The sequence below is a fragment of the Streptococcus sp. SG2 genome (genome assembly GCF_030439925.1).
Taxonomy (GTDB): domain Bacteria; phylum Bacillota; class Bacilli; order Lactobacillales; family Streptococcaceae; genus Streptococcus; species Streptococcus gordonii.
Genome location: NZ_JAQFJD010000001.1, coordinates 461374 through 518554, shown reverse-complemented (window position 1 = coordinate 518554; position 57181 = coordinate 461374). Strand labels below are relative to the sequence as shown.

At 39.5% G+C, this 57181-nt stretch carries 60 protein-coding genes, 2 pseudogenes and 1 other annotated feature (2 of these 63 running past the window's edge); of the genes and pseudogenes, 56 read left to right on the top strand and 6 right to left on the bottom strand.

Annotation, left to right across the window (positions count from 1 at the left end):
• Positions 1 to 62, top strand: partial view of a nuclear transport factor 2 family protein gene (locus tag PCY09_RS02560; RefSeq protein ID WP_061595693.1) — the end only. The gene continues 304 nt to the left of window position 1, outside the view; only the last 62 of its 366 coding nucleotides appear in the window; its start codon lies off the left edge, out of view; it ends in the stop codon at positions 60 to 62.
• 228 nt (positions 63 to 290) lie between these two features.
• The gene (locus PCY09_RS02555) at positions 291 to 1538 is read left to right on the top strand and encodes an MFS transporter (protein ID WP_061595694.1); all 1248 of its coding nucleotides are present in this window, start codon (positions 291 to 293) and stop codon (positions 1536 to 1538) included.
• Positions 1539 to 1634: 96 nt separating this feature from the next.
• Here the strand turns inward: PCY09_RS02555 and PCY09_RS02550 are convergent, their stop codons facing one another.
• Positions 1635 to 1805 (bottom strand): DUF3042 family protein, encoded by a 171-nt coding sequence (locus PCY09_RS02550; protein WP_008808815.1) that lies wholly within the window; start codon positions 1803 to 1805, stop codon positions 1635 to 1637.
• Positions 1806 to 1886: 81 nt separating this feature from the next.
• Here PCY09_RS02550 and miaA point away from each other — a divergent pair, with 81 nt between their 5' ends.
• The 38 genes and pseudogenes from miaA (at position 1887) to PCY09_RS02360 (ending at position 41543) form a co-directional block, all read left to right on the top strand.
• A complete protein-coding gene (gene miaA / locus PCY09_RS02545; protein ID WP_061595695.1) occupies positions 1887 to 2771 on the top strand; it encodes a tRNA (adenosine(37)-N6)-dimethylallyltransferase MiaA in 885 nt (294 codons plus the stop codon).
• Between the two features lie 31 nt (positions 2772 to 2802).
• Positions 2803 to 4041 (top strand): GTPase HflX, encoded by a 1239-nt coding sequence (gene hflX, locus PCY09_RS02540; protein WP_125397006.1) that lies wholly within the window; start codon positions 2803 to 2805, stop codon positions 4039 to 4041.
• A complete protein-coding gene (locus PCY09_RS02535) occupies positions 4034 to 4657 on the top strand; it encodes a hypothetical protein (protein WP_061596417.1) in 624 nt (207 codons plus the stop codon). Before hflX ends, PCY09_RS02535 begins: the two co-directional genes overlap by 8 nt.
• A 10-nt stretch (positions 4658 to 4667) precedes the next feature.
• Complete coding sequence (gene rnz, locus PCY09_RS02530; RefSeq protein WP_060970543.1) at positions 4668 to 5597, top strand: ribonuclease Z; 930 nt, start codon at positions 4668 to 4670, stop codon at positions 5595 to 5597.
• A 104-nt stretch (positions 5598 to 5701) separates the two neighbouring features.
• On the top strand, positions 5702 to 6457 hold the full coding sequence (locus PCY09_RS02525; RefSeq protein ID WP_061585141.1) for an SDR family oxidoreductase: 756 nt from the start codon (positions 5702 to 5704) through the stop codon (positions 6455 to 6457).
• A 39-nt stretch (positions 6458 to 6496) separates the two neighbouring features.
• Positions 6497 to 7201 carry a class I SAM-dependent methyltransferase gene (locus PCY09_RS02520; RefSeq protein WP_060970541.1) on the top strand — a complete coding sequence of 235 codons (705 nt, stop codon included), beginning with the start codon at positions 6497 to 6499 and terminating at the stop codon, positions 7199 to 7201.
• A gap of 55 nt (positions 7202 to 7256) precedes the next feature.
• Complete coding sequence (locus PCY09_RS02515) at positions 7257 to 8309, top strand: acyltransferase (protein ID WP_061585140.1); 1053 nt, start codon at positions 7257 to 7259, stop codon at positions 8307 to 8309.
• A gap of 36 nt (positions 8310 to 8345) precedes the next feature.
• Positions 8346 to 8936 carry an HD domain-containing protein gene (locus PCY09_RS02510; RefSeq protein ID WP_125397007.1) on the top strand — a complete coding sequence of 197 codons (591 nt, stop codon included), beginning with the start codon at positions 8346 to 8348 and terminating at the stop codon, positions 8934 to 8936.
• A gap of 105 nt (positions 8937 to 9041) precedes the next feature.
• Complete coding sequence (gene recJ, locus PCY09_RS02505; protein WP_125397008.1) at positions 9042 to 11261, top strand: single-stranded-DNA-specific exonuclease RecJ; 2220 nt, start codon at positions 9042 to 9044, stop codon at positions 11259 to 11261.
• Between the two features lie 84 nt (positions 11262 to 11345).
• Positions 11346 to 11858: an adenine phosphoribosyltransferase gene (locus PCY09_RS02500; RefSeq protein WP_012000418.1), complete on the top strand. Its 513-nt coding sequence runs from the start codon at positions 11346 to 11348 to the stop codon at positions 11856 to 11858.
• Positions 11859 to 11957: 99 nt separating this feature from the next.
• Positions 11958 to 12899: a homoserine O-succinyltransferase gene (gene metA, locus PCY09_RS02495; RefSeq protein WP_008808804.1), complete on the top strand. Its 942-nt coding sequence runs from the start codon at positions 11958 to 11960 to the stop codon at positions 12897 to 12899.
• An 8-nt stretch (positions 12900 to 12907) separates the two neighbouring features.
• Positions 12908 to 13588 carry a DnaD domain-containing protein gene (locus PCY09_RS02490; protein ID WP_125397009.1) on the top strand — a complete coding sequence of 227 codons (681 nt, stop codon included), beginning with the start codon at positions 12908 to 12910 and terminating at the stop codon, positions 13586 to 13588.
• Between the two features lie 67 nt (positions 13589 to 13655).
• Positions 13656 to 14444: a glutathione-dependent disulfide-bond oxidoreductase gene (gene yghU, locus PCY09_RS02485; protein WP_125397010.1), complete on the top strand. Its 789-nt coding sequence runs from the start codon at positions 13656 to 13658 to the stop codon at positions 14442 to 14444.
• Positions 14445 to 14582: 138 nt separating this feature from the next.
• Positions 14583 to 15272 (top strand): tRNA (adenine(22)-N(1))-methyltransferase TrmK, encoded by a 690-nt coding sequence (locus PCY09_RS02480; protein ID WP_125397011.1) that lies wholly within the window; start codon positions 14583 to 14585, stop codon positions 15270 to 15272.
• Positions 15259 to 16056: a Nif3-like dinuclear metal center hexameric protein gene (locus PCY09_RS02475; protein WP_045773931.1), complete on the top strand. Its 798-nt coding sequence runs from the start codon at positions 15259 to 15261 to the stop codon at positions 16054 to 16056. Before PCY09_RS02480 ends, PCY09_RS02475 begins: the two co-directional genes overlap by 14 nt.
• Before the next feature lie 11 nt (positions 16057 to 16067).
• The gene (locus PCY09_RS02470) at positions 16068 to 17162 is read left to right on the top strand and encodes an FAD-binding oxidoreductase (RefSeq protein WP_125397012.1); all 1095 of its coding nucleotides are present in this window, start codon (positions 16068 to 16070) and stop codon (positions 17160 to 17162) included.
• A gap of 1 nt (position 17163) precedes the next feature.
• Entirely contained in the window at positions 17164 to 17634 is a 471-nt protein-coding gene (locus tag PCY09_RS02465; RefSeq protein ID WP_125397013.1) for an 8-oxo-dGTP diphosphatase, read from the top strand.
• Positions 17635 to 17656: 22 nt separating this feature from the next.
• Positions 17657 to 18480: pseudogene (tmpA, locus tag PCY09_RS02460) on the top strand (ZIP family manganese transporter TmpA).
• Between the two features lie 129 nt (positions 18481 to 18609).
• On the top strand, positions 18610 to 19479 hold the full coding sequence (gene rfbA, locus PCY09_RS02455; protein WP_045502668.1) for a glucose-1-phosphate thymidylyltransferase RfbA: 870 nt from the start codon (positions 18610 to 18612) through the stop codon (positions 19477 to 19479).
• Positions 19480 to 19483: 4 nt separating this feature from the next.
• Complete coding sequence (locus PCY09_RS02450) at positions 19484 to 20077, top strand: dTDP-4-dehydrorhamnose 3,5-epimerase family protein (protein ID WP_045502671.1); 594 nt, start codon at positions 19484 to 19486, stop codon at positions 20075 to 20077.
• A gap of 168 nt (positions 20078 to 20245) precedes the next feature.
• Positions 20246 to 21292 carry a dTDP-glucose 4,6-dehydratase gene (gene rfbB / locus PCY09_RS02445; protein WP_045502678.1) on the top strand — a complete coding sequence of 349 codons (1047 nt, stop codon included), beginning with the start codon at positions 20246 to 20248 and terminating at the stop codon, positions 21290 to 21292.
• Positions 21293 to 21332: 40 nt separating this feature from the next.
• Positions 21333 to 22352 carry a UDP-glucose 4-epimerase GalE gene (galE, locus tag PCY09_RS02440; protein WP_045502683.1) on the top strand — a complete coding sequence of 340 codons (1020 nt, stop codon included), beginning with the start codon at positions 21333 to 21335 and terminating at the stop codon, positions 22350 to 22352.
• Between the two features lie 282 nt (positions 22353 to 22634).
• Entirely contained in the window at positions 22635 to 23345 is a 711-nt protein-coding gene (locus PCY09_RS02435) for a glycosyltransferase family 2 protein (protein ID WP_012000430.1), read from the top strand.
• Between the two features lies 1 nt (position 23346).
• Positions 23347 to 23682: a DUF2304 domain-containing protein gene (locus PCY09_RS02430; RefSeq protein WP_045502687.1), complete on the top strand. Its 336-nt coding sequence runs from the start codon at positions 23347 to 23349 to the stop codon at positions 23680 to 23682.
• Entirely contained in the window at positions 23672 to 24940 is a 1269-nt protein-coding gene (locus PCY09_RS02425; RefSeq protein WP_045504786.1) for a lipopolysaccharide biosynthesis protein, read from the top strand. Before PCY09_RS02430 ends, PCY09_RS02425 begins: the two co-directional genes overlap by 11 nt.
• The gene (locus PCY09_RS02420) at positions 24940 to 25722 is read left to right on the top strand and encodes a glycosyltransferase (protein WP_045502689.1); all 783 of its coding nucleotides are present in this window, start codon (positions 24940 to 24942) and stop codon (positions 25720 to 25722) included. The genes PCY09_RS02425 and PCY09_RS02420 overlap by 1 nt, the downstream gene beginning before the upstream one ends.
• Positions 25723 to 25731: 9 nt before the next feature.
• The gene (locus PCY09_RS02415; RefSeq protein WP_045502694.1) at positions 25732 to 27207 is read left to right on the top strand and encodes a DUF2142 domain-containing protein; all 1476 of its coding nucleotides are present in this window, start codon (positions 25732 to 25734) and stop codon (positions 27205 to 27207) included.
• A 162-nt stretch (positions 27208 to 27369) separates the two neighbouring features.
• Complete coding sequence (locus PCY09_RS02410; protein ID WP_045502697.1) at positions 27370 to 29136, top strand: hypothetical protein; 1767 nt, start codon at positions 27370 to 27372, stop codon at positions 29134 to 29136.
• Between the two features lie 38 nt (positions 29137 to 29174).
• Positions 29175 to 30101, top strand: coding sequence for a glycosyltransferase family 2 protein (locus PCY09_RS02405; protein ID WP_045502701.1), 927 nt, complete (start codon positions 29175 to 29177; stop codon positions 30099 to 30101).
• A 68-nt stretch (positions 30102 to 30169) separates the two neighbouring features.
• The gene (gene rfbD / locus PCY09_RS02400) at positions 30170 to 31021 is read left to right on the top strand and encodes a dTDP-4-dehydrorhamnose reductase (protein ID WP_045502703.1); all 852 of its coding nucleotides are present in this window, start codon (positions 30170 to 30172) and stop codon (positions 31019 to 31021) included.
• 191 nt (positions 31022 to 31212) lie between these two features.
• Positions 31213 to 32361 carry a beta 1-4 rhamnosyltransferase Cps2T gene (gene cps2T, locus PCY09_RS02395; protein WP_125397014.1) on the top strand — a complete coding sequence of 383 codons (1149 nt, stop codon included), beginning with the start codon at positions 31213 to 31215 and terminating at the stop codon, positions 32359 to 32361.
• Positions 32358 to 33299, top strand: coding sequence for a glycosyltransferase family 2 protein (locus PCY09_RS02390; RefSeq protein WP_125397015.1), 942 nt, complete (start codon positions 32358 to 32360; stop codon positions 33297 to 33299). The genes cps2T and PCY09_RS02390 overlap by 4 nt, the downstream gene beginning before the upstream one ends.
• Entirely contained in the window at positions 33299 to 34105 is an 807-nt protein-coding gene (locus PCY09_RS02385) for an ABC transporter permease (protein ID WP_045502712.1), read from the top strand. Before PCY09_RS02390 ends, PCY09_RS02385 begins: the two co-directional genes overlap by 1 nt.
• Positions 34105 to 35328 carry an ABC transporter ATP-binding protein gene (locus PCY09_RS02380; RefSeq protein WP_045502715.1) on the top strand — a complete coding sequence of 408 codons (1224 nt, stop codon included), beginning with the start codon at positions 34105 to 34107 and terminating at the stop codon, positions 35326 to 35328. The genes PCY09_RS02385 and PCY09_RS02380 overlap by 1 nt, the downstream gene beginning before the upstream one ends.
• Positions 35329 to 35340: 12 nt before the next feature.
• Positions 35341 to 36690: a glycosyltransferase family 2 protein gene (locus PCY09_RS02375; protein ID WP_045502718.1), complete on the top strand. Its 1350-nt coding sequence runs from the start codon at positions 35341 to 35343 to the stop codon at positions 36688 to 36690.
• 1 nt (position 36691) lies between these two features.
• Positions 36692 to 38440 (top strand): rhamnan synthesis F family protein, encoded by a 1749-nt coding sequence (locus tag PCY09_RS02370; protein WP_045502720.1) that lies wholly within the window; start codon positions 36692 to 36694, stop codon positions 38438 to 38440.
• Positions 38437 to 40905, top strand: coding sequence for an LTA synthase family protein (locus tag PCY09_RS02365; RefSeq protein WP_125397016.1), 2469 nt, complete (start codon positions 38437 to 38439; stop codon positions 40903 to 40905). Before PCY09_RS02370 ends, PCY09_RS02365 begins: the two co-directional genes overlap by 4 nt.
• 149 nt (positions 40906 to 41054) lie before the next feature.
• The gene (locus tag PCY09_RS02360; protein ID WP_008808776.1) at positions 41055 to 41543 is read left to right on the top strand and encodes an EbsA family protein; all 489 of its coding nucleotides are present in this window, start codon (positions 41055 to 41057) and stop codon (positions 41541 to 41543) included.
• On the opposite strand, the gene PCY09_RS02355 is transcribed toward PCY09_RS02360, so the two are convergent.
• The gene (locus tag PCY09_RS02355; protein ID WP_012000445.1) at positions 41540 to 41737 is read right to left on the bottom strand and encodes a ferredoxin; all 198 of its coding nucleotides are present in this window, start codon (positions 41735 to 41737) and stop codon (positions 41540 to 41542) included. The two genes, PCY09_RS02360 and PCY09_RS02355, sit on opposite strands and share 4 nt — an antisense overlap.
• Before the next feature lie 45 nt (positions 41738 to 41782).
• Between PCY09_RS02355 and PCY09_RS02350 the strand changes: the two genes are divergently transcribed.
• The 6 genes from PCY09_RS02350 (at position 41783) to PCY09_RS02325 (ending at position 44881) form a co-directional block, all read left to right on the top strand.
• Positions 41783 to 42232: an SAG1386/EF1546 family surface-associated protein gene (locus PCY09_RS02350; protein ID WP_012000446.1), complete on the top strand. Its 450-nt coding sequence runs from the start codon at positions 41783 to 41785 to the stop codon at positions 42230 to 42232.
• A 9-nt stretch (positions 42233 to 42241) separates the two neighbouring features.
• Positions 42242 to 42919: a (d)CMP kinase gene (gene cmk, locus PCY09_RS02345; protein WP_045502730.1), complete on the top strand. Its 678-nt coding sequence runs from the start codon at positions 42242 to 42244 to the stop codon at positions 42917 to 42919.
• A 26-nt stretch (positions 42920 to 42945) separates the two neighbouring features.
• Positions 42946 to 43075, top strand: a sequence feature (ribosomal protein L20 leader region).
• Between the two features lie 116 nt (positions 43076 to 43191).
• Positions 43192 to 43722, top strand: coding sequence for a translation initiation factor IF-3 (gene infC, locus PCY09_RS02340; RefSeq protein WP_008808772.1), 531 nt, complete (start codon positions 43192 to 43194; stop codon positions 43720 to 43722).
• A 34-nt stretch (positions 43723 to 43756) separates the two neighbouring features.
• Positions 43757 to 43957, top strand: coding sequence for a 50S ribosomal protein L35 (rpmI, locus tag PCY09_RS02335; RefSeq protein WP_001125942.1), 201 nt, complete (start codon positions 43757 to 43759; stop codon positions 43955 to 43957).
• A gap of 50 nt (positions 43958 to 44007) precedes the next feature.
• Positions 44008 to 44367, top strand: coding sequence for a 50S ribosomal protein L20 (gene rplT / locus PCY09_RS02330; protein WP_012000448.1), 360 nt, complete (start codon positions 44008 to 44010; stop codon positions 44365 to 44367).
• Between the two features lie 133 nt (positions 44368 to 44500).
• Complete coding sequence (locus tag PCY09_RS02325; protein ID WP_000157141.1) at positions 44501 to 44881, top strand: VOC family protein; 381 nt, start codon at positions 44501 to 44503, stop codon at positions 44879 to 44881.
• A 69-nt stretch (positions 44882 to 44950) separates the two neighbouring features.
• On the opposite strand, the gene PCY09_RS02320 is transcribed toward PCY09_RS02325, so the two are convergent.
• Both PCY09_RS02320 and PCY09_RS02315 read right to left on the bottom strand, forming a co-directional pair.
• The gene (locus PCY09_RS02320; protein WP_045502740.1) at positions 44951 to 45691 is read right to left on the bottom strand and encodes an amino acid ABC transporter ATP-binding protein; all 741 of its coding nucleotides are present in this window, start codon (positions 45689 to 45691) and stop codon (positions 44951 to 44953) included.
• Entirely contained in the window at positions 45691 to 47859 is a 2169-nt protein-coding gene (locus tag PCY09_RS02315; protein ID WP_045502743.1) for an ABC transporter substrate-binding protein/permease, read from the bottom strand. The genes PCY09_RS02320 and PCY09_RS02315 overlap by 1 nt, the downstream gene beginning before the upstream one ends.
• 194 nt (positions 47860 to 48053) lie before the next feature.
• Between PCY09_RS02315 and PCY09_RS02310 the strand changes: the two are divergent.
• The 9 genes and pseudogenes from PCY09_RS02310 to PCY09_RS02270 all read left to right on the top strand — a co-directional run bounded on the left by PCY09_RS02310 (position 48054) and on the right by PCY09_RS02270 (position 55611).
• A pseudogene (locus PCY09_RS02310) lies at positions 48054 to 48986 on the top strand (CPBP family intramembrane glutamic endopeptidase).
• 79 nt (positions 48987 to 49065) lie between these two features.
• Positions 49066 to 50022 carry a CPBP family intramembrane glutamic endopeptidase gene (locus PCY09_RS02305; protein WP_045504789.1) on the top strand — a complete coding sequence of 319 codons (957 nt, stop codon included), beginning with the start codon at positions 49066 to 49068 and terminating at the stop codon, positions 50020 to 50022.
• 161 nt (positions 50023 to 50183) lie between these two features.
• Positions 50184 to 52172 carry an excinuclease ABC subunit UvrB gene (uvrB, locus tag PCY09_RS02300; protein ID WP_002904675.1) on the top strand — a complete coding sequence of 663 codons (1989 nt, stop codon included), beginning with the start codon at positions 50184 to 50186 and terminating at the stop codon, positions 52170 to 52172.
• 107 nt (positions 52173 to 52279) lie between these two features.
• The gene (locus PCY09_RS02295) at positions 52280 to 53056 is read left to right on the top strand and encodes a hypothetical protein (protein WP_125397017.1); all 777 of its coding nucleotides are present in this window, start codon (positions 52280 to 52282) and stop codon (positions 53054 to 53056) included.
• 31 nt (positions 53057 to 53087) lie between these two features.
• Positions 53088 to 53585, top strand: a complete 498-nt coding sequence (locus tag PCY09_RS02290; RefSeq protein WP_061600342.1) for a GNAT family N-acetyltransferase — start codon at positions 53088 to 53090, stop codon at positions 53583 to 53585.
• A gap of 36 nt (positions 53586 to 53621) precedes the next feature.
• On the top strand, positions 53622 to 54167 hold the full coding sequence (locus PCY09_RS02285; RefSeq protein WP_125397018.1) for a DUF1697 domain-containing protein: 546 nt from the start codon (positions 53622 to 53624) through the stop codon (positions 54165 to 54167).
• Positions 54157 to 54699, top strand: a complete 543-nt coding sequence (locus PCY09_RS02280; protein ID WP_125397019.1) for a hypothetical protein — start codon at positions 54157 to 54159, stop codon at positions 54697 to 54699. Before PCY09_RS02285 ends, PCY09_RS02280 begins: the two co-directional genes overlap by 11 nt.
• A complete protein-coding gene (locus PCY09_RS02275) occupies positions 54677 to 55120 on the top strand; it encodes a hypothetical protein (RefSeq protein ID WP_125397020.1) in 444 nt (147 codons plus the stop codon). Before PCY09_RS02280 ends, PCY09_RS02275 begins: the two co-directional genes overlap by 23 nt.
• A 23-nt stretch (positions 55121 to 55143) precedes the next feature.
• Entirely contained in the window at positions 55144 to 55611 is a 468-nt protein-coding gene (locus tag PCY09_RS02270; RefSeq protein WP_125397021.1) for an 8-oxo-dGTP diphosphatase, read from the top strand.
• 39 nt (positions 55612 to 55650) lie between these two features.
• Here the strand turns inward: PCY09_RS02270 and PCY09_RS02265 are convergent, their stop codons facing one another.
• Together PCY09_RS02265 and PCY09_RS02260 are read right to left on the bottom strand one after the other, a co-directional pair.
• The gene (locus PCY09_RS02265; protein ID WP_012000458.1) at positions 55651 to 56163 is read right to left on the bottom strand and encodes a transcription repressor NadR; all 513 of its coding nucleotides are present in this window, start codon (positions 56161 to 56163) and stop codon (positions 55651 to 55653) included.
• Positions 56164 to 56201: 38 nt separating this feature from the next.
• Positions 56202 to 56729, bottom strand: coding sequence for a hypothetical protein (locus PCY09_RS02260; RefSeq protein WP_012000459.1), 528 nt, complete (start codon positions 56727 to 56729; stop codon positions 56202 to 56204).
• A 160-nt stretch (positions 56730 to 56889) separates the two neighbouring features.
• On the opposite strand from PCY09_RS02260, the gene PCY09_RS02255 reads away from it, so the two are divergent.
• Positions 56890 to 57181: the 5' end (the start) of a DUF2130 domain-containing protein gene (locus PCY09_RS02255; protein ID WP_125397022.1), read on the top strand. The gene runs 983 nt beyond the window's last position; only the first 292 of its 1275 coding nucleotides appear in the window; its start codon is at positions 56890 to 56892; the stop codon falls past the right edge of the window.

Here is a 57181-nt window from a genome sequence, read left to right as displayed (position 1 = left end):
TAATAGCATCCAACATTTACTTTGATACTCATCGTTTCCAAGAGTTTATGCAGGGCAAATAAATCTCAAGTTTCATTTGACAAATGCTTTAACTTGTTTTATACTGTTAAAAATTAAATATGACTTTAAACATGTTCCGTGAGACATGAAAGTTCTAAAATGAGACTAGCAATTGCTATGCTCTAATTTTCTGTAAACTTTTAGAGGTTGGGAACAGTATTTCCAACCTCTTTTTAAGGTATATTCAATTTAATAAATGCAGTCTGTGAGCTGCGATTAAGGAGAATCATATGTCAAAATTGTCTTTAGACAAAAACAATCAACGGGCTTTAGCCGCTGCGATTGTCGCTTCTGGTACGGATGACTTAAATGTCATGTTTCTGGCCTTTTCAATGTCCTCTATTATCTCGGAACTTGGGATTAGTGGTACCCAGGGTGGTTGGATAGCTACTATAACTAATTTGGGAATGCTTGTTGGGGGCTTAATTTTCGGTCTGTTAGCTGACCGATATCACAAATTTAAGGTTTTTAAATGGACCATTCTGATTTTCTCTCTGGCAACCGGTTTGATTTTCTTTACGAAAGACGTCAATTACCTTTATATCATGCGCTTTATTGCAGGGATGGGTGTTGGAGGCGAATATGGCGTGGCTATTGCTATAATGGCGGGAATTGTTCCACCAGAAAAGATGGGTCGGATTTCATCCCTAAACGGTATTGCGGGTCAAATAGGATCGATTATATCGGCTTTACTTGCAGGCTGGCTAGCTCCTGCTTTGGGATGGCGCGGGCTATTCCTCTTTGGGCTTGCACCTATTGCCCTAGTACTATGGATGGTTTTAGCTATTGACGATCAGAATATTCGTGACGACGGTGGAGCTAAAGTAGAAGAAGAAACAACACAACCCGTTAAAATAAGTCAGCTTTTCAAAACTCCAGCTCTCACATCACAAACCATAGCTTTAATGGTTATGACAACCGTGCAAATCGCCGGTTACTTCGGCATGATGAACTGGTTACCAACGATTATTCAAACAAGTTTGAACATTTCTGTCAAAGACTCTTCTCTTTGGATGGTGGCAACCATTTTGGGAATGTGCCTAGGAATGTTGACTTTTGGACAAATTTTGGATAAATGGGGACCTAGAGTCGTATACTCAGGCTTTCTTCTTGCATCATCTGTCTGTGTCTATCTTTTCCAATTTGCAAATTCTATGGCCACTATGGTAATAGGTGGAACTGTTGTTGGTTTCTTTGTGAATGGGATGTTTGCTGGCTATGGTGCAATGATCACTCGTCTATACCCTCATCAAATTCGATCAACAGCTAATAATGTTATCTTAAATGTTGGACGAGCAATTGGCGGATTTTCATCTGTTATTATTGGAAAGATTTTGGATATCTCAGGTGTTTCAACAGTTATGATTTTTCTTGCCTCTTTGTATCTAATCAGTCTAGCTGCTCTTTGGACAATCGGTAATTTGAAATCTGATATTTATCAAGACCTAGGTCAAGGTCTTGAAGCAGAAAAAGCGTAGCCATTAAATAAAAAAAGACAAAGAGAATTATTCTTTGTCTTTTTTATGATCATGTAAAAAACTCTCTACTTTAAATAGAGAGTTTTAAGGTTACTCTTAGTGTGCTACACGTTTGCGAGCTGCTTTTTTACGGTTTTCTTCAATGAAAGCTGCTTTTTGCTCTTCAGGTTCGATAACTTTTTTCTTGACAGTATAAACTGCACCTGCTACAGCAGCAACAGTAGCTGCAACGCCTGTAAGTACGCCTTTTCCAAATCCTTTAGCCATATGATTTCTCCTTTTTTGAACTTTTATTATTTATGTTATAATTAATAGTAACGAAAAATCAAAATTTTTTCAAGGAAAAAAATGAAAACTAAGATAATTGTAATTGTAGGGCCTACGGCAGTTGGAAAAACAGCTCTGAGTATTGAGGTTGCAAAAGCCTTTAATGGTCAGATTATCAGTGGTGACAGCCAGCAGGTCTATCGTGGCTTAGATATTGGTACGGCTAAGATTCGTCCTGAAGAGCAGGAGAGCATTCCCCATCATCTTTTGGATGTGAGGGATGTTGAAGAAAGCTACTCGGCCTATGATTTTGTGACTGAAGCAACTCAGGCTATTCGTGAGATTGAGGCTCAAGGACAGCTTCCCATCATTTGCGGTGGTACAGGACTCTATATCCAGAGCTTACTTGAGGGCTATCATCTGGGTGGCTCCGTCCCTCATGAGGAGATTCTGACCTATCGGAAGCAGCTGGACAGTTGGTCAGATGAGGATTTGTTTGGGAAAATAGCAGAGCTGGGTATCGAGATCCCCCAGATAAATCGTCGCAGGGCTATGAGAGCGCTGGAGATTGCTCAGTTAGGTGGTCAATTAGAAAACAGCCAGCCAGATTATGAAGCCCTGCTGATTTGCCTAGATGATGAGCGTGAGCGACTTTATGAGCGAATCAATCAGCGAGTAGATCTGATGATAGAAGATGGTCTCTTAGAAGAAGCCCGTTGGCTTTATGAACAGGCTCCAACCAGTCAAGCCAGCAAGGGGATCGGCTACAAGGAACTTTTCCCCTACTTTGAAGGAGAGATGAGCCTAGAGGAGGCCGTGGACAAGCTCAAGCAGAATACCCGTCGTTTCGCCAAGCGCCAGCTGACTTGGTTTCGTAACCGGATGTCCGTAACCTTTTATCAGGTGGGAAATCCAGACTATAAAAATCAGGTTATGGAGGACATCAAGAATTTTCTGGACAAGTAGCTGGCTGACCAAGTCATAGTAAGGATATGAGATGATAGAAACAGAGAAAAAAACAGAGCGTGTCTTTTTGGTTGGTGTGGAACTAGCAGACACGGAGAATTTTGACTTATCCATGGAGGAGCTTCAAAATCTGGCTAAGACGGCAGGGGCGGAAGTAGTTGGCTCTTATAGTCAAAAGCGAGAAAAGTATGATAGCAAGACCTTTGTCGGCTCTGGCAAGTTAGAAGAAATCCGGCAGATGGTTGATGCCGAAGAAATTTCGACAGTTATTGTCAATAACCGTCTGACACCCCGCCAGAATGTCAATCTAGAGGAAAGCTTGGGGGTCAAGGTCATTGACCGTATGCAGCTGATTTTGGATATTTTTGCCATGAGGGCTAGGAGTCACGAGGGCAAGTTGCAGGTGCATCTGGCCCAGCTCAAATACCTCCTGCCTCGCTTGGTTGGTCAGGGCATTATGCTCAGCCGTCAGGCAGGTGGCATTGGCTCCCGCGGTCCAGGCGAAAGTCAGCTGGAGCTCAATCGACGCAGTGTCCGCAATCAGATTCATGATATTGAGCGCCAGCTCAAGGCAGTGGAGAAAAATCGAGCAACCGTTCGTGAAAAACGGTTGGAATCCAGTATTTTCAAAATCGGACTCATCGGCTACACCAATGCTGGCAAGTCTACGATCATGAACTGCTTGACCAGCAAGAGCCAGTATGAGGCAGACGAGCTTTTTGCGACGCTAGACGCCACGACCAAGAACATCAACCTCAGTGGTCAGCTCAATGTTACTCTGACGGACACAGTTGGTTTCATTCAGGATTTACCGACAGAGCTGGTGTCAAGCTTTAAATCCACACTGGAAGAGAGTAAAAATGTCGATTTGCTGGTCCATGTTATTGACGCCTGTGACCCACAACATGAGGAGCACGAAAAGACTGTCCTCGACATCATGAAAGAGCTGGACATGCTGGATATTCCTCGGCTGACTCTCTATAACAAATCGGATAAGGCTGAGAATTTCACTCCGACCCTGACTCCTTATTCTTTGATTTCGGCTAAGGCAGACAATAGCAGAGCTCTTTTGCAGCAAGTCCTTCTGGAGCGGATGAAAGAGTTATTTTTGCCTTTTACCATCAAGGTAGCTCCGGCTAAAGCTTACAAGATTCATGATTTAGAGAAAGTCGCGATTATGGGGAATCGAGAATACATAGACGATATCGAAACCATTTCAGGCTGGATTGCCGAGAAAAACAAATGGAAACTGGAAGAATTTTATGACTGATTATATTGACTTGGCCATCAAATACGGCGGTTTTACAATCTTAGACAGGGTCTACTTAGAACAAGCGTTGACTGGGCTGACAGAGGAGCAGAAGCGGATCTTCATTACGCCACCGCCCAGCGTTATCAATGCTTACTTTGCTGAGCTTTATCAAAAGAAAAGTCCGGAAGCCGCGACAGAGTACTTCTTAGAAATCAGTCAGGCTTTGGACTTATGGAATGCGGAGCCTAGCTTTGTAGAAAAGAAACCTTTTGTCAGACTTAACTTTTCTGGCAAGTCCTATGGATTTTGCTACGAGAAGAAGGAAGTCGGCATGGTCTTTCCTGAAAAGCCTGAGCCTGTAACAGCTGACTTGCTCTTTGAAATCGCACAAGTCTTTCCTCAGTACTTGGTCTACGAAGAAGCTGGGAGAATAAAAATGACACCTCTCAAAGCTGAATCTCAAGTCGTGGACAGTAAGGAGCTGACTGCTTTGACTGAATGGCAGCAGCTAGCAGATGGTAGCCAAAGACTTTTGGGATACAATCAAGATGAAGTTAGTGATCTGGCTCAGTCCTATGCTGGCAGAAAATACTATCACTCGCAGAATCGGTCTGCCATGATTTATATCATTTAGAAAGAAAAATATGCAATTACAATTTTTAGGAACCGGAGCTGGTCAGCCGTCAAAGGCCCGCAATGTATCCAGCCTCGTTCTCAAGCTTTTGGAAGAAATCAATGAAGTCTGGATGTTTGATTGTGGTGAAGGGACCCAGCACCAGATCTTGGAGACGACGATTAAACCTCGCAAAATTAGCAAGATTTTCATCACGCATCTTCATGGTGATCATATTTTTGGTTTGCCTGGCTTTCTATCCAGTCGTTCTTTTCAAGCTAATGAAGAGCAGACTGATATAGAGATTTATGGCCCTAAGGGTATTAAGAACTTTGTTATGTCCAGTCTTCGAGTTTCTGGTTCTCGTTTACCTTATCGAATTGATTTTCATGAGTTTGATGAAAATAGTTTGGGAAAGATTTTGGAGACGGACAAGTTCACTGTTTATGCAGATAAGCTGGATCATACGATTTTTTGCGTTGGCTATCGGATAATGCAGAAAGATTTGGAAGGCACGCTGGATGCAGATAAGCTACGAGCAGCGGGGGTTCCCTTCGGCCCTCTCTTTGGTAAAGTCAAGAATGGTCAAGACATCGTCCTAGAAGATGGTACAAAGATTACCGCAGCAGACTATATCTCAGCACCTCGTCCTGGGAAAACAATTACAATTTTGGGAGACACAAGAAAAACGGATTCTAGTGTACGCTTAGCCGTGGCGGCAGATGTGCTGGTTCATGAAGCAACCTATGGTAAGGGAGATGAAAAGCTGGCCCGTAAGCACGGTCATTCTACCAATATGCAGGCGGCAGAAGTAGCCAAAGAAGCTGGAGTTAAACAACTTCTTCTCAATCACGTCAGTGCTCGGTTCTTGTCGAAAGATATCAGCGTTATGCGACAAGATGCTAGTACAGTTTTTGAAAAGGTTCATGTGGTTAAGGACTTGGAAGAAGTTGAAATTTAAGTATATTAAAGGGACTTTTAATACAAGAAAAAATTACAATATTGACAAAGAGGCGGGAGATTTTCCTGTCTTCTTTATGTTATAATGTAAAAAAAGGAGAAAGAATGAGAACAATCATCATCACAGGGGCTAGTGGAGGGCTAGCACAGGAAATGGTTAAGCTCTTGCCGTTTGACAAACTGATTTTAGTCGGACGCAGCAAGGAAAAGCTTGAAAAACTATATGGAGAAAGCGAAAATATTGACCTTGTGGAACTGGATATTACAGATAGCTCAGCTTTGGAGAGATTTTCTGAGCGGATTGACAGTCAGTACGGCCACGTTGATGTTCTAGTCAATAACGCTGGCTATGGGATTTTTGAGGAATTTGACAAAATCAGCTCAAGCGACATCGAGGCTATGTTTGAGGTCAATACTTTTGCTCTGATGAACCTGTCTAGACTTTTTGGTAGTCGTATGAAAAAGGCTGGACAAGGACATATCATCAATATCGTCAGCATGGCTGGCCTTATCGCAAGCAGCAAGTCCAGTCTTTACTCAGCGACTAAGTTTGCTGCTATTGGTTTTTCCAACGCCCTGCGCTTGGAACTCCTACCTTTTGGTGTTTATGTTACGACGGTTAATCCTGGGCCTATCAAAACAGCCTTTTTCGATCTAGCCGATCCTGATGGATCCTATGTTAAAGCAGTTGATAAGTATATTCTTGAGCCTGACTTTGTAGCTGGCAAAATCGTCAACGTTTTTGGCAAAAAAAAGCGAGAAATAAATCTTCCTTGGATTCTTAATCTTGCTCATAAATTTTACACCCTGTTTCCAAGAATAGCTGACAAATTGGCGGCTAAGATGTTCAATTATAAATAAAAGTAAAATTTCAACTTTTTAGAAAAGGATAATGAGAAAATGGATTTACAAGCTTATAAAAATCATTTAGAAGAGCCTTGGGGTAAAATCTATTATGACATTCTGTTTGATCAGTTGAAGAATGTTGAAGGGCTAAAAGTTCTTGATTTTGGTAGTGGGTTTGGGATTGTGGCCAACCACCTTGCTGAAAAAAATCAGGTCACTGCGCTGGAACCGAATATGGAAATGATTATTCATCGGAAAAGAACGAATTCTTATGAGCAGTTGCAGGGAAGTCTAGAAGTGCTAGAAATTTTTAAAGATGAATCCTTTGACCTTATAATTTGCCATAATGTTTTAGAGTATGTAGAGGATATTGATCCATACCTCATGGCTTTCTCTCGCTTGCTCAAAAAGGGAGGGAAGTTATCGATTGTTAAACATAATCACGTGGGCCGCATTATGCATACAGTAATTTTTGAAAATGATATTAAGAAAGCTCGAGAACTCTTGCTTGGAAAAGATTATCTGACGCATAGTATGGGGCAGGCTACCTATTATGAGATAGTAGATGTCATCAAGCCTTATCCTTTCGAGATTTTAGATTTTCAAGGAATTCGAATTTTTTATGGCTTACAGCCCAATGATGTAAAAACTGATCCAGGATGGCGTGAAAATATGCTAGAAATGGAACTTGCTGTTAATAACCAGTCACCCTATCGCGATATTGCAGCTTTTCAGCATTACTGGCTCGTGAAAAAATAATAGCTTAAATTTTTTGTGTATGAATGAATTTTTGACCTTGTTTGGAGAAAACTAGATGGTGGAAAAAGAAGTTAAAGAGCAAGAGCAATCAGTTAATTATGCCATGCTCAGCCTTTTTCAATATGTAGCATCTATCTTAGTTATTTTAGTGCACTGTCAACGTCTCTTTCCTAATGAAATTTTGCATTTCACTCAAAAGAGTATGTTTGGGCGAATGGCTGTACCTTTTTTTCTCATATCATCTGCCTTTATGCTTAAATCAAGTCTTGCAAAAAAGAAGAGTATGAGAACTTACGTAAGTAGGATTTTAAAACAGTATATTTTTTGGAGTATTCTTTATCTTCCATACGCACTTATCTATTTTTGGTCGCTTCCAGTTGAGAAGTATTATGCCCCATTAGCCTTAATAGCGGGATTTTTATATATTGGACTTTGTTACCAGCTTTGGTATATTCCGGCTTTTTTGCTGGGGCTTTGGATCGTCCATTATTTATATAAAAAAATAGGACCTAAATGGGCGGTAGTTGTATCTTTGTTCCTTTATTTACTTGGCTCGATTGAGACATACTATACTTACTTTGCTAATACTTGGCCAACTCATTTATATGATGTTTATTCCCGTATTTTTTTCTCAACCCGTAATGGCCTTTTTTACGCACCAATCTTCATTCTTTTCGGTTATTTGCTTTATGATTATTGGAATAGTGATTTCTTTAAGAAAGATGTAGGAAAAAAATTTCTGCTGGCTTCAATTTTACTTGCTCTGGATGGTTGGTTAGTTTTTGTCAATCAGGGAATCGATAAGAATTTCTTTCTAGCCTTACTTCCTTTCTCACTTTTTCTGGTCAATGGTGTTTTAAGAACAGAGATTGGAAAGAAGAGGAATTTATACCATCTTAAAGAATTAAGTGTGCTCTATTTCTTTTTACATCCGATTTTTATAGAAAGTTCTTTCTATCTTCTAAGAGAGACAAATATTTCCAAATGGAATAAGGGTCAAATTGTATTTGTTCTTACTATAGTTTTGACTCATTTGACTTCAGAAATTATTTTAAAATTTCGTAAGTCAGTATTTGCAAGACAGAAAAACGGAAATAAGACTGTCTGAATGAGATAAGGAATAAAAATTGTTGGAGGTCTTATCATGTTTGAACGTTTACAGCAGCAGTTAGCTTTTACTAATGAGCTGGAAAAGCTGAAAGCTACTCATCGCAACAACAGGACCTTGGATGCCTATCGTTTTGAGAATTCTGCAGAGCATAGTTGGCAGGGTGCGCTCATGGCACTAGTTTTTCGAGAGTATATTCCTGAAGAAGTTAATCTGGAAAAGGTCATGTCTATGTTATTGATTCATGATTTGGGAGAAATATATGCTGGCGATACCTTTGTCTTTGACGATGTGGGCAAGAGTGATTCTTACGATGGAGAGCTTAAGTCCTTGAAAATCAGTTTAGACAAGCTACCATCAGATCAGCAGGATTTCTTTTTAGGGCTTTGGCAGGAATTTGAAACTGGCATTAGCATGGAGGCTAAGTATGCACGAGTGCTGGATGCTCTGGTCCCTCTGCTCAATCACTTGGAAGTTGCTCAGCCCCATGATAATCCTCATGGCCTGACCAAAACGCAGGTCATCGCTAAGAAATCCTTTATCCAAGAAACCTCTGAAACTCTTTGGGAATTGGCTTTAGAAGTTATTGACCAAAGTGTTGCTAAGGGGCTTTACCTAGATGAGTGAGGCTGAGGACCTTGCTCGTAGATAGAAAGTTTGAGACTGGTTGAACCAGTCTTTTCATGTTATAATATTCAGACAAGATTGAACGGAGAAAGTGTTTCACTCATCATGATTAGCTCAAAATACGACTGGCAGTTTGCCACTAATTTTACAGACGAGAATTTTTTAAAAAAGGCTAAGAAAGCTGGATTAGAACCTGCCGCTACTAGTCTCCTTTACCAAAGGGGTGTGCAGACTGAAGAAGCTCTGCAGGAATTTTTGGAGCCTAGTTTAGACCAGCTTCACGACCCTTATGATCTGCATGATATGGATCGGGCAGTGGAGCGCATTCGCACAGCGATTGAGAATTATGAGCAGATTTTGATCTATGGCGATTATGATGCTGATGGGATGACCTCGGCATCAATTGTCAAGGAGGCCTTGGAGCAGCTGGGGGCTGAATGTCAGGTCTATCTGCCCAATCGTTTTACGGATGGCTATGGTCCTAATAGCAGTGTTTACAAGTATTTTATTGAAAATCAAGGCATCTCGCTCATTATTACAGTAGATAATGGAGTGGCGGGACTTGAAGCTATCGAGCTGGCCCAGTCTCTAGGCGTGGATGTCATCGTGACGGATCACCACTCCATGCCTGAGGAGCTGCCAAACGCCTATGCGATTGTCCATCCGGAACATAGCGGAGCAGATTATCCTTTCAAGCATTTGGCTGGTTGTGGGGTGGCTTTTAAGCTAGCAACAGTCTTGTTGGAAGAAGTCCAAGTCGAACTTTTGGACTTAGTGGCCATTGGGACCATCGCTGATATGGTCAGTCTGACGGGGGAAAATCGGATTCTGGTTAAATATGGCCTTTCTGTTCTCAAAAATACTCAGAGAGTAGGACTTCAGGAACTCTTCAAAATTGCAGGCATTCAGCCAGATGAGCTAGACGAAGAAACGGTTGGTTTCCAGCTTGCTCCCCGACTCAATGCCTTGGGAAGGCTGGATGATCCCAATCCAGCGGTTGAGCTTTTAACAGGATTTGACGATGAAGAAGCTCGTGACATTGCGCTCATGATCAACCAGAAAAATGACGAGCGTAAGGAAATTGTCCAGCAGATTTATGAAGAGGCGCAAACCATGCTGGACACTGGGAGACCAGTGCAGGTGCTAGCCAAGGAAGGTTGGAACCCTGGTGTGCTAGGAATTGTCGCTGGGCGCTTGCTGGAAGAGCTGCACCAGCCAGTCATAGTGCTGAATATTGAGGATGGCATCGCTAAAGGCAGCGCCCGCAGTATTGAAGCGGTCAATATTTTTGAGGCCTTGGACAGTCATCGTGATCTCTTTGTAGCCTTTGGCGGCCATGCTGGAGCAGCTGGTATGACCCTTGAAGCAGACAAGCTGGTGGAGCTTGCTGACATTTTGACAGCTTACATCTTAGACAATGATTTGGATTTGACTGGCAAAACAGTCCTGTATTTAGATGAGGAGTTGCATCTGCCAGAACTGACCCTTGATACACTCAAAAGCTTTGAAAAATTGGCGCCTTTTGGCATGGATAATAAGAAGCCACTTTTTTACCTCAAAGATTTTAAAGTTGACAATGTTCGGACTATGGGGGCTGGCAATAGCCATCTCAAGCTGAAGATTTCTCAGGAAGATGCTACTTTTGAAGTAATTGCTTTTGGCCAAGGAAGCCTGGCGACAGAGTTTGCCCAAACCAAGAATCTGGAGCTAGCTGTCAGCCTCTCTGTCAATAAATGGAATGGACAGACCAGTCTCCAGCTCATGCTGGTAGATGCTCGTGTAGATGGTGTTCAGCTTTTCAATATCCGCGGAAAAAATGCGACGCTACCTGACAAGGTTCCAGTTTTGCGTTTCACAGAGGAATTGCCGGATTTGGCAAATAGCAGAGCAGTTGTGGTTTATGACCTGCCTGATGATTTACAGGCCTTGAAGAAGATTCTTCAATCACAGGATTTTGAAGCGATTTACTTTAGGAATGAGATTGCCAAGCCTTACTATCTGACTGGTTACGGTAGCCGTGAGCAATTTGCCAAACTCTACAAGACCATCTATCAGTTCCCTGAGTTTGACGTTCGTTATAAGCTCAAGGACTTGTCAGCTTACCTGAAAATCGACCCGATTCTCTTGGTCAAAATGATTCAGATTTTTGAAGAGTTGGGCTTTGTCAGCATCAAAGAAGGCGTCATGAAGGTCAATAAGGAAGCTGAAAAGAAAGAAATTGACAGCAGTCACATTTACCAAGATCTCAAGCGCCTAGTCAAAGAACAAGAACTCATGGCACTAGGCACTGTGCAGGAGATTTATGATTATTTGATGGAGAAATAAAAGTTAACAAATAATATTTCAAGCACATTTAAATAAAAAAATGGTATAATAGAGAGTAAAAATTTTTTATATAGAAAGAACATTATGAATTTAAAAGACTATATTGCAACAATTGAGAATTATCCAAAAGAAGGTGTTACCTTCCGTGATATCAGCCCATTGATGGCAGACGGGAATGCATACAGCTATGCTGTTCGTGAGATTGTCCAATATGCTACAGATAAGAAGATTGATATGGTAGTTGGACCTGAAGCTCGTGGCTTTATCGTGGGCTGTCCAGTTGCTTTTGAGTTAGGAATCGGCTTTGCTCCAGTCCGCAAGCCTGGCAAACTTCCTCGCGAAGTTATCTCAGCTGACTATGAAAAAGAGTATGGTGTAGATACTTTGACCATGCATGCAGATGCTATCAAGCCAGGTCAGCGTGTATTGATTGTTGATGATTTATTGGCAACAGGTGGAACTGTTAAGGCAACTATTGAAATGATTGAGCGCCTTGGTGGTATCGTTGCAGGATGTGCATTCCTTATTGAATTGGATGAATTAAAAGGCCGTGAAGTTATTGGCGAATATGACTATAAAGTGTTGATGCATTATTAATACATAGTTTCAGGCTATACCTAGGTAAAGATAAAATATAATTGAAAACTATATCTCCTTTCAGTATAATAAATATATTAGAGAATAGGAGATATTTTCATGCCAATTAAGATCGATAAAAAACTACCAGCTGTTGAAATTTTAAGTTCTGAGAATATCTTTGTCATGGATGATGATAGGGCGGACCATCAGGATATCCGCCCTCTGAATATTCTGGTACTCAATCTCATGCCTCAGAAAATGGTGACGGAGACTCAGATACTTCGTCATTTGGCTAATACTCCACTACAGTTGACTATTGACTTTCTCTATATGAGCTCGCACCAATCTAAAACCACACGTGCAGAGCACATGGAGACTTTCTATAAGACTTTTGATGAGATTAAAAATCGCTATTTTGATGGCTTGATTATCACTGGGGCACCAGTAGAGCATCTTCCTTTTGAAGCGGTGGATTACTGGGAAGAGTTTCAGCAGGTGATTGAATGGTCCAAGAGCCATGTTTTTTCGACTCTGCATATTTGCTGGGGAGCTCAGGCTGGACTTTACGCCCGCTATGGCGTTGACAAGTACCAGATGTCGCGCAAATTATCAGGTGTCTATAGCCAGTCTGCTGACAGCAACAATCTGCTTTTCCGGGGCTTTGACGATGAGTTTTATGCGCCTCATTCCCGCCATACTGAAGTTCTGAAGGAAGATATTGTCAATCTGACCAATCTGGAAATTCTCTCATATGGAGAAGATACGGGTCTCTCTGTGTTGGCTAGCCGAGACTTGCGAGAGGTGTATAGTTTTGGTCACATGGAATACGATCGTGATACTCTATCCAGAGAGTATTTCCGAGACTTGAAGGCAGGGAAGAATCCACACATTCCAGAGAATTATTTTAAAAACGATGATGTCCATGAGACACCAGCCTTGCGTTGGAGTTCAGCCGCGGCTTTATTTTTCAATAATTGGATTAACTATGCAGTGTATCAAGAAACGCCATTTGATTGGGAGAATCCAGAAAATGACGCTTCCTATTTTGCTTATTTATAAGAGGGACTATGACTTATTTATCAGCCTTTCAACAAGGCAATTTAGTATTACCAAGTGCCTTGTACTTTCATTTTCAAGAGATTTTCTCGTCTAGTGAAGATTTCCTTGTTTGGCAATTCTTTTATTTGCAGAATACAACAGCATTGGAAGAGATAGAGCCGAGCCAGATTGCTGAAAGCATTGGTAAAACGGTGTCTGAGGTCAATCGCATTATGTCTCATTTGACCGAACAAGGCTTATTGCAGTATAAAACTATTGAATTAAATGGAGAGATTGAAGCGATTTTTGATGCCTCTCCAGCCTTGGAAAAGTTAGATGAACTGCTGGGAGCTAATCTTAGTCAACAGCCAACTACAAAAGCATCTCAAAATGTTTTAAAAGATTTAGTTGAAACCTTTCAACAGGAATTAGGTCGCCTTTTGACACCATTTGAGATTGAGGATTTGACCAAAACTATTCAAGAAGATAAAACAAATCCTGACTTAGTAAAAGCTGCTCTTCGAGAAGCAGTTTTCAATGGGAAGGCTAACTGGAAGTATATCCAAGCAATTTTGCGCAATTGGAGACGGGAAGGTATTACGACTTTAGCACAAGTTGAAGCCAAAAGAGAGGAACGTGAAGCATTTAATCCACAGAATGTTACGGTTTCAGATGATTTCCTTAAAGCAATGGATTTGTGGAAGGACTGACTTTATTAGATATACACCGGCCTGTTAGATATGACAGGCCCTTGGTTTTATAAAAAAGGAGAAAAGTATGACGTATCAATTGCCAAAAGTCTGGTCTGCTGCGGACAGCGACCAAGGAAAATTTTCAGGTATTAATCAGCCTACTGCAGGTGCACGTTTTGAACAGAAGCTTCCTGTCGGTAAAGAGCCTTTTCAGCTTTATTCACTTGGGACTCCAAATGGGGTCAAGGTGACGATTATGCTAGAGGAACTGCTGGCAGCAGGTGTGACAGAGGCTACCTATGACCTCTATAAGATCAGCATCATGGAGGGCGACCAATTTGGCTCAGATTTTGTGAAAATCAATCCCAACTCCAAGATTCCGGCCTTGTTGGATCAGTCTGCTGATAAGCCGATTCCTGTCTTTGAGTCTTCGAATATCCTGCTCTATCTGGCAGAGAGGTTTGGAATGTTGATTCCGTCCGATTTGCCAGGTCGAACTGAGGTGCTCAACTGGCTCTTCTGGCAGACGGGTGCTGCGCCCTTCTTGGGAGGTGGATTTGGTCATTTCTTTAACTATGCTCCAGAAAAGATAGAATATCCTATCAATCGCTTTACCATGGAAGCCAAGCGACAGCTGGATCTGTTGGATAAAGAATTGGCCAAGAAAGCTTATATTGCAGGGGATGAATACAGTATTGCTGATATTGCTATCTGGTCTTGGTATGGGCAGTTGGTGCAGGATAAGCTTTATCCAGGCGCAGCTGAGTTCTTGGGTGCCACCTCCTACAAACACCTATCTGCTTGGGTGGAGAAAATTGCAGCTCGTCCGGCAGTCCAGCGCGGTTTAGCTGCCGAGTATCAGGAAATCAAATAAAAAAGTGATGGGTAGAACACCCCATCATCAAGTGGCGAGACAAAATCAGTTTATCAACTGGCTGATTTTTTTCGTTGCTTTTTTTATACCCTTAAAAATGATATACTAAATAAAAGAATGTTTAGAAAAGAGTGTGCAATGCAAAAAAAGATGATTTCCCAACGTTTGGAGCGAGTAGCTTCATTTGTGCCAGATAAGGCTAAGCTTCTGGATGTGGGGAGCGATCATGCCTACCTGCCGATCTACCTGGTTCAGCAGGGACGGATAGAAAAGGCTCTGGCCGGTGAAGTGGTGGAAGGGCCTTTTCAGTCTGCCCAGAAAAATGTGGCAGAGCATGGACTGACGAAGCAGATTGAGGTTCGCTTGGCAAATGGCCTAGCTGCTTTTGAAGCGGAAGATCAGATTGATACTATCGTTATTGCTGGTATGGGTGGTCGCTTGATTTCGGAGATTTTGGAAAATGGCAGAGCTAAGCTTGGGTCTATTTCCCGCTTGATTTTGCAGCCCAATAACCGAGAGGATGAGCTTCGTAGCTGGCTGGTATCTAACGGCTTTCACTTGCTGGCTGAGGATATCTTAGAAGAGGCTGGTAAGTTTTACGAAATCCTGGTAGCAGAAGCTGGCCAGCAAACTTTAACAGAGCAAGAAAAGCGTTTTGGTCCTTTTCTGATGAAGCTACAGTCAACTACTTTTCAGTTAAGATGGCAGAAAGAACTGAAGAAACTTGAAGGAGCTCTAGCTCATATCCCAGAAAGAAATCAGCTAGAACGCTCTGCTATGTCCAAAAAAATCGAAAGTATCAAGGAGGTGCTTCATGTTAGCAAGTGAAATTATTGCCCGTTATGAAGCCTATTGCCCGCAGGAATTGTCCATGGAGGGCGACATATCAGGCCTGCAAATCGGAACTTTGGACAAGGAAGTGGACAAGGTTCTAGTGGCGCTGGATATTCGCGAGCAGACAGTGGCGGAGGCTATCGAAGCTGGTGCTGGACTAATTATTGTTAAGCATGCGCCTATCTTTCGCCCGCTTAAGGACCTAGTGGCGGATAAGGCGCAAAATCAGATGATTCTAGACCTCATCAAGCATGATATTGCTGTCTATGTCAGTCATACCAATATTGATGTTGTGGAGGACGGACTCAACGATTGGTTCTGCCAGCTTCTTGAGATTGAGGAGACAAGTTTTCTCAGTCAAACGAGTCAAGATCACGGAATTGGCCGGGTGGGTATGATTGCTCCTCAGACCTTTGGGGACTTTGCGGCTAAGGTCAAGGCAAGTTTTGGACTAGATAGTTTGCGTCTGGTCACTTATGAAGAAGCAGACCTCGAACGTGTCATTGAGCGTGTAGCTATTTGCGGTGGTAGTGGTCAGTCCTTTTATCCTGAGGCTATCGCCAAGGGAGCACAAGTCTACATTACAGGTGATATATACTATCATGCAGCTCAGGAAATGCTGACAGAAGGGCTTTTGGCGCTGGATCCTGGACACCATATCGAGGTTCTTTTTACGGAAAAAATAAAAGAAAAGCTTGATACTTGGAAGGCTGAAGAGGGATGGGGGCTTGAGATTTTGGCTAGTCAGGCTTCGACCAATCCTTTCCGACATATTTGAGAGGAAGCGACATGGAAAAAATAGCAGTGATTGGAGCGGGGATCGTCGGATCAACAGCGGCTTACTATCTGTCCAAATCCCCAGATGTGGAAGTGACTGTCTTTGATGACGGCAAGGGGCAGGCAACCAAGGCAGCCGCTGGCATTATCAGTCCTTGGTTTTCTAAGCGTCGCAACAAAGCTTGGTACAGGATTGCGCGTCTAGGCGCTGATTTTTATCAGGACTTGATTGCGGATCTGAAAGTGGCAGGTATTCAGACAGACTTTTACCAACAGACAGGTGTTTATCTGCTGAAAAAGGACGAGAGCAAGCTGCAGGAGCTTTATGATTTAGCTTTTAATCGTCGGGAAGAGTCGCTCTTAATAGGAGAGTTGAGTCTTCTCAGTCGTCAGGAGGCCCAGGAGAAATTTCCAGACTTGCAAGGCTTTGAGCGGCTTCTCTATGCTTCCGGAGGTGCCCGTGTGGAGGGAGCACTCTTGACGGAGACGCTTCTGAAAGCCAGCAAGGCAGAGCTAGTTGAGAAAAAGGTAAGCTTGACAGTAGAAAGAGAGCAACTTCTGGTCGATGGTCGGAGCTTTGACTGTGTCATCTTAGCTGTAGGGGCTTGGCTGGGAGAAATCTTGCAGCCACTGGGCTATAAAACAGATGTTCGACCGCAAAAGGGACAGCTACGTGATTTTAAACTGGCTGAGCAGACGGATGACTACCCTGTGGTTATGCCTGAGGGCGAGCTGGATATCATTCCCTTTCTGGCAGGCAAGGTCAGCGTCGGTGCTAGCCATGAAAATGATCAGGGCTTTGATTTAACGGTAGATAAGACGGTACTGGATCAGTTGCAGCAAGAAGCGGAAACTTATTTGCCAAGGTTGTCTAAAGCAGAGATTCTAGGTGAACGCGTGGGAACACGGGCCTATACCAGTGACTTTGCTCCTTTCTTTGGAGCTGTTCCAAACTTGTCGCATGTTTACGCTGCCAGCGGATTGGGCTCTTCTGGTCTGACAACTGGTCCGCTTATCGGACGCCAATTAGCCCAGATGGCTTTAGAAGAAGCGGGGCTGCTGAATCCAGCTGACTATCCTATTGAGCGGTATGTGAAGAAGGTTTGATATGAAAGAAACTATTTTGAATTGGGTCAATATTTGTGTGAAAAAAGATGATGAAATTTTACTGCTTAATCGCCAGCATGATAACTTTAAAGGGTGGATACAACCAGGCGGGAAGGTGGAGTTTCCAGAATCTTTTTTTGAAGCTGCAAGGCGCGAATTAAAAGAAGAAACAGGGTTGACTGCTCTAAACTTGGAATTGAAGGGTATTTCAGGCTTCACTAATTCGAGAAAAAAAGAACGGTATGTGTATTACGATTTTCTTTGTACTGCCTTTGAGGGGCAAGTTAGGGGAAACGATCATGAAGGGGAGCCCAAATGGTGGAAGATTTCGGAACTTGACCAAATAGATATGCAGGACGACATACGTGAACGTTTGCCTCTCTACTGGCGGAAAGGCTCTTTCGAGCGGATTCATTACTGGAATGAGGAAAAGCACTGTATAGGGGAAACTAAGACGATTTTGTATGATTGATTTTAGAGAATAAGGGGAAATTATGGACTGGTTACGATCGCAACATGTGGTCATGCAGGCATTCTTGGCTGGGCTTTTTACATGGGGATGTACCATTGTAGGCTCGGCTGTTGTATTTTTCTTTAAAAAGGTCAGCCGTAAGCTGCTAGATATTATGATGGGCTTTGCGGCAGGCGTCATGATTGCGGCTTCATTTTGGTCGCTTTTAGCACCGTCGATTGAGTATGCGCAAAGCTCTTATGGTAAGCTCTCTTGGTTACCAGCTGCAATAGGTTTTTTAGCAGGTGGTTTTTTCTGCGGTTGATTGATGCAGTAGTGCCTCACTTGCATCTGAGCAAAGATATCTCAGAGGCAGAAAGTGTTCCAGAACATAGCCAGAAGAAGCTGTCCAAAACTGCTCTGCTTTTCTTAGCCATTACCATTCACAATTTTCCAGAAGGTTTGGCAGTCGGAGTAGCCTTTGGTGCTTTGGCCACCAATCCTAGCCTGGAAGCCTTTGTCGGCGCGATTGGCCTAGCTTTGGGAATTGGCCTGCAAAACGTCCCAGAAGGAGCGGCTCTGTCCATTCCAATTCGGACGGACGGCAAGTCTCGCCTTAAAGCTTTTTACTGGGGCTCCATGTCCGCTATTGTAGAGCCAATCGGGGCTGTTCTGGGTGCTGTAGCTGTGATGGCCATGACGGCTATTCTACCCTATGCCCTTTCCTTTGCGGCAGGAGCTATGATTTTCGTGGTGGTAGAGGAGCTGATACCGGATTCGCAGACCAATGGCAATACAGATGTGGCGACTTTAGGTCTCATGGTGGGCTTTGTTCTTATGATGATTTTAGATGTTGCTTTAGGATAAAGGATTTTAGAGTTTCTGAGTTGTTAGATTCAGAGACTTTTTGATTGGAAACAGTTAATATCTTAAAAAGTGACATTCGCTTGTAAAAATGGTAGAATAAAAGCAATATATAACAGAGAGGAAACACATATGAAAGGTATTATTCTTGCAGGTGGATCTGGGACTCGCTTATACCCATTGACACGTGCGGCATCTAAACAACTTATGCCAATTTACGATAAGCCAATGATCTATTATCCATTATCTACACTGATGTTGGCTGGAATTAAAGATATCTTGATTATCTCAACTCCAACTGATCTTCCTCGATTTGAGGATCTATTAGGTGATGGCTCTGAATTTGGTATTAAGCTCTCTTATGCAGAGCAGCCTAGTCCAGATGGATTGGCGCAAGCCTTTATCATTGGGGCCGATTTCATCGGAGATGACCGTGTGGCGCTGATTCTTGGGGATAATATTTACCATGGACCTGGTTTAAGTAAGATGCTTCAGAAAGCAGCTGCTAAAGAAAAAGGGGCTACTGTTTTTGGCTACCATGTTAAGGATCCAGAACGCTTTGGTGTAGTAGAATTTGATGAAAATATGAATGCTATCTCCATCGAAGAAAAACCAGAACAGCCGCGCTCTAACTATGCAGTGACTGGACTCTATTTCTACGATAATGATGTCGTAGAAATTGCCAAGAACATCAAGCCAAGTCCTCGAGGAGAATTGGAAATCACAGATGTCAATAAGGCATACTTGGATCGTGGTGATTTGTCTGTTGAGCTTATGGGACGTGGTTTTGCTTGGTTGGATACAGGAACTCACGAAAGTCTTTTAGAGGCCGCTCAATATATCGAAACAGTTCAGCGGATGCAGAACGTTCAGGTGGCAAATCTGGAAGAAATTGCCTATCGTATGGGCTATATCACTAAAGAGCAAGTGCACGAATTGGCGCAGCCATTGAAAAAGAATGAATACGGCCACTATCTCTTGCGCTTGATTGGAGAAGAATAAGAAGATGACGGAACAATTTTTTGATAAGGAATTAGCAGCGCGTGAGGTTCCTGGAATCCCTGGAATGCTGGAGTTTGATATCCCTGTTCGCGGGGACAACCGAGGCTGGTTTAAGGAGAATTTCCAGAAGGAAAAAATGCTGCCACTAGGCTTTCCTGAAAGCTTTTTTGCAGAAGGAAAACTGCAAAATAATGTCAGCTTTTCTCGTAAAAATGTCCTGCGGGGTCTTCATGCTGAACCATGGGATAAGTACATCTCTGTTGCAGATGACGGTAAGGTGCTAGGTTCTTGGGTCGACCTGCGTGAAGGTGAGACTTTTGGACATACCTATCAGACAGTGATCGATGCCAGTAAGGGTATTTTTGTGCCACGTGGCGTAGCCAACGGCTTCCAAGTACTTTCTGACACTGTTTCTTATAGCTATCTGGTAAACGATTATTGGGCTTTGGAGCTCAAACCGAAGTATGCCTTTGTCAACTATGCAGACCCAGCTCTAGGCATCCAGTGGGAAAACCTAGAAGCTGCAGAAGTCTCTGAAGCGGACAAGAACCATCCATTACTTAAGGATGTAAAACCACTAAGAAAAGAAGATTTGTAAAAAGAATTCTTTTCTGATCCATTAATTGATACTAAAATATACGATTTAGCTCAGCTTCTATCTGAGCGAAGCGAGTGGAAGAATTGATTGCCTAAGTGATATAAAGTATATAATAGAATGTCTATCTTGTTACATAAAAGGTAATCATAAAAATATTAAGGAATAAAAATGACTGAATACAAAAAAATTATCGTGACTGGTGGAGCTGGATTTATCGGCTCTAACTTTGTCCACTATGTTTACAATAACTTTCCAGATGTCCATGTGACAGTGCTGGACAAGCTGACCTACGCGGGTAATCGTGCCAATATTGAAGAAATTTTAGGCGACCGAGTTGAGTTGGTTGTTGGAGATATTGCTGATGCAGCCTTGGTAGATAAGCTGGCAGCTGAAGCTGATGCTATCGTTCACTATGCAGCTGAAAGCCACAATGACAACTCGCTTAATGATCCGAGTCCATTTATCCACACCAACTTCATCGGAACTTACACACTTTTGGAAGCAGCTCGTAAGTACGACATTCGTTTCCACCATGTATCTACTGACGAAGTCTATGGTGACCTGCCTCTGCGTGAAGATCTGCCAGGTCACGGAGAAGGTCCTGGTGAGAAATTTACGGCTGAAACCAAGTACAATCCAAGCTCGCCTTACTCATCAACCAAGGCAGCTTCAGACTTGATCGTCAAAGCTTGGGTGCGCTCATTTGGTGTCAAAGCGACTATTTCGAACTGTTCAAACAACTATGGTCCTTACCAGCACATCGAGAAATTTATTCCGCGCCAGATTACCAATATCTTGAGCGGTATCAAGCCAAAACTCTACGGTGAAGGTAAAAACGTTCGTGACTGGATTCATACTAATGACCATTCATCAGGCGTTTGGACGATTCTGACCAAGGGACAAATCGGTGAAACTTACTTGATTGGTGCTGACGGTGAGAAGAATAACAAGGAAGTACTGGAGCTCATTCTTAAGGAAATGGGGCAGCCAGCTGATGCTTATGACCATGTGACAGACCGTGCCGGCCACGACCTCCGCTATGCCATTGATGCTAGCAAGCTCCGTAATGAGCTGGGATGGAAACCAGAGTTTACTAACTTTGAAGCAGGTCTCAAAGAGACAATCAAGTGGTACACAGACAACCAAGACTGGTGGAAATCTGAAAAAGAAGCAGTAGAAGCTAATTATGCTAAAACACAACAGGTCATTAAATAATTTTAAACAATTTAATGATTCTTAAAGGAGCAGTTATATCATGAAACATAAAATTTTAGTAACAGGTGGGGCAGGTTATATTGGTACTCACACAGTAGTCGAACTTATAAAAGCTGGACATGAGCTAGTTGTTGTGGATAATTTTAGTAACAGCAGCAAAAAGAGTCTAGAGGCTGTCGAAAAAATCGTTGGACAGTCTATTACTTTGTATGAAGCGGACATTTGTGATAAAGAAGCTTTATTAAAAGTCTTTAAGGACTTTAAACCTACTGGAGTGATTCATTTTGCTGGTTTAAAAGCAGTAGGAGAATCTAGCCAAATTCCTCTAACCTATTACGAAAATAATGTTGCAGGTACCTTAACTCTTTTGAGAGTGATGGAAGAAGTTAATTGTAAAAATATTATTTTTAGTTCATCTGCAACAGTTTATGGAGATCCACTTACTGTTCCAATTTTGGAAGACTTCCCTGTTTCTGCTACTAATCCATATGGACGTACGAAATTAATGGCTGAAGAGATTATGACGGACATATACAAAGCAGATTCTACTTGGAATATTGTATTGCTTCGTTATTTCAACCCAATTGGTGCTCATGAAAGTGGTGATTTGGGAGAAAACCCAAATGGAATTCCTAATAATTTACTTCCATACGTAACTCAAGTTGCTGTTGGAAGACTAGAACAAGTACAGGTATTTGGAAATGATTATCCAACTGTAGACGGTACTGGTGTTCGAGATTATATTCACGTGGTTGATCTAGCTAAAGGTCATGTTGCTGCTTTGAAAAAATTTGATGGCAAGCAAGGTTTGAATATATATAACTTAGGGACTGGTAAAGGCTATTCGGTTTTAGAAATTATCCATAGTATGGAAAAAGCTGTTGGCAAACTAATTCCTTATAAGATTGTTGAACGCAGACCTGGTGATATTGCAACTTCATATGCTAATCCAGCTAAAGCCAAAGCAGAACTTGGTTGGGAAGCTCAATTTGATATCTCGAGGATGTGCCAAGATGCTTGGCGTTGGCAGAGCAAACATCCCAATGGATTTGACGAATAGTTATTATTGGAATTTAGAAATTTTAGATAAGCCTAGCACAAATATGTGTTAGGCTTTTTGTAATAGTTGAATATTTTAGAGCTTTCTTAATATAATAATGATGATCTTTTTCACGGATATTATGGTGAATTAATTTTGACTATAGCACATGAACATACCATTAGATAAGATATCTTTCTTTTTCATTCTATGATTTCTCTCCTTCTTGTATGGAAACAGTAGAAATAAGGGCTTGGTTATAGTATAATGAGTCTATATGACTTTTAAGGAGAATGTGAGTTAGTGAAGTCTTCGGAATTATTGATTATTATCCCTGCCTTTAATGAAAGTGGTAATATTCAAAAAACAATCAAGATGATAAAAACACATACACCAGAATTTGATTACGTAATTATCAATGATTGTTCTACAGATAATACTTTGGAAATTTGTCGTGAAAATAAATTTAACGTTATTGATTTGCCAATTAATTTAGGAATCGGCGGTGCGGTTCAAACAGGATACCTCTATGCTGTTCAAAATAATTATCAATATGCTGTTCAAGTAGATGGGGATGGTCAACATAATCCTCAATATATTAAGATGATGCTTGAACGTATAAAAAAAGATAAAGTTGACATGGTAATAGGATCTCGATTTATTGAGAATCAAGGATTTCAGTCTTCTTTCGCTAGAAGAATTGGAATCACTTTTTTTGAAAAATTAATTAAATTATTGACTGGAAAGAAGATCACGGATCCAACATCAGGATTACGAGTTGTTAATAAATCAGTCATTGAATTATTTGCTGAGCACTATCCTAGTGATTATCCTGAACCAGAAACTATAGTTTCCTTATTAGAGGCTGGTTTTAAAGTGGAAGAGATGCCTGTTCTAATGAATGAAAGAGAACATGGTACATCTTCGATTACCTTGACTAAGTCTGTGTATTATATGATTAAAGTATCTATAGCAATACTGGTTGCAAAGATTAGTGGAGGATATAAGAAATAATATGCTTATTTTTTTAATTACTATTCTCATTTTGGCATTTTTGTTTAATATTCTTCGTTTAGTTGCTAAAAAGCAAGTAGAGATGAAAAATGTTATTTCATGGATTGTTTTATCTATCATTGCTCTACCTTTTGTCTGGTTTCCAGACATTCTAACTTTTTTTGCACATCTTATGGGAGTACAAGTGGCTAGTAACTTAATATTCTTTGTTGCTATCTGCTTACTGCTTTATTTAACTTTTTCTTTAACCAGACATCTTTCGAAACAGTCAGTTCAGATTCGTCAATTGGCGCAAAAAATTGCTTTAAAGGAAAAAAATGATCAAGATGAAGAATAAAGTGTCAGCAAAAGAAATATATTTTTGGAATTTACTGGGGAATCTAATGTTTGCTGGTTCCTCAGCTATTTTTATGATGATTGTTTCTAGACTTTCTTCTGCAAAAATGGCTGATGTATTCAGTTTAGCATATGGTATTGCTGGTATATTAGTTGTTCTTGGACTTTTTCAAGTTAGAACCTATCAGGGAACTGATGTGACTTTTAAACATAGTTTTACCAGCTATACGATTGCAAGAGTATTTTCTATTACTCTTATGCTAATTACCTTATTTCCATATCTATTTCTAGTTCATTTTGATTTTTCAGATACATCAAAGCTAGCAGTAGTGGTTTTATATGTTCTGTTTCGGATGTGTGAGGCTATATCTGATTTATTTCAGGGGCTCTTCCAGCAACATGAGAGGTTAGATATTGCTGGTAAATCCATGACAATCAGATACGGTGCAAGTATTTTTATTCTTCTTATCTCTCTAGTTGTTCTCAAATCTTTAGAAGTTTCTCTTTTAATCTTGTTTCTTTTTAATTTTGTATTTGTTTGGATTTATGATTTTCCCAAGTCACTATCCTTTGATAAAGTTTCTTTTGACAAGAGTACCATCAGGTTGCAGGTCAAAGACGCCTTTTTGATTTTAAAAGGCTGTATTCCTTTATTTATTAGCGGTTTCCTTTTAGCTTATATCTTTAATGAACCTAAGATAGCAATTGATAAAGCTATTCAACTTGGAAAATTAGCAGAAGGGCTTCAAAGGAATTACAATATTTTGTTCATGCCAGTGTTCTTCATGAGTTTATTTATCCTTATTCTTCGACCATTAACGACAAGCTTAGCTATTCAATGGCAAAGAAAAGAGTATGCAAAGTTTGATCGAACAGTGAAGCAGATCGGTATCTACTTGCTTGGAGGTGGAGCTATTTTAACGATGTTAGCTTTTTTAATTGGAACTCCTGTTTTAAGTATAGTTTTTGGTGTGGATCTGGCTGGCGACGCTCTGACTTTGACAATTCTAGTTTTCTCTGGGATCCTTTATTCAGTTGGAATTGTTCTTGGAGATATCCTCACTATTTTTAGAATGCAACGAAAACTCATACTGGTATACCTACTTATGTTTATCGTTTCAATTGCTATTACAAATCCTTTTGTAATGTCAAAAGGTCTACTTGGAGCTTCGTATAGTTTTCTGTTTGTAATGCTTATTTATTCAATCGGAAGTTACTTAACTTATATCAAGGTAAGAAAATGGAAAGGAAAGCTTTAATGCCCTTAAATTCTCAACATACCTGGGTGATTTGTGCCTATGGTGAAAGTCAGTATCTAGAAGCGTGTATTCAGTCTTTAAAAAATCAAACTCTTACTTCAAAGATAATTTGTTATACCTCTACACCTTTGACCTCAATTTATGAAATTTGTGGGAAGTATGATATTCCAGTTCATCATAAAACTGGTGGTGGGATTGGAATAGATTGGAATCAAGCATTATCGTTTGTATCTACAAAATATGCTACCATTGCCCATCAGGATGATTATTACGAGCCTAAATTTCTTGAAAAAACTCTGGAAGCTTTTGAGGCTCACCAAGATGGATTGATTACTTTCACTGATTATTTTGAAGAAAAAAATGGAAGTAAAATTGATGCGAATACGAATTTAAAAATTAAGCGCCTTATGCTTGGTACCTTATCAATTTTTCCAACCTCACGTTTTTGGAGAAAGCGCGTCTTAGCTTTTGGAAATCCCATCTGTTGTCCTGCGGTTTCATACAATCTTGAAAAATTAAAAGATTTCCAGTTTGATGAAGATATGAGAGTAAGTCTTGATTGGTATGCTTGGTATAAAATTAATGAATACAAAGGAAGCTTTCTTTATATTCCGGAAGCATTAATGTGCCATCGGATTCATCAAGAATCTGAGACAACCAAGACTATTTCAGATAATACTCGCACAAAAGAAGATTTGTATATGTATAATCTATTTTGGCCAAAGTGGTTTTCAAGAGTGATTATGAAGTTTTATGTCAAGAGTCAGGATACTAACCACTAGGAGATTAATATGAAATTCATGAAAGATGCCTATCAGGCTAACATAAAATATATTTTTACTTTTTTGGTCTTATCCGCTTTTATGTTTGTAATTTATACAAAACATCTTTTGGATGTCCCAAAGATAGGATTGGCAGTTGTTCTTCTTATTGCAGTATTTTTATTATTTTTACCTAAAAAAAATATTGCAATATTTTATGCCCTTGTCTTTTCGGGAGTTTTGACTTCTTTGATAACTCCGGTTTTGAATACTCCTGACGAACCAGTTCATTTAGCTAGAACGATTCATATCGTTGAGGGAGATTTGAATCTAGATAATAGTAAACCTCTTATTTCAGAAGATTTTTTTGATATTTATGATCAAATAAAGTCTCCATTAACTAAAACAAATCTTTTCAATGAAGGTCAGACAGATAAGAAAGTTGATTTCGGTCGTACTACTGATTACCGGGCTACTAATTCATATTGGTTCATTGGTTATATTCCTCAGGCAATTGGCTTTGGAATTGGTAAATTTTTACATTTGAGTGTAGGTATCTCCTATTATTTAGGCAGAATATTTAATGCTTTAGCTTATGCAGTTTTGGCTTATATTGCCATTCGATTATCAGGTAAAGCTAAGCAACTTATAATGATGGTTGCGTTTATTCCAATGAATTTAGTACTAGCTGGCTCATATAATCAGGACAGTGTATCACTCGGATTGGCTTATATTATCGTATCACTCTTTATTAGTTGGGTTAGTGATAGCGAGAAGAAGGTAAGAAATAGAGATTTGATTCTTTATGTCATCATTTGTTGCCTTCTAGCCACGATGAAGCTCCCTTATGTTCTGCTAATTGGATTATTGCTTTTTATTCCAAAATCTAAGTTTAATGGTAGATTCTTTTATGGCAAGGTTATTTCTGCTGTTCTTTGTGTAGGAGCAGTAACTGTATTTTGGTTTTTACTCAGCCAACAAGTGAAATTAGCTAATTTTCAATTAGAAGGTGCTGACTTACGTGGTCAATTAATGAACCTGGTCCATCATCCACAAGATTACCTACCAGTTGTTTTTAAGGAAATGCTTTTGTCTATTAGTCATCTTGATCAACTATTTAATTTTGGTTGGTTGGATCTATCAATGAATGAGGTTCTTATTCCAATTTATGTCTTTTACACTTTAATTGCTTTAGCTAATGTTGGACGTTTTAAAATTCCTTTGATTTCAAAAATTGGAGCAGTGCTGGTTTCGTTGGCAATTATTGGTTTGATTTCTTTGACTCTCTACCTGACATGGACTCCTGTAGGATCATATACTGTCCTAGGTGTTCAGGGAAGATATTATTTGGGAGTCTTAGCTCTAATGCTCCCAGTAATTGTTAGCTGTTCTAAAAATCAATTAAAATTTGATTTTATAACTGATCATTGGATTGTAGAAAGCAGTGTTATTATTGTTGGCTTATCCATGATCCATACTTTAGCAATCATTTATGCGGTAGTTTAATATTTTTATATTTAAATAAAAACAGACGGGAATCTAAGTCCTGTCTGTTTTAATATCAGTCATCTTGACGGTCTTTAAACATGTTGCTATACTTGGTATAACTTAAATTTTTATCCTTGAATAAAGAATGATTAGTTATTTTGCTTGGTTTTGGGGGAAAATATGATTTTAGATTCAATAAAAAAGTATAGATATCCTTTGATTCTATTTTTCTATTCATTATTGTTTGTTCTCGTTTCACATGTGGCGATTAATACTCAGAGTCGTGTATTTGACTATGTTTTTCATTTGACTCGAATAGTCGGATTGTCACAGTCAATCAGTCATTTTGATTTATTGCCTAATTTGAATCATATTTTTGCTTTTGGCACAGGATATGCGGTTCCAATGTTTTATGGTAATTGGCAATTTTATTTACCTGCTCTCTTATTTATGCTAGTTCAGCGGGCTGATTTGGCTTTTGATTTCTTCGCATTCTTGTTGGTTTTTTCCACTTCCTTGACAAGTTTTTATTGCTTCAAAAAAATCAGTCAAGATTCTATTAAAAGTTTGTGTGGAGCTTTGTTAGTTCCTCTCTACTTTCCTTTATTTGGCTATGGTATGACAATGTCCATGCCATTAGCACCTATTCTGTTTTATACCATATACAAGGTTCTGTTTTTAAATAAATATAGCCCGGCTTTATTAGGAATTACCATTGCCTTACTTATTCAAACACATATTTTATCGACTTTGATTTTGGCCATCTATTCACTGATTTTTGTTTTGCTATGTGCTCGTAAATTAACAGTAAAAAAAATAATCTCTTTTCTTGTATCTATTTTTATTGGCATTTTACTTTCGATTGGTTACTTAGCTCAATATCTGGAACAGGTCAGTTCACAAATTTTCTATTTCAATTGGACGGCTCGTGATTTTCCTTTTGAAAACGCAAGTATGTTTAATGTTCCAAATATTTTACAGCTCAAATTTAGCGGGTTGTTTGCACCATTTACATCTTTATTTTTAAAAATTGATATCCTAGCGATTATATTATTCTTTTATCTAGTATATCGTTTTAAATATCTAAGTGAAGCCAGCCAGAAACTTTTAATACTAGTAGCCATTATGGCGGTTTCTACAACAGCAGTTTTACCTTGGAATAGTTTGTTAAAATTTGGTTTTTTGGGTGCTATCCAATATACTGGCCGTCTGCTCTTTTTCGTTCCTTTTCTTTTGATTTGGATCTTAGTTAACGATTTTAGTCACATTTGGTCTATTAGTTTTGCTAGTCTATCAACTTTAGTATATATTGGGATAATTTTAATTTCTTATTCTCCAATTGTCAATCTGAGGACGGATCATAGGAATTATATATCAGAAATAAATCAAAGAATGTATAGTTATTACAAGGGAGATAGAGAACAGTTTTCGAATACTATTGGTGATGAATATTATAATTTAGATGTTGATCCAGTTTCTATACGTGATAGTTCGATTACTCAATTTGATGATGTAGAAGGGGCAAAAATAAAAAATATAAAGTCTTCTTACAATTCTTTAGAATTTGATGTTATCTTAACTGCAAAAAATGCAAGTTTCTTTGTCCCTAGACCTTGGTATAAAGGATATATTGCTGACTATACTAATGGTGCTTCTGGTACTCAGCCTGCTTTGAAGTATCGTCAGTTAAGTCAAGAGGAACAAGAGAAGAATCAGAAACTTCATAGACCCAAGACTCAGAAAATGGCGTTACATAATGGGAAGATTTTTTTAAGAGTTTTTTCTAGTGGCCATGTTAAAATTAGTCATCATAAGACTTTCCTTCAGCATTTCTTTTTCTTGTTTGAAGGACTGTTATGGGGATTTATTATTTTCGTTTTTTATCAAATAAAAAGAAGAAAGAATGGAAAAGCTAGTTTAAAAAATCAAATCAAACTTTACAGGTGAAATATTTTATTATACAATTAACACTTAAAGGAGTAACTATGACCATTTCAGTAATTGTTCCTTGTTACAATGAGGAAGAAAGCCTTCCGCTTTTCTATGCGGAAATGGAAAAAATAAAGCCAAGGCTTCATGATAACATAGAGTATATTTTCGTCAATGATGGTTCCCAAGATAGAACCTTGGAAGTTTTGCATGAACTTAATATGATGGATCCCAATGCTCATTTTATTTCATTTTCTAGGAACTTTGGGAAAGAAGCGGCTTTATATGCTGGTCTTCAGCATGCAAGAGGAGAGCTTGTGACGGTCATGGATGTGGATTTACAGGATCCGCCAGAGCTTTTAGTTGAAATGAAAACCATGTTGGATGAACAGAAAGATCTAGACTGTGTGGGGACACGTCGAACGAGTCGTGATGGTGAGCCACCTATTAGGAGTTTTTTTGCAAATCTTTTTTATAAACTGATTAACAAAATTAGCCAGGTAGAAATGGTGGATGGTGCGCGTGATTTTCGCCTTATGCGTCGACCTATGGTAGATGCTATTTTGGAGGTTTCTGAATATAATCGTTTCTCTAAAGGAATTTTTGCCTGGGTAGGTTTTAAAACAGAGTATTTAGAATATAAAAATGTTGAGCGCGTGGCGGGAAAAACCTCTTGGAATTTCTGGCAACTTTTTAACTATTCTTTAGAAGGGATTGTCAACTTTTCAGAAGCGCCCTTACACATTGCTTTCTTGGGAGGTTTGATTTCCTGGATTCTTGCCTTTCTTTTAGTTGTCTTTATCATTGTAAGGACTTTGGTATTCGGAGATCCTACATCAGGTTGGCCGTCACTCATGACAGTTATCCTCTTTATTGGTGGGTTTCAGTTACTAACCATTGGAATTTTGGGGAAATATATTGGCAAAGTCTTTACAGAAACTAAAAAACGGCCTGTCTACATCATCAAAGAGAAGAGTAAATAAGCAGATTTTTTCTGCTTTTTTTGTTATAATATTTTCATTGAATGTTTATGACAGGAGAGGAATAATACATGATTTTAATCACAGGTTCAAATGGTCAGCTGGGAACAGAACTTCGTCATCTTTTAGATGAGCGCAATGAGGATTATGTTGCAGTTGACGTTGCCGAAATGGATATTACGAATGCTGAAATGGTTGAAAAGGTCTTTGCAGAAGTTAAACCAACCTTGGTATATCATTGTGCCGCTTATACAGCAGTTGATGCAGCAGAGGATGAAGGAAAAGAGCTTAATTATGCCATCAATGTGACTGGAACTGAAAATGTAGCAAAAGCGGCTGAAGCACACGGAGCGACATTAGTTTATATTTCTACGGACTATGTCTTTGATGGCCAAAAGCCTGTCGGTGAAGAATGGGAAGTAGATGATCAACCAGATCCTAAAACAGAATACGGCCGTACCAAGCGTATGGGAGAAGAGTTGGTAGAGAAGTATTCTAGTCGTTTCTACATTATTCGTACAGCTTGGGTCTTTGGTAATTATGGTAAAAACTTTGTCTTTACAATGCAAAATCTAGCTAAGACTCACCCGACTTTGACAGTTGTTAACGACCAGCATGGCCGTCCGACTTGGACTCGTACCTTAGCTGAATTCATGACCTACTTGGCTGAAAATCAAAAGGAATTCGGCTATTACCATCTGTCTAATGACGCTGCAGAAGACACTACTTGGTATGACTTTGCAGTTGAGATTCTCAAGGATACGAATGTAGAAGTTAAACCGGTGGACTCAAGCCAATTCCCTGCTAAAGCAAAACGGCCACTCAATTCAACTATGAGCTTGACTAAGGCAAAGGCGACTGGCTTTGTTATTCCAAGCTGGCAAGATGCCCTGAAAGAATTCTATAAACAAGAAAAGAAATAAGAAGAAGAGGCTGAAACAGGTGTTTCAGTCTTTTTTATAATGATGAAAGAAAGTCATAAATTTATCAAAGGATGCTCTTCTAAAATTAGAATATCCTACTGATCTATCATTTTTTCAGGTCCAAGCTCACATAAAAGTCGATAAAATGGTATAATAGATTGGATTGCAATAAATTTGAATCGGAGAAGAATATGCAACATATCTTTATTATTGGAAGTCGAGGTCTTCCTGCAAAATACGGAGGTTTTGAAACCTTTGTAGAAAAATTAGTTGAACATCAAGTATCTTCTCAATTGCAATATCATGTTGCTTGTTTGTCAGAGCATGAGACAGGACAGCATACCAGGTATAAAGGTGTTGATTGTTTTAGTATTAAAGCACCTAAACTAGGTCCAGCTAGAGTGATTGCCTATGATATGATGGCTATTCGCTATGCTTTAAAAATGGTTAAAGAACAAAACATTGAATCACCCATTTTCTACATTTTAGGAAATACGATTGGTGCCTTTATTGCACCTTTTGCCAAAATGATTCATCAAGCAGGCGGGACATTTTTTATCAATCCAGACGGTCTTGAGTGGAAACGGGCCAAGTGGCCTAAGCCTGTTCAAGGTTACCTTAAGTACTCCGAAAAGTTGATGACAAAACATGCAGATTTGGTTATATGCGATAATCAAGGTATTGAATCCTACATCCAGAATGCCTATCCATGGTCTAAGACGACTTTTATTGCTTATGGTACAGATCTTAAGCTTTCTAGCTTGACTAATCAAGATGAGAAAGTTCGGAATTTCTTCGGAAAATGGCAGAGCAAAGAAGATAACTACTATCTGATTGTTGGTCGTTTTGTGCCGGAAAATAACTATGAGACTATTATCCGAGAATTTATGGCTTCAAATACCAAACGAGATTTAGTTATTATTTGTAATCATGACGGTAATTCCTATTTTGATGAATTGCGACAGAAAACGAACTTTGATCGAGATAAGAGGATCAAATTTGTAGGGACAGTTTATGACCAGGAACTATTGAAATATATTCGCAACCATGCTTTTGCTTATCTTCATGGTCATGAAGTCGGAGGGACTAATCCAGGCTTACTTGAGGCTTTGGCTCAAACAGATCTCAACCTAGTTTTAGGTGTGGATTTTAATCGACAAGTAGCTAGTGAAACGGCTCTTTATTGGAAAAAGGAAAAGAATAGCTTATCTGCTTTGATAAATCAAGTGGACAGTCAAAATGATTTTTCTGATTGGGGTCTAGTTGCTAAGCAAAACATGAAAGATAATTATACTTGGGAAAAGATTGTCGGTGAATATGAGGAGTTATTCTTATCATGAAAGTAAATATCTTGTTGTCCACCTACAATGGTGAGCAATATCTGAAAGAGCAGGTTGAAAGTATCCAGCAGCAGACCTATCAAAATTGGCAGCTTTTTATTCGAGATGATGGGTCATCGGATGGAACTGTTGCTGTTATTCAAGGATTGGTTGCTCAGGATCCACGTATTCACTTTATCAATGAAAATCAGATTGAAAACTTTGGAGTCATAAAGAGTTTTCACACTCTCTTAAAATATGAGAAAGCAGACCTTTACTGCTTTAGTGACCAAGATGATGTCTGGCTCCCTGATAAGATTGCACTTCAAGTGGCCGAAGCAGAGAAATATCCTCAAGATAAGCCGTTACTGCTTTATACGGATTTAAAAGTAGTGGATGAAAACCTGACTGTTCAGCACGAAAGTATGATTCGTACTCAGTCAGATCATGCAAATACAGAACTGGTCCAAGAGTTGACAGAAAACACTGTAACAGGTGGAGTAGCAATGATCAATCACGCCTTGGCTGAGTTATGGACAGGGCAAGAAGCCCATGAACTTCTCATGCATGATTGGTACTTAGCCTTGCTGGCCTCTGCCTTTGGAAAGCTTGTTTATATTGATAAGCCAACCGAGCTATATCGTCAGCATAGCAGTAACGTTTTGGGGGCACGTACTCTTAGAAAAAGGGTGAAAAACTGGGTTCGGCCCCATGTGCTTTTTAATAAGTATTGGCAACTTATCAAGGCTAGTCAAGAGCAAGCAAAAAATTTATTAGATCTGTCTTTGAGCCCTGAAAATAAAGAATTAATTGAAAACTTTGTGACTATCATGGACGTGCCGTTTAGGGAACGCTTAGCACGTATACGCAAATATGGCTACCGTAAGAATCGTGCTTTTCACACTTGTGTTTTTACAACCTTGATATTGACAAAGTTTGCATATAGAGGTAAAAAATAATGTTTGACGTTTTTAGTCAGAAAAATCGAATTTTATTACGAGAGTTAATTAAAACGGACTTTAAATTACGCTATCAAGGATCAGCAATCGGCTATCTTTGGTCTATTTTGAAGCCATTGATGACCTTTAGTATTATGTATATCGTCTTTATCCGTTTCTTGCGTTTAGGTGGAGATGTTCCTCATTTTCCGGTTGCTTTATTATTAGCCAACGTTATTTGGGGATTTTTCTCAGAAGCGACTTCTATGGGGATGGTATCGGTTGTTAGTCGGGGCGATCTTTTGCGTAAGCTAAATTTTTCAAAGCATATTATTGTCTTGTCAGCTATTTCAGGCGCAGCCATTAATTTCGCTATCAATTTAGTCGTTGTCTTGATTTTCTCGCTCTTTAATGGAGTGACCTTCAGCTGGTCGGCTTTGATGGTGATCCCTCTCTTCCTTGAGTTGTTTTTAATGGCAACTGGTTGTGCTCTGATCTTATCAACTTTCTTTGTCCGCTTCCGTGATTTATCTCAAATCTGGGAAGTAGTGCTACAAGCCGGCTTATATGCGACACCAATTATTTATCCTATTACATTTATTGCGGACCGCAACCCATGGGCAGCCAAATTGGTTATGATGAATCCTCTGGCTCAGATTATCCAAGACATGCGTTATTTCTTGATTGATAAGGCCAATACACCTGTCTGGCTTTTGGTTGAAAATAAATTTTTGGTTCTAGTTCCTTATGTATTACCAATTCTTATTTTTCTAGCTGGCTTTGCTTACTTTAACAAACATGCTAAGAAATTTGCGGAGATTCTCTAATGACAGATAAACAAATTGCAGTAAAAGTGGACCATGTCAGCAAGTACTTTAAGTTACCTACTGAGGCAACTAACAGTCTTCGTACTGCTATGGTCAATCGCTTTAAAGGAATTAAAGGCTATAAAGAACAGCACGTTCTTAATGATATTTCCTTTGAAGTAGAAAAAGGAGACTTTTTTGGAATCTTGGGTCGAAATGGTTCAGGGAAGTCTACTCTCTTAAAAATTATTTCTGAAATCTACGTTCCTGAAAAAGGTTCTGTCACAATCGATGGAAAGTTAGTTTCTTTCATTGAGCTAGGAGTCGGTTTTAACCCTGAACTGACAGGTCGTGAAAATGTCTACATGAATGGTGCCATGCTGGGCTTCTCAACAGCTGAAATTAACGCTATGTATGATGATATTGTGGATTTTGCTGAGTTGCATGAGTTCATGAATCAAAAACTTAAGAATTACTCTTCAGGAATGCAGGTTCGTCTTGCTTTCTCAGTTGCCATTAAGGCACAAGGTGATATCTTGATTTTGGATGAGGTTCTTGCAGTAGGAGATGAGGCATTTCAGCGTAAATGTAATGATTACTTCCAAGAACGGAAGAAATCAGGAAAAACGACCATTCTTGTTACCCATGATATGGGAGCTGTCAAGAAGTATTGCAATAAGGCTGTTTTGATTGAAAATGGCTTGGTTAAGGCAATCGGTAGTCCAGAAAATGTAGCTAACCAATATAGTTTTGATAATACAGCACCTTTGCAACATGGAGAAGAAGCGACTGGAGATGGACAAGCTTCTTCGGATGAACAAGTTTTGGTTGAAAACTTTCAATTACAGTTGTTAAGTTCGAATAAGTTACGCCCACAAGATCCAATTCAGTTCCAGATTGACTTTGATGTTCGAGAGGATATTCAAACTTATATTGCTCTTTCTTTAACAGATATCGATCGGAACATTTGGATTTATAATGACAATTCGATGAACCAATTAATGACTGGTGCTGGTCACAAAAGAGTTCATTACACTTGTTCACTTCCAACAGTGAATGATTTGAAAATGAAATTGGAGGTAACAGTCCGAGATGCCGAGGGGCAAATGTTGGCCTTCTCAGATGCTACTCAAACTCCACTCATTTTCATCAATCGAGATGATATAGATTTGGATGATAAGTCTGCTATGGATTCAGCAAGTGGCTTAATCCAGCGCAATGGAACATGGTCAATAACGGACTAGACTGAGGGAGATATGGAAACGACGCCTTTTGTTTCGATTATTTGTACTGTTTTTAACAAAGAACCGTGGTTGAAAAAGACTATTGATAGTTTTTTAGCTCAGAAAACGAGTTTTCCCTTTGAAATTATTTTGGTGGATGATGCCTCAAGTGATGGATCTCGCCGAATAATACAAGACTATCAAGCAAATTTTCCTGATTTGATTCGTGCCTTTTATCATGATGAAAATCAAGGAATTGCCAAAACATGGGTTACTATCTGTAAAGAGGCACGAGGGAACTTCATTGCTCGATGTGATGGTGATGACTTCTGGCTGGATTCTCTAAAGCTTCAAAAGCAAGTAGACTTATTGGAGAGTAAGCCTGACTGTAAATGGTCTAATACAGATTTTGATATCTATGATGAAAAGGGAGACTTTGTTTCCAAAGCAGGCTTTGCTAACAAAACAATCCCACTTGCGGATACTTATGAAAAAATGTTGGCCACCCGAGGGTTTACCATGGCATCTACCTGGTTAGTTGATAGGGACCTAATGCTAGAAGTAAATCAAGAGTTGGATTTAACTACATCAGATGACACCTTTAATCTGCAAATGGAGCTCTTCCAACGAACTTCTTTAGCTTTCCTAGGCGAAGCGACGGTTGCGTATACAATTAACCAAGGGTCAGATTCACGACCTTGTGATTTTAGAAAATTAGAACGTCGTTTTCAAAAGTTGTTAGAAACACAACTAGAGTATCTTGATAAATATCCCAACGCAGATTTTAAAGAGATGACTAAGATTCTTCTTGAACGAAATAATACTTACGAAATTCGTCTATCCAAGCCTATGGATTCTCTGTCTCATATTGGGATGGAGTCTGTTACAGTTTATTTTGGGGATGGTGAAAATGCTTATTCAGAAGAGCGCACTTTTGCCAAACTACTTCAAAAAGAAGACAGCTTAACATTTGAAATTCCTAAAGGAACGTCTGTTATTCGTGTAGATCTTTCGGAACGTCCAAGTTACTATTCTGAAGTAGAATTGAGAGGGCCTGATGGGAATGCATCATCACCTATCTATACGAACGGTGTTATTGCTGACGGCTTGTATTTCTTTAACGAACCTGATCCTCAGTTGATCTATGAAGTTGAAGAAGAAGCAATCTATCAATTGAGCTATAAGATGATTTCTGTGGATGATGCCTCTGCTCCCGATTATATTGGAAAAGTATTTGCGGCTGAAATGTTGGATAGTAGTAATAAGGTTAAAGAGCTTGAAGCTGAATTAGAGGCTACGAAAAAAGCTTACAAGACTGTTATCAATTCAAGACGTTGGACAATCCCAACGAAAATCTTGAAATTCTTAAGAATAAGGAAATAAAATGGAACGATTACTTTTATATGTTCACTTTAATAAGTTCAATCAGATTAGTGAACATGTACTTTATCAGCTTGAAAAAATGCGTCCCCTCTTTAGGAAGGTGATTTTCATTTCAAACAGCAAGATAAGTCAAGATCAGGAAGATGAACTGAAGAAAGAACTAGTTGATGAAGTTCTTTTGAGAAAGAACATCGGTTTTGATTTTGCTGCTTGGCGAGATGGAATGAAAAAGGTCGGCTTTGAAGAATTAAAAAAATATGATTCAGTCACTTTAATGAATGATACATGCTTTGGACCTTTGTGGGATTTAGAGCATATATACCAAGATTTTGAAGTTGATAGAAACGTTGATTTCTGGGGAATGACGAATTATCGTAAAGACAAAGATTTTAATGAGCACATCCAAAGTTATTATCTATCTTTTAAGCAAAATGTAGTCAATTCAGAAGCTTTTCAACTATTCTGGCAAAACATTCAGGATTTTACAGAAGTTCAAGATGTCATAGATCATTATGAAACCCAGGTTACAACTAATTTAGTGCAGGCAGGTTTTCACTATCAGACCGTTTTTAATACAATCCAGGCTGATGCTTCAGGTATGCTCTATCCGGATTTTTCTTACTATAATCCAACCTCTATCCTAAAAAATAGAGTGCCGTTTATCAAAGTAAAAACAATAGCTGCAAATGAAGGATTGACGCCTTATATTTTAAACGACATTGAAAATACAACGGACTATCCTGTTGATTTAATTGTCAAACATATGTCTCGTATTGATTTGCCTGACTATCCTTACTTGCTTGGAAGGAAAATTTTAGATTTGTCTCTTCCAATTTCTCTACCTGATAAGAAAATAGCTGTCCACCTTCATGTTTTTTATGTGGATTTACTAGCTGAATTCCTTCATGCATTTGAATCTTTCCATTTCTCTTATGACTTATTCATTACAACAGATAGCGAAAAGAAAAAGAACGAGATACTTGGCATTTTAGAGGGAAAACAAGCAAAAGCAGAAGTTTTTGTAACAGGAAATGTTGGGCGAGATGTTCTTCCTATGCTTAAATTAAAGAGACATCTATCTCAGTATGACTATATTGGACATTTTCATACAAAAAAATCTAAAGAAGCTGATTATTGGGCGGGAGAAAGTTGGCGTAAAGAGCTAATTAACATGCTTGTTCATCCAGCAGATCAGATAGTTAGTCAATTAGGACAAGATGATCGCTTAGGGCTAGTCATAGCTGACATTCCTAGCTTCTTCCGCTTTAACAGGATTGTAGTCGCCTGGAATGAAGCTCTGATTTCTCCTGAGATGAATAAACTGTGGGAGCGCATGAATTGTCAAAAAGAAGTTGACTTTAAGCAAATGAATACCTTTGTCATGAGCTATGGAACCTTCGTTTGGTTTAAATATGACGCCTTGTCTCCTTTATTTGATTTAAACTTGACGGAGGAGGATGTTCCGAGTGAGCCACTTCCACAAAATTCCATTCTTCATGCGATAGAAAGACTTTTGGTTTATATTGCTTGGGACAAGCAGTATGACTTTAAGATTTCTTATAATCAACTCGGTCTAACAGCTTTTATTGATAACAAGCAACTAAATAATCGAGAAGATTTACAGCCTCATACCTTTGTAGATTTTAACCAGATTGGTGGAATCAAGGGGGCTATGAAATACATCTTTATTGGACCTGCAAGAGCTATCAAATATATCTTAAAACGATTGTTAGGGAAGGGCAAGTCATGAAAAAAGCAGTTAAAATAGAACGTTTTTTATTGTTTATCCTGCCTATTTTATTCTTTTTTATCAATTTGTTCTTAATTCAAAGCCAGTTAGTTAGAGAGACTGATCCAACTGCTCCAGTAAGAATTCTAATTAAGCAAGAAAGAATTTTTTACCTCATTGGGTTAGGTGGCTTTCCAATTTTACTGTCTTGTTATCGTTTTAAATTTGTATCTCTTATTCGCTTAGCTTATATCTATATTTTGTATTCCTTCTTGTCAAATTTAGTTGAAGATGCTTTAAATATCAATAATGAGAGTTATAAAAGTTGGAATTGGTTTGAGCATGTATTTTCTCAAAGAAATTTCTTTCCAGTTTTATTGTGGTTAGTACCTGCGATAGCTATTTTAACCCTGATCTTTAGAGCCCTAAAGATAGTATCTTTTCGTCTGAACAGGATTCAGTTGTCATCCAATGTTGAATTCCTTGTTCTGTCACAAATTTTACTATCTTTCCTTTTGACAGATAGTAAATTTCCTCAAGCACTTTACCAAACTGAATGGTTTATGGCTTTGAATCATAAATATGGCAGTGAATTGTTTACAGAACACCATTTCTGGCTTGTAACAGTGATAGTAGCAGTATTTTCTCTGCTAGCGACATTTATTTCCTACCATTTCGTAAGAGGTTTAAGTCACTTACTTAAAAATAGAAGTTCCTATTCTTTAGCGGTGGCAACTAGTATGACAGCTGCAGTTGTCTTTAACTATTTGATTCAAATTGGACTTGGCAAGGGGACACCTTTTTTAGAATACTACCAGTTGCCTGGAGCGACTAGTCTTCAGATCGTTATTCTCTTTTTGATCTTCTTGTTCTTATACCTGCTCATTAACCGATATTTTTTGACAACAGTCATCTTGATTGGAGGAATGAGCTTATTTGTAATTGCGAATTCAATCAAGTTTAGCATGCGAGGTGAGCCGGTCTTACCAAGTGATATGATTTGGCTTTCTTCACCAAGTACTTTGCTTAGTTTTGTGGATACCTCTTACATGAATGAAGCATTGAAATGGCTAACTATACTGATTATTGGATTTTTAATTCTTAACTATTTCCTTTTCAAAGGAAAAATGATTCAAAAATTCAGTCGTAGGTTTGTAAGACTAGTTTGTGTTTTCTTGTGTTTGATTGGGATTTTTCAGGTGTTTGCTCAGAAGGAAAATGGTAAGGTCAAAAGAAATATACCTGTCATTACAGTTCTGAATAACTTACAAGATATTACCTGGCTTGGTAATGCAAATAATGCACGCTATCGTTCATTAGCTTACGTCTGGATAAATCAATTGACGACAGAAGTAATGGCTAAACCAGAAGGCTATAAGGCGTCTAAGATAAAAGAAATAGAAGAGAAGTATTCTAAAAAGGCAGAGGAGATCAATCAAGCTCGAACAGACAACTTAAAAGATCATACAGTTATTTATGTATTGAGTGAGAGTTTTGCTGATCCAAGACGCATACAAGGGGTCACTCTGACTGAAAATCCGATTCCGAATATTGAAGAGATCAAAACTAAATCAACTAGTGGACTCATGAGATCTGATGGTTATGGTGGAGGAACAGCTAATATGGAATTCCAGACTTTAACTGGTTTGCCATTTTATAATATTTCTCAAAGTGTTTCGATACTTTACACAGAAGTTTTTCCTAAGATGAATAAGACTCCTGTTATAAGTGACTTATACGAAGGAAAAAATAGGATTGCTCTTCACTTAGCAGGTGCCGCAAACTATTCAAGAAACTATATCTATAATCACTTGAATTATGATCGTTTTATCACCGTAGAAACAAAAGGAATTAGTTATCAAAAAGAAGGAGTTAGTCCTAGCGATGCTTCAACTTATCAAATAGTCTTTGATAATATTAAAGAAGGCGATAATCAATTCTTTTCTGTAATGACGATGCAAAATCATTCTCCTTGGCTTGAAGCGAATCCTGAAACAATGGAAGGAAAAGGAGAGGGGTTTACAGACGAAGAAAATTCAAAGCTAACCTTCTATAGTCGCTTGCTTTTTCAAACTGATGTAGCAACCAAAAACTTTCTTGATCAACTGTCAAAAATCAATAAGAAAATAACAGTTGTCTTTTACGGTGACCATTTACCAGGATTGTATCCAACATCGATTTTTAAGAACCAGGAAGAAAATCAATACCTGACAGATTATTTTGTTTGGAGCAACTACGAAACACCAAAACTGAATTATCCACTAGTTAATTCCAGTGATTTCTCAGCTTTAGTCATGGAGCAAACAAATTCTAAAGTCTCACCATACTATGCATTACAAACCGAAGTATTACATAAGGCGAGTGTAGATAAATCTGATCTGGATGCTGAGGCTCAAGAGATAGCTAACGATATGCGAATGATTGAATACGATATGGTTGCTGGTAAAGGATATTTATCAAAAGACTTTTTCAAAGTCCCTCAATAGTTTATAAAAGTGGTTGAAAGCAATCCTAAAGGTTGTTATTTCACCACTTTTTATTTTGAAAATTTCTTATAAAATAATCATTTTATAGGATGATTTATACTCCCATTTTTTCTCAAAATATGCTAAACTAGTTAGAGGAGGATGAGGATATGATAAAGATTTTTGGACAACTTCGATATCACTGGCAACCAGATCTTTCAATCTTAGTTATTTATTGGTCTTTATCTGTCATTCCAATCTTTATTGGACTGTCTTTGATGTATGAGAGTTCGGATGTTCCTACTTTAGTCTTGTTTTTCCTGTTTTTATTTATGGTTTTACTTGGTGTAGGAGTTCATCGTTATTTTACCATTTATGATAATGGGATTTTACGCATCATAACAGCTAATCCCTTTACGCCATCAAAAATCGACATATCAACCATTCGAAAAGTGGCTGTAACGAAAACATCGATCACACTATATTTTGATGGCAAAGAAAAAGGCCGAACTTTTTGTATGAGAAAGTGGCCTAAAAAGTATTTTGTGAATGATTTAGCTTTAAATAAGCATTTTAAAGGTGAAGTCGAATTAGTTGATAACTTGACACACATTGATTACTTTGAAACCTATTATGCTAATCAGGATAAACACTCTTAATCTTTTTTTAGAGCGCGTGTGGGACAATTTTTGATTGCTTCAAGAACATCATCTGATTCTTCAATATGAGTTTCTAGGAGCTCATCATTGTGGGAAAATTTGACAATACCATTGTCATGGTAATCAAAAAGTTCAGAATAGGTTTGGCAGAGCCCACAAGCAATGCATCGTTCTGGGATGAGTGTTACTTTCATAGTCATATTGTAATAAGATTTTTGAAAAAATTCAAGGAGGAAGTCATGGCAAAAGAACCATGGGAAGAAGATATTTACGATAATGGAGAAAAAGATTTGAAAAGAACAAAAAAATCGAGTGATGTTTTAGCGAATAGAGTACTAACTATTTTAGCGGTTATTTTCTTCATCATGGTCATTGTGATTGTTGCAGGAATGATTTATCTTTCTGTTGGTGGCGGTGGGAAAAAAGCCGCTAAAGAAGGTTTTCTTGATACTAGTGCACCTGCTAGTAGTCAAGTAGCTAGTTCTGCACCTGCTGCAAGCTCTGAAACTAGTTCTGAAAGCACAACAGCTTCATCTGAAGGAACTATTACTGTTCAAGCTGGAGAAGGAGAAGCAGCCATTGCTGCTAGAGCTGGAATTTCTATTGCTGAATTAGAGCGCTTAAACCCTTCTCATATGACAACTGGATCATGGTATGCTAATCCAGGCGATGTTGTTAAAACTCGTTAGGAGGATACTATGAAACAGATTCAAATCGCAATTGATGGTCCAGCTTCCAGTGGGAAGTCCACGGTTGCAAAAATAATTGCTAAAGATTTGGGTTATACTTATCTTGATACAGGGGCTATGTATCGTGCAGCAACTTACTTGGCTTTGCAACATCAGCTTACTGCAGCAGATACAGAAGATATTATTAGACTGTTGGATGACTATTCTGTGAGTTTCGGTCGTTCTGAGTCTGGTCAACAGTTAGTTTTTGTTGGGGATGTAGATGTGACTCATCCGATTCGCGAAAATGATGTTACCAATAATGTTTCTTGGGTTTCTGCTATTCCAGAAGTTCGGGAAAAATTAGTATCTCTTCAGCAACAGATTGCCAGTCAAGGTGGCATTGTTATGGATGGTCGTGATATTGGCACGGTCGTGCTACCAGATGCCGAGCTCAAGATTTTCTTAGTGGCTTCAGTTGATGAACGAGCTGAACGTCGCTATAAAGAGAATTTAGAAAGAGGTATTTCAGCAGATCTTGAAGTCTTGAAGAAGGAGATTGCTGACCGAGATTATAAAGATAGTCACCGTAGTGTTTCTCCTTTACGCCCGGCTGATGACTCCATCACATTTGATACAACAGGAGTAAGTATTTCTGATGTAGTGGCATTTATTGAGGAAAAAGCAAAAAAAATTCTTGACAAGTAAGCAGAAACTTGGTATGATAGTAGAGTTGAGAAAAGCAGAAGTGAGAGCTTCTCGCCTTGCGACTAACGTTGTCTGGCTCTACGGATTAAGTTTCAGTAATGAAATACTATCATGTAGTGCGGGCTTGCGTTAGCAAGTCCGCTCTTGTTTTTCTCGAATACTCAACTAAGTTTGGTCTAAATTAATGAATTAAATGCTGGTCAATTTATGACGTAAGCATTGAGTTCTAAAAATTTGATTCAGATTTGGAAGAGTAGAAAAATAAAAAAGAGGTGAAAACTATAGCAAAGCAAGACTTATTCATCAATGATGAAATCCGTGTACGTGAAGTTCGTTTAATTGGTCTTGAAGGTGAGCAATTGGGAATTAAGCCACTTAGTGAAGCGCAAGCACTTGCTGACGATGCTAATGTGGACTTGGTTTTGATTCAACCACAAGCTAAGCCGCCTGTTGCGAAAATTATGGACTACGGAAAGTTCAAATTTGAGTATCAGAAAAAACAAAAGGAACAACGTAAAAAACAAAGCGTTGTAACTGTAAAAGAAGTGCGTCTTAGTCCGACCATTGATAAGGGAGACTTTGATACTAAACTTCGCAATGCACGCAAGTTCCTTGAAAAAGGAAATAAAGTTAAAGTTTCCATTCGCTTCAAAGGGCGGATGATTACCCATAAAGAGATTGGGGCTAAAGTTTTAGCGGAATTTGCTGAAGCAACTCAAGATGTTGCCATTATTGAGCAAAGAGCTAAGATGGATGGACGTCAAATGTTTATGCAGTTAGCACCGCTTCCAGACAAAAAATAATTTTGTCAAAAGTTAAAAAAAGGAGAAATTTATCATGCCAAAACAAAAAACACACCGCGCATCAGCTAAACGTTTCAAACGTACAGGTTCTGGTGGCTTGAAACGTTTCCGTGCTTACACTTCACACCGTTTCCACGGAAAAACTAAAAAACAACGTCGTCATCTTCGTAAAGCATCTATGGTGCATTCAGGAGATTTTAAACGTATCAAAGCAATGCTTACTCGCTTGAAATAAGAGCAAGTTAATCACTGAATTATTCTAGGAAATATTGGAGGAAATAAAACATGGCACGTGTTAAAGGTGGCGTTGTATCGCGCAAACGTCGTAAACGTATTCTTAAATTAGCAAAAGGTTACTATGGAGCAAAACATATCTTGTTCCGTACTGCAAAAGAGCAAGTAATGAACTCTTACTACTATGCATACCGTGACCGTCGTCAGAAAAAACGTGACTTCCGTAAATTGTGGATTACTCGTATCAATGCGGCTGCTCGTTTGAATGGACTTTCATACTCACAATTGATGCATGGTTTGAAATTGGCTGAGATTGAAGTTAACCGTAAAATGCTTGCTGACTTGGCTGTTAACGATGCAACAGCTTTCACAGCTCTTGCTGATGCAGCTAAAGCAAAACTTGGCAAATAATTAAAATTGGTCCTCAGGGACCTTTTTTGTTTTTAAAATGCTGATTGTAAAAAAATATAACGATTTATAAAATCGATAAATGGGAACTTGGTTTCAAAAATGTTATAATGTACAAAAGGAGGAATTATATCTTATGGCTTCAAAAATGCTACATACTTGCTTGCGAGTGGAGAACCTTGAAAAATCAATCGCTTTTTATCAAGATGCTTTCGGATTTAAAGAATTGCGTCGCAAGGATTTTCCAGATTATGCCTTCACCATTGTATACCTAGGACTTGATGGTGACGACTATGAATTAGAATTAACTTATAATTATGATCACGGTCCTTATGTCGTAGGGGATGGATTCGCTCACATCGCTCTTAGCACACCTGATCTTGAGGCTCTCCATCAGGAACATAGTGCTAAAGGTTATGAGGTTACCGAACCAAAGGGTCTACCAGGTAATCCACCAAACTATTACTTTGTTAAAGATCCTGATGGCTACAAGGTCGAAGTGATTCGCGAGAAATAATTTGGTTTATAGTTTACTATTTCAAAAGATAAATAAATAACTCCGGCAATGTTTTTTGCCGGAGCTATTTTATACATTTAGAACTTTGTCTAGGAAATCTTGCAAGCGTGGATGCTGAGGATTATCGAAGATTTGGTCAGGTTTTCCATCTTCAAGGAATTCACCATCAGCTGTAAAGATAACACGATTAGCCACTTGACGCGCAAAGCCCATTTCGTGAGTTACGATAATCATAGTCATACCTTGTTCTGCTAATTCTTTCATTACATTTAGAACATCACCGACCATTTCTGGGTCAAGAGCAGAAGTAGGCTCGTCAAAGAGCATAATATCAGGGTTCATGGCTAAGCCACGCGCGATAGCGACACGTTGTTTTTGGCCACCTGAAAGGCTATTAGGGCTAGCATCGGCCTTGTCAGCGAGTCCAACCTTTTCTAGCAATTCCATTCCCAGGGCATCCGCTTCAGCTTGGCTCATACGCTTATGCTGAACAGGAGCGAAGGTGATGTTTTCAAGAACAGTCATATGTGGAAATAGGTTGAAGTGTTGGAAAACCATTCCGATATTTTCACGAACTAAGTCGACATTGGTCTTTTTGTCAGTTAAGTCAAATCCATCAACAGTGATGGTACCGCTAGTAACTTCTTCGAGTAAGTTAAGACTGCGAAGAAAAGTTGATTTTCCAGATCCAGAAGGCCCGATAATACAAACGACATCCCCCTCATAAAACTTAGCAGTGATACCTTTAAGGACTTCATTTTCTCCATAGTATTTGTGAAGGTCATTTACATCAATTTTTAATTTTGCCATTACTTAATCCTCTTTTCTAAGCGTTTTGCCAAGCGGGTCAAGAGCGTGATAATGATGAGATAGAGCACGGCTAGGATAGCATACATCCGGAAACTCTGATAGTTGCGGGCGATGATGTCCTTACCAGTTTTGAAGAGCTCGGCCAGTCCAATAGCTGAGACAATCGTTGTATCCTTGAGTGCGATGACAAACTGATTGACAAAGTTTGGCAGCATAATCTTGGTTGCCTGTGGAAGGATAATCTTGCGCATGGTCTTGGAGTAGGAAATCCCCAAGCTGCGGCTGGCTTCCATCTGTCCAACAGGAACGGCCTGAATACCTCCACGGACAATTTCTGCGATATAGGCGCCGGCATTGAGAGAGAGGGCGATGGTTCCTGCAACGAAAGCATTGATTGGGCTCTGTTGGCCAGTCATGGATTCGATTAAGTTAGGAATACCCCAGAAGATAAAGGCTGCCACAATCATCAGTGGAATACCACGAATGACATCGACAAAGATTTCTGCAATCCAGCGCAGCGGTTTATAAGGGCTGACGCTGAACATACCAAAGATAATCCCGATGACCATAGCAATCGCAAATGAAATCAGTGCCAAAGCAATCGTCACTCCCAGACCTTTAAGAAGTTCTTTGTAGTTGTTTTGCAGCAAGCCCCAAATAGTGGACTCATCTACAGTGGATTCTTTTTCTTCGCTAGCCAGATACTTGTCTAAAATCTCTTGGTACTTGCCGCTTTCTTTGAGGTTGGCCAGCCCTTTGTTAAACATCTCAATCAGCTCAGGATTGCTACCTTTTTTAACTGCGAAAGCGACTTGGCCGCTTGGTGTACCTTCGATAGGTGTTTTAAGCTTCTTGCCTTGTTTGATAGCGTATTTGACAACGGGCTCATCATCCATCACAGCTGCGACAGAGCCAGTATTAAGGCTGTCATACATGGAAGCTGCATCCGAGAAAGTTTTGATAGAGTAGCCGTACTTGCTCTTGTTTTCCTCAAGGAAAGTTTGAGAAGCGGTACCAGTTTTGACACCGACGGTTTTGCCCTTGAGTTCCTCGTAGGACTTGATATTGCTACTGTCCTTGACTGCCAAGATAGAGTTGGCTGTGTAGTAAGGGTCAGAATAGTCAAAAGTTTTCTTGCGGGCATCGGTGACAGACATGCCGGCGATAATTCCATCAGCCTGACCGGTCTGAACGCTATTAATAGCTGCATCAAAGCCAGGGTTGGTTACTTCCACAGTAAAGCCTTGGTCTTTGGCAATAGCCTTAATCAGCTCCATGTCAATCCCAGTGTATTGGTTGCTGTCATCTTGGAAGACAAAAGGAGCAAAAGATGAGTCGCTGGCAATGATGTATTTGTCTTTTGTTGGAGTAGCTTTTTGACCTGCAGGAGTAAAAGTCTCTGGGACAGCGGAGTCAGAGCTGCCTTTAGAAGCCGTCCATTTATTGATGATTTCTTCCAGACTGCCGTCTTCCTTCATCTGTGCCAAAGCCTCGTTAAACTCGGTAACTAGGTGCTCGTGTTTGCTACCTTTTTTGACACCGAAAGCAAAGCTTCCAACAGCCTCACCCTTCATAGAAATTTTCAGATTTTGGCCTTGATTGATGGCGTACTCAATGACAGGCTGATCATCCATCACTGCATCGACATCCCCAGCAGAAAGGCTGTTATACATCAAGTCACCCGTGTCAAAGGTTTTGAGAGTGTAGCCATACTTATCCTTGTTCTTCTCAAGAAAACGTTGGGCAGCGGTTCCTGTTTTGACACCGACTTTCTTTCCTTTCAGCTGTTCATATTTGCTGATGGTATTTTCTTTTCGTGTCGCGATAACGACCTTAGTGTCATAGTAGGTATCAGACATGGTAAAGACTTTTTCGCGCTCGCTTGTCTTGGTCATACCAGCCATAATGGCATCCGCCTGGCCGGCTTGGACCGCATTGACGGCTGCATCGAAGCCTGGGAAGCTCATGTCAATGTCCCAGCCTTTGATTTCTGCGACCTTGTTGATGATATCAACGTCAATCCCCTTGTAAGTCTGATCAGAATCTTTAAATTCAAATGGTGCGTAAGCAGTATCGGATACGATTTTGACCGTATCTGCCTGGGCTGTCGCCCCTAACGCAAAAAATGGAAATAATGTTAGCAAGACTGCTAATAATTTTTTCTTCATTTTCTTCCTCCTTTTTAGCATTCTAGCATTATAGCAGAAAATCAGTGATTAGGCAAATTTCTCCTGTTTATATGTTAGGTTTTCTGACATATAAACTCTCTATTTTTGTAAATTGAGTCACAATTTTTCTTTGTTCTTAGAGCAAAGTCTGCTATACTGGAAATAAATGAAAGCAAGGATAGAATGAGGTTCTTATGAAAAAATCGAGTATCTTAGACGGAGTCAATCAAGCTCGCTTTGTCCCTCCTTATATTTTGTCTCTTTTACTAGCAGTTGTTTTCGTGCAAGGAGGACAGCAGTTGGCCTATCTGGCTTTGGAGCCAATTTCGGCTGTCCTCAGTTTTATGCTAGGTTTTTTAGGCCAAGGTGGATTCTTTGAAATCTTCTTCAATTTTGCCCTGCCTTTTCTCTTGTTCGGCTTTGTATTTATGATACTGGCTCTCTTTCTTTGGGTGCGCTGGGCTGAAGGACGACCGCTCGCGACTCTATGCTTTGTCAAAAAAGGAAGCTTGGTGGGGCTAGTCAAAGGCTTGGCAGTAGGTTTTCTCCTCTTTAGTCTAGTCGCTCTGCTTATGCTGTTGAGCGGAGCTGGCTCTTTCGAATGGGGACAGCTGACACTGGAACCTTTTCTCTATATCTTGATTTTGCTTCCGCTTTGGATGATTCAGGGTGGAGCAGAAGAGCTAGTGACACGGGCTTAGCTGCTGCCAGTTGCTGTCAAAAAGACCAACCTGCCCATCGGTTTGCTGACTTCGAGTCTACTCTTTGCACTTTTGCACCTAGGCAATCCAGATATTGGTATTCTTCCCATTCTTAACATTTCCTTATTTGGCCTCTTTGCAAGTCTCTATCTGCTCCGGACGGACAATATCTGGGGGATTATAGGACTTCATGCTGCTTGGAACTTTAGCCAAGGCAATATCTACGGTTTCAGCGTTAGTGGTACTGATGTTGACGCTGCAGTCTTGAATTTTATCCCTAAGTCAGAATGGAGCTGGTTGACTGGTGGAGCTTTCGGTGCTGAAGCTTCTATTTTCAGCTCGCTCATTCTCTTGCTGGCCGTGCTTTACTTGCTTATCAAGATGAAAAAAGACGATAGTTTGACTTGTTTAGTGGGAAAGATTTAGAAACAGTGCGAACGGCTCTCTTTCGCTCATCCTCAAATAATATGCTATAATGAGTTCAAATAAGGAAAGGAACATGTATATGTTTAAATCTCGTATGTTGGATGCTATCAAGCAATCTCATTTTATTCCGCCCATTTGGTTGGCTATCTTGATTGCTATCGGTTTTGTTTATGGAGGACAATATCTCGGAGCATTTTCTATGTTTCCGATTGGAATTCTTATGTATATGTTGACTAGTACATCAAATCCTACTGTTGGGGGATCATCTAATAGTAACTTTTTGGTTTTTTGGAAGCAGTTTAGTCTATCTTTTGAACTTTTTGTTTTTTTCTTTACCAGTCTTGTTGTTTTCCTCTGGGTTCGGTATCTTGAGAAGCGTCCTTTTTCTAGTCTGGGATTTTATAAACAAGACTGGTTCAAAAATCTCCTCAAAGGCTTCCTTATTGGAGCAGTTCAGTTTTCAATGGTTGTGGTCTTGCTCTTGGTTACGGGTACAGGCAGCTTAAAACTAGGCCAGGTTAATTTGCAGTCTTTGGTTTTTGTTGTAGCTATCATTCCTTTCTTGATTCTCCAAGGTTGGCCAGAAGAGCTAGTGACGCGTGGATGGCTCTTTCCTATGGTTAGCGCTAAGTCAAATATCTTCATTGGTATCTTGATTTCCAGTGCTCTATTTGCGGCTCTGCCTCTCTTTAACTCTGGTGTGACCATTCTTCCGATTATCAATATCGTGCTTTATGGCGTCTTTGCTTGTTTCCTCATGCTCAAGTATGACAATATGTGGGTGCTGGCTGGCATGCACGGCGCTTGGAATTTTGTGCAAGGAAATATCTATGGTATTCAGGTCAGTGGTCAAGGAGCATCTACCTCAATCTTGAACTATAGCTCAAAATCTTCTGTGGATTTGCTATCCGGCGGAGCTTTTGGTGCTAAAGGATCTATTTTTGCAAGTATCGTCCTGATTGGTTGCATTGTCTATCTTTACTGGTCACTCAAGAAAGAAAATCGCCTGCCTCAAGCGCTGATCTTTAAGAAATAACCATTTCGCCCAGTTGAGCTGGGCCTTTTTTATGTCTTTTAACGAGAGGTGTAACAAGAGACAGATGATGGTAGAAGCCTTGCCATTCTACCTACACCCAAATCCAGAGAAAATAGGGCAAATATGGTAAAATGATAGAAGCACAATTTAAGGAATAAAAGATGATTAACAGAATAACAGATAATAAATTTGAATTGGTTTCCAAGTACGAGCCTTCAGGTGACCAGCCCCAAGCTATTGAGCAGCTGGTGGATAATATTGAGGGCGGCGAGAAAGCTCAGATTCTCATGGGAGCGACTGGTACTGGTAAGACCTATACCATGAGTCAGGTAATTGCTCAGGTCAACAAGCCGACTCTGGTTATCGCCCATAATAAAACGCTGGCTGGCCAGCTTTATGGAGAGTTCAAGGAATTCTTCCCCAATAACGCGGTGGAATACTTCGTTTCCTACTATGATTACTACCAGCCTGAGGCCTATGTGCCTTCCAGCGATACTTATATCGAAAAGGATAGCTCGGTCAATGACGAGATTGATAAGCTCCGTCACTCAGCGACATCGGCCCTCTTGGAGCGTAACGATGTGATTGTCGTGGCTTCGGTCTCTTGTATCTATGGTCTGGGTTCGCCCAAGGAATACTCCGACAGCGTGGTAAGTCTGCGTCCTGGACTAGAGATTTCTCGTGACAAGCTGCTTAATGATTTGGTAGATATCCAGTTTGAGCGCAATGACATTGATTTTCAGCGGGGGAAATTCCGTGTTCGAGGTGATGTGGTTGAGATTTTTCCAGCTTCTCGTGATGAGCATGCCTTTCGGGTGGAGTTTTTCGGAGACGAGATTGATCGGATTCGTGAGGTTGAAGCCTTGACAGGTCGAGTCTTGGGTGAGGTGGACCATTTGGCCATCTTCCCAGCCACTCACTTCGTGACTAATGAAGACCATATGGAAGTAGCCATTGCTAAAATTCAGGCTGAGCTGGAGGAGCAGCTAGCTATTTTTGAGAAGGAAGGCAAGCTTTTGGAAGCCCAGCGCTTGAAGCAGCGCACAGAGTACGATATCGAAATGCTGCGTGAAATGGGTTATACGAATGGTGTTGAGAACTATTCTCGCCACATGGATGGTCGAAGCGAAGGAGAGCCTCCTTATACCCTTCTGGACTTTTTCCCTGATGATTTCTTGATTATGATTGACGAGAGCCACATGACCATGGGACAGATTCGCGGTATGTACAATGGCGACCGCTCTCGTAAGGAGATGCTGGTTAATTATGGTTTCCGCCTGCCGTCTGCCTTGGACAACCGTCCGCTGCGCCGGGAGGAGTTTGAGAGCCATGTTCACCAGATTGTCTATGTATCGGCTACGCCAGGCGACTATGAAAATGAACAGACGGATACTGTTATTGAGCAGATTATCCGGCCGACAGGGCTTCTGGATCCAGAGGTGGAAGTCCGTCCAACTATGGGACAGATTGATGATCTCTTAGGTGAAATTAATGCACGTGTTGAAAAGAATGAGCGGACCTTTATCACAACCCTGACAAAGAAAATGGCTGAAGACTTGACGGACTACTTCAAGGAAATGGGTGTCAAGGTCAAATACATGCACTCTGACATCAAGACCTTGGAGAGGACTGAGATTATCCGAGACCTGCGCTTAGGTGTCTTTGACGTCCTGGTTGGGATTAACCTTTTGCGCGAGGGAATTGACGTGCCTGAGGTTAGTCTGGTTGCAATTCTTGATGCAGACAAGGAAGGTTTCCTCCGCAACGAGCGTGGCCTGATCCAGACCATCGGCCGAGCAGCTCGCAATAGCGAGGGTCATGTAATTATGTATGCCGACACCATGACCCAGTCCATGCAGCGCGCTATCGATGAAACTGCCCGCCGTCGGGCGATACAGATGGCATATAACGAAGAGCACGGCATTGTACCGCAGACCATCAAGAAAGAAATCCGCGACCTAATCAGTGTGACCAAGGCTGCCCTGCCAGACAAGGAAGAAACCGTCGAAATTGAAAGCCTCAACAAGCAAGAACGCAAGGACATGATCAAGAAACTAGAAGGACAGATGCAAGAAGCTGCCGGACTTCTCGACTTCGAGCTGGCCGCGCAGATTCGCGATATGATTCTGGAAATAAAGGCGATGGATTAAAAAATATAGTTAGTGCCAAAGTTGCAAACTAAGCTCTTAATTACATCTCTAGTCAATGAGTTACTATGTAAAAAATAAGTTAGAGAAGTTTAAGTGGGGGAATTGAAGTGAAAAAGGATCTAATTAAACTAATACTTATTTTCTTTATTTCAATTTTTGTCATAGGCTTGTTACCTATAGTTCAATTTATTTGGGCATTTATGCCGACAAAACTTGTTACGAAAGAGGAAAAGCAGCATATTGAATATGTTGTGAATACAGCTTTTGAAGATGATTTAGGATTGAAGGTTAAGAAAATAGAGATTCCAACTTTGGTTAGTCGTGTTACTTATCAATATGAGGTTAAAGTTCAATTAACTGAAGCAGCAGACAAAATTTTAACAGATAAGTTAGAAGATAGGACTTATTCCTATTATGCTAATAGTGATGATGAACCATCTTCGATACTAACAGATCTTATCTTTTCTTATGTCTTAGATACAAATTCCCATCCTATGTTGAATACCTTATATTTTGATAAAGAGTCTGTTCTAAAGCCAGTGAAATTTAAGGAGCTGAGAACAGATTTAGATTACTATGTAACTGATGACCAAAAAGGGTTTTATCGTGATTTGGTTCAAATTAAAAAAGAACTAAAGTATAATCCCAAGACAGAGAAGTATGATGCTTCAGCAGATGAAATAAAGAAATTGAGAAAAGATATGATTCAATTGTCAGAAAAGTATGGGGCTCAATTGAATCTGTATCTCTTTCTGGAAGATGATATTCCTGAAGGAGCGAGTCTAACTGACTATATTGATTTTACTAGCTTACCCAAAAATGTTTATGTAGTTGTTTGGGGAGAAAATGGGAAATTAGATAGAAATGGTTTTCAAGCGGAATAATTGAGATAGATTTATTCAAGGAGAAAAACAAATGGACATCACTATCAAAACAATGGAAACAGCTGAGGAGATAGAAGGGAAATCCAGAGTTCATTGGCAGACATGGCGTGAAGCTTATGATGAGATTTTGCCTGCGGAATTTCAAGAGCAGATGACTTTGGATAAGTGCCGATTATATAGTCAAAAGTATCCTGAAAATACCTTGATCGCTTTGGATGATGCTAAAGTGGTCGGCTTTGTTAGCTACGGTGATTTTCGAGATCCAGCTAGGATAGCTGGTGAAATTTTCGCCTTGTATGTCTTAAAAGATTATTATGGCAAGGGTGTAGGACAGCAGTTAATGCAGGCGGCTTTTGCTGCCTTGGATGGTTATCAAGAGATTATATTATGGGTTTTAGAAGATAACAAACGTGCCATCGCCTTTTATGAAAAAATGGGTTTTGTTTTTGACGGTGAGGAAAAAGTCATTGACTTAGGAAAAGCCGTGAAAGAAAAACGGATGATTTACTCGAAAAACTCTAACAGTTAGTTTGGAAATAATAGATATATTTGTAAGGAGCATTATATGCGTTATGCACTTTTACTCCGTGGCATTAATGTTGGCGGGAAAAATAAGGTCGTTATGGCTGATTTGAAGAAAGATTTGGCTGGGTTGGGTTTTGAAAACCCGGTTTCCTACATCAATAGTGGCAATCTTTTCTTTGATAGTGAGGAGCAGGAGGAGAGGATTCAGGAGATCTTGTCGGCTTATTTCAGTCAGTCTTACGATTTTCCTTTGCCTTTTGTCCTTGTCAGCTCTGCCATGCTTGAAAAAGAAACAGCGAATCTCCCTACTTGGTGGCAGGATGAAACAGCCTTTCGGCGAGATGTTCTCTTTTATTTGCCGGAGACAGATAGAGAGAGGGTTCAAGAGCTAGCAGGCGGCTGGGCAAATGACAAGGAGCAACTGCATTTTGGGCAGACCGCTTTCTTTTATAGCAATGCTGACCAAGCAGACTATCTCAAGTCCAACTATCATAAGAAACTGCTCAAGTCTAGTTTCTACAAGCAACTGACCATCCGAAACGGCAAGACTTTCCAGAAGATTGTGGAGTTGGTGAATGAGAAGTAAAACCAAAAAGAAATATAAAAACAAAAACAAAAGAAAAGTAAAAGTTCAGGGGAACAAGTTTATCCTTTGGTTGGAAAAGCATTGGATAATAGAAGCTCTTATAGGTTATATATTCTTTATAATGGTTGGTCTTGGCGTGGGATATTTAACATTTGGTAATGAGAGTATCCCTGCTCCGCTTCGTGAGTTTAGTTATATTAGCCCCTTGTATCTAAATTTGTTTCTTTTGATTACTTTCCCATTCTATTCTTGGTTTGGAAGCCTGAGAGGAGAGGAGCTTAACTCGCTGAAAGACGTTTCCGAATTTTTTCTCTATCTAAATGGCCCGATTTTTCTTTTTCATTGTTTTGTAGGGATTAGATTGAAACACGGAAAAGGGTTTTTACCACCTTTAATCAGTTTAGATTCTCGCTATGTTTGGTTTCCGATTGCTACCTATCTAATCTTTTTCTTCATTTCAGGGTTAACGATCTTGATTTTAAAATATAATGAAAAAAAGAGGAAAAAACATGACCAAAGAAAATTTAATTAAATTGTTTTCATTTAAAACACTCTATCTAGCCTTGCTAACCTTTGTTATTCTTCATTTGATTTTGTTAGCTTTTGGTCTATCCTTTACTCCGGTTTTGTGGAATAGTTGGTTTTTCATTCTTTGTTTGACCCTTTTTATCAATCCTTGGATCGTCTTTTTTAGAACAAGGGATTTTCAATGGTACCACCTTATCTTTCAATTATTCAGTGCATTGGTGGCACTTTATCTTTGGTTTGCAGCATTCTTTGTTTTGTCAATCATTCAAAATCCTGCTATTCCCATCAATATAGACTATCATATACAAGATAAAGAAATCATCATTGTTAGAGGTTTTGTGGTTCATAGTACTTATGAACATCATGAATTGATCAATCCCTTTATCATGAAGTCAGAAGTAAAATACAACGAAGATATGTTTTAATAACTTAGAAAGTGAGTGAATCCATGTCACGTGCCCAAGAAACAATTTTAACTAATATTTGCCTTATAGAAGATCTCGAGAATGAACGTGTGGTTATGCAATACCGCTCTCCTGAGCGTAATCATTGGTCTGGCTATGCCTTTCCGGGTGGCCATATCGAGAAGGGCGAGTCTCTCCATGATGCGGTAGTGCGTGAGATTTTAGAAGAAACAGGTTTAACCATTCGTCATCCAAAATTGGTCGGGGTAAAGAACTGGCATACAGATGATGGGATTCGCTATATCGTCTTTTGTTATAAAGCGACTGAATTTTCTGGTCAGATTCATTCGACAGAAGAAGGCGAAATTTCTTGGGTAGACAAGGATGTTCTGTCAAAGCTAGACTTAGCCTATGATATGCTGGAACTTCTGCGTATGATGGAGGATGAGGAACTATCAGAATATTACTATCACGAGCGGATAGAAGATGGTTGGCGTAAAAGTATGTACTAAAAAACTGACTAGGTTAGATCCTAATCAGTCTTTTTTTGTTTACTCCAACAAAAACCCCAAATCCCTCAAAGCAGTCTCAACATAATCCAGATCCTGTTGAGAGTCAGCTTGGATCAGGTGATAGTGAACCCCATCTGTCAACTCAGATAAAGGACGGAATTGAGATCCTTCGACCTGTTGAAGAAAATGTTGGACATCACGGCGACAGGTCAGCTTCAGGTAAGTCTGTATTTCACCATAAACCGGATGCTCAATCAGAATATTTTGGACTCGACCACCATTATCAACAATGGCTAACAGTTCGGCTTCCATATCTTCTACGCCATGTTTGATCTTGAATAGCCGATGAAAAGTAGGAATGTCGTCAGCTCCTTTATATAGATATCCACGATTAGTGGATAGGATAGGAGCACCATCAGCTCTAAGCAAGGCAATATCTTGAACAATAATCTGCCTGGTAACATGAAAATGCTCAGCCAAAGCTTGGCCATTGATAGCAACACTAGATTGTTTTAAAAGTTCTAATAATTTTTCTTTTCTTTGCTTTGTCATAGCTTCATTTTAAGACAAATAAGAATAAGTTGCAAGGCTTATCTAATTTTTTTCAAAGCTTGGAAAATAAAATCGGAAATCAGAAAGTCTACGATACTGTGAATAATAGTACCAAAGCCAACCAAGATAAACAATAAATAGAAAAGATTACCACTTGGATAAGCAGTGGAGCTGTAAAAAATAACGCAGACCACCACTTCCCCTAATGCGTGGATAATGGCCATTACAATATTGAAAATCCACTTCTTAATTGGATTATTTAAGGTTTCGGGAGCTTTCTTCAAGTAGATAGCCCCAAGGGTACCGAATACAATATGAGAGAAAGCACGTAGGACAATTACAAATGGATAACCAGCTATCAAAAAACCATAAGTAGATCCTAAAATGACAATCACAGTCATTAGAGGCGAGATAAACATAGCCAGAAAGATGGCGACGTGGCTCCCCAACGTATAAGAAGCAGGGGGGATGACAATTTTTAAGGGCATAACCATAGGAATGGCAATTGCTAAGGCTGTGAGCAAAGCGGTTATGGTTAAAAATTGATTTTTAGATTTAATTTTCATTATAATCTCCTTTATGTGTATATACAGTAGTATAGTACACTGTTTTATCAAACAAGTCAAGGGGAATTTGAAGCAAGCCTTAGAGAATTAGCCCGAGTTTTTCATTTATAACAAGGAATGGTATAATATAATGGAGAATTTTCATGAAAGAGGATAATCCATGAACGAAATCAAATGTCCCAACTGTGGGAAAGTCTTTACAGTAAATGAAAGTCAGTATGCAGAACTCTTATCCCAAGTGAGAACGGCTGAGTTTGATAAGGAACTGCATGATCGGATGAAGCAGGAACTGGCCTTGGCTGAGCAGAAGGCCATGAATGAGCAACAGTCTAAACTAGCTCAAAAAGACCAAGAAATCGCTCAATTGCAGAGTCAAATCCAAAACTTTGATACACAAAAAGAACTCGCTAGGAAAGAAATAGAGCAGACAAGCCATGAGGCTTTATTGGCCA

Bases quoted from the DNA above. Each gene is read 5' to 3' on its own strand.
- PCY09_RS02325 (WP_000157141.1), top strand. From the start codon at position 44,501: ATGGCTTCAAAAATGCTACATACTTGCTTGCGAGTGGAGAACCTTGAA.
- PCY09_RS02475 (WP_045773931.1), top strand. From the start codon at position 15,259: ATGTTAGCAAGTGAAATTATTGCCCGTTATGAAGCCTATTGCCCGCAG.
- rnz (WP_060970543.1), top strand. From the start codon at position 4,668: ATGCAATTACAATTTTTAGGAACCGGAGCTGGTCAGCCGTCAAAGGCC.
- PCY09_RS02535 (WP_061596417.1), top strand. From the start codon at position 4,034: ATGACTGATTATATTGACTTGGCCATCAAATACGGCGGTTTTACAATC.
- PCY09_RS02315 (WP_045502743.1), bottom strand. From the start codon at position 47,859: ATGAAGAAAAAATTATTAGCAGTCTTGCTAACATTATTTCCATTTTTT.
- PCY09_RS02480 (WP_125397011.1), top strand. From the start codon at position 14,583: ATGCAAAAAAAGATGATTTCCCAACGTTTGGAGCGAGTAGCTTCATTT.
- PCY09_RS02555 (WP_061595694.1), top strand. From the start codon at position 291: ATGTCAAAATTGTCTTTAGACAAAAACAATCAACGGGCTTTAGCCGCT.
- PCY09_RS02275 (WP_125397020.1), top strand. From the start codon at position 54,677: ATGACCAAAGAAAATTTAATTAAATTGTTTTCATTTAAAACACTCTAT.
- rfbD (WP_045502703.1), top strand. From the start codon at position 30,170: ATGATTTTAATCACAGGTTCAAATGGTCAGCTGGGAACAGAACTTCGT.
- hflX (WP_125397006.1), top strand. From the start codon at position 2,803: ATGATAGAAACAGAGAAAAAAACAGAGCGTGTCTTTTTGGTTGGTGTG.
- PCY09_RS02415 (WP_045502694.1), top strand. From the start codon at position 25,732: ATGAAATTCATGAAAGATGCCTATCAGGCTAACATAAAATATATTTTT.
- PCY09_RS02470 (WP_125397012.1), top strand. From the start codon at position 16,068: ATGGAAAAAATAGCAGTGATTGGAGCGGGGATCGTCGGATCAACAGCG.
- PCY09_RS02285 (WP_125397018.1), top strand. From the start codon at position 53,622: ATGCGTTATGCACTTTTACTCCGTGGCATTAATGTTGGCGGGAAAAAT.
- PCY09_RS02280 (WP_125397019.1), top strand. From the start codon at position 54,157: ATGAGAAGTAAAACCAAAAAGAAATATAAAAACAAAAACAAAAGAAAA.
- uvrB (WP_002904675.1), top strand. From the start codon at position 50,184: ATGATTAACAGAATAACAGATAATAAATTTGAATTGGTTTCCAAGTAC.
- PCY09_RS02360 (WP_008808776.1), top strand. From the start codon at position 41,055: ATGATAAAGATTTTTGGACAACTTCGATATCACTGGCAACCAGATCTT.
- PCY09_RS02515 (WP_061585140.1), top strand. From the start codon at position 7,257: ATGGTGGAAAAAGAAGTTAAAGAGCAAGAGCAATCAGTTAATTATGCC.
- PCY09_RS02410 (WP_045502697.1), top strand. From the start codon at position 27,370: ATGATTTTAGATTCAATAAAAAAGTATAGATATCCTTTGATTCTATTT.
- galE (WP_045502683.1), top strand. From the start codon at position 21,333: ATGAAACATAAAATTTTAGTAACAGGTGGGGCAGGTTATATTGGTACT.
- PCY09_RS02430 (WP_045502687.1), top strand. From the start codon at position 23,347: ATGCTTATTTTTTTAATTACTATTCTCATTTTGGCATTTTTGTTTAAT.
- yghU (WP_125397010.1), top strand. From the start codon at position 13,656: ATGACGTATCAATTGCCAAAAGTCTGGTCTGCTGCGGACAGCGACCAA.
- PCY09_RS02550 (WP_008808815.1), bottom strand. From the start codon at position 1,805: ATGGCTAAAGGATTTGGAAAAGGCGTACTTACAGGCGTTGCAGCTACT.
- PCY09_RS02365 (WP_125397016.1), top strand. From the start codon at position 38,437: ATGAAAAAAGCAGTTAAAATAGAACGTTTTTTATTGTTTATCCTGCCT.
- metA (WP_008808804.1), top strand. From the start codon at position 11,958: ATGCCAATTAAGATCGATAAAAAACTACCAGCTGTTGAAATTTTAAGT.
- PCY09_RS02290 (WP_061600342.1), top strand. From the start codon at position 53,088: ATGGACATCACTATCAAAACAATGGAAACAGCTGAGGAGATAGAAGGG.
- PCY09_RS02520 (WP_060970541.1), top strand. From the start codon at position 6,497: ATGGATTTACAAGCTTATAAAAATCATTTAGAAGAGCCTTGGGGTAAA.
- PCY09_RS02425 (WP_045504786.1), top strand. From the start codon at position 23,672: ATGAAGAATAAAGTGTCAGCAAAAGAAATATATTTTTGGAATTTACTG.
- cps2T (WP_125397014.1), top strand. From the start codon at position 31,213: ATGCAACATATCTTTATTATTGGAAGTCGAGGTCTTCCTGCAAAATAC.
- PCY09_RS02500 (WP_012000418.1), top strand. From the start codon at position 11,346: ATGAATTTAAAAGACTATATTGCAACAATTGAGAATTATCCAAAAGAA.
- PCY09_RS02380 (WP_045502715.1), top strand. From the start codon at position 34,105: ATGACAGATAAACAAATTGCAGTAAAAGTGGACCATGTCAGCAAGTAC.
- PCY09_RS02355 (WP_012000445.1), bottom strand. From the start codon at position 41,737: ATGAAAGTAACACTCATCCCAGAACGATGCATTGCTTGTGGGCTCTGC.
- rfbA (WP_045502668.1), top strand. From the start codon at position 18,610: ATGAAAGGTATTATTCTTGCAGGTGGATCTGGGACTCGCTTATACCCA.
- PCY09_RS02510 (WP_125397007.1), top strand. From the start codon at position 8,346: ATGTTTGAACGTTTACAGCAGCAGTTAGCTTTTACTAATGAGCTGGAA.
- rpmI (WP_001125942.1), top strand. From the start codon at position 43,757: ATGCCAAAACAAAAAACACACCGCGCATCAGCTAAACGTTTCAAACGT.
- PCY09_RS02490 (WP_125397009.1), top strand. From the start codon at position 12,908: ATGACTTATTTATCAGCCTTTCAACAAGGCAATTTAGTATTACCAAGT.
- PCY09_RS02465 (WP_125397013.1), top strand. From the start codon at position 17,164: ATGAAAGAAACTATTTTGAATTGGGTCAATATTTGTGTGAAAAAAGAT.
- PCY09_RS02370 (WP_045502720.1), top strand. From the start codon at position 36,692: ATGGAACGATTACTTTTATATGTTCACTTTAATAAGTTCAATCAGATT.
- PCY09_RS02525 (WP_061585141.1), top strand. From the start codon at position 5,702: ATGAGAACAATCATCATCACAGGGGCTAGTGGAGGGCTAGCACAGGAA.
- PCY09_RS02390 (WP_125397015.1), top strand. From the start codon at position 32,358: ATGAAAGTAAATATCTTGTTGTCCACCTACAATGGTGAGCAATATCTG.
- PCY09_RS02265 (WP_012000458.1), bottom strand. From the start codon at position 56,163: ATGACAAAGCAAAGAAAAGAAAAATTATTAGAACTTTTAAAACAATCT.
- PCY09_RS02385 (WP_045502712.1), top strand. From the start codon at position 33,299: ATGTTTGACGTTTTTAGTCAGAAAAATCGAATTTTATTACGAGAGTTA.
- PCY09_RS02375 (WP_045502718.1), top strand. From the start codon at position 35,341: ATGGAAACGACGCCTTTTGTTTCGATTATTTGTACTGTTTTTAACAAA.
- PCY09_RS02270 (WP_125397021.1), top strand. From the start codon at position 55,144: ATGTCACGTGCCCAAGAAACAATTTTAACTAATATTTGCCTTATAGAA.
- PCY09_RS02405 (WP_045502701.1), top strand. From the start codon at position 29,175: ATGACCATTTCAGTAATTGTTCCTTGTTACAATGAGGAAGAAAGCCTT.
- rplT (WP_012000448.1), top strand. From the start codon at position 44,008: ATGGCACGTGTTAAAGGTGGCGTTGTATCGCGCAAACGTCGTAAACGT.
- cmk (WP_045502730.1), top strand. From the start codon at position 42,242: ATGAAACAGATTCAAATCGCAATTGATGGTCCAGCTTCCAGTGGGAAG.
- PCY09_RS02260 (WP_012000459.1), bottom strand. From the start codon at position 56,729: ATGAAAATTAAATCTAAAAATCAATTTTTAACCATAACCGCTTTGCTC.
- PCY09_RS02350 (WP_012000446.1), top strand. From the start codon at position 41,783: ATGGCAAAAGAACCATGGGAAGAAGATATTTACGATAATGGAGAAAAA.
- rfbB (WP_045502678.1), top strand. From the start codon at position 20,246: ATGACTGAATACAAAAAAATTATCGTGACTGGTGGAGCTGGATTTATC.
- miaA (WP_061595695.1), top strand. From the start codon at position 1,887: ATGAAAACTAAGATAATTGTAATTGTAGGGCCTACGGCAGTTGGAAAA.
- PCY09_RS02450 (WP_045502671.1), top strand. From the start codon at position 19,484: ATGACGGAACAATTTTTTGATAAGGAATTAGCAGCGCGTGAGGTTCCT.
- PCY09_RS02305 (WP_045504789.1), top strand. From the start codon at position 49,066: ATGTTTAAATCTCGTATGTTGGATGCTATCAAGCAATCTCATTTTATT.
- PCY09_RS02320 (WP_045502740.1), bottom strand. From the start codon at position 45,691: ATGGCAAAATTAAAAATTGATGTAAATGACCTTCACAAATACTATGGA.
- recJ (WP_125397008.1), top strand. From the start codon at position 9,042: ATGATTAGCTCAAAATACGACTGGCAGTTTGCCACTAATTTTACAGAC.
- PCY09_RS02420 (WP_045502689.1), top strand. From the start codon at position 24,940: ATGCCCTTAAATTCTCAACATACCTGGGTGATTTGTGCCTATGGTGAA.